Origin of the sequence: Heyndrickxia sp. MSNUG, from assembly GCF_049532715.1 — a bacterium.
Lineage (GTDB): Bacteria > Bacillota > Bacilli > Bacillales > Cytobacillaceae > Mesobacillus.
In genome coordinates, this window is record NZ_CP150978.1 from 242501 (window position 1) to 300171 (window position 57671).

Here is a 57671-nt window from a genome sequence, read left to right on the forward strand (position 1 = left end):
AATAGTCATCCTTAGGAGACATCCTAAGGATTTTTTATTAGAGGATTTTTTATAATGCTTCTATTAGATTTAATGAAAGCATTAATACTTATTTAAATGGAAGGCTCTGTTAAAGCTGAATGTTGATTTTTAAACCCTGTTGATTGTAGTGGAAGGCGCGAAGACTCCTGCGGGCGCAGCTGGTCGGGTGAGACCCCGCAGGAGCAAAGCGACGAGGAGGCTCAGCGCCAGCCCCGCGGAAAGCGAAGCGCCTGGAACGAAAATCAACAGCCGTGTTAACAGAGCCAAATGGAAAAGAAGCAAGGGTGATAATATATGGCGACTTATCAATTTCTATCGAAGCAGCCTGAGCAAACTAAGGATTTTGCCAAAAGGCTTGCAGGTCTGTTAAAAGCCGGAGACGTTATAGCACTTGAAGGGGATTTAGGAGCAGGCAAGACGACTTTTACTAAAGGGCTTGCTGAAGGTTTGGGAATTACTCGGAATGTGAACAGTCCGACTTTCACGATCATTAAAGAGTACCAGGGAAGGCTTCCTCTATACCATATGGATGTGTATAGGGTGGAGGATGCGTTTGAAGATCTTGGTTTTGAAGAATACTTTGAAGGTAATGGTGTGACGGTGGTAGAATGGGCACATTTAATTGAAGCCCAGCTGCCAAAGGATCTCCTGCTGCTCCAGCTCTACTTGGACGATAACGGGGCCAGGAGAATAGTGGCTGAGCCAAAAGGTGAACGGTATGAAGAATTGTGTAAGGAGATTTTTTAAATGAAGGTATTATCGATTGATACTTCCAATTATGTTCTGGGGATTGGCCTTTTGGATGGCGACACCGTGATGGGCGAGTACATTTCAAATATAAAGAAGAATCATTCTGTTCGAGTGATGCCTGCCATTCAGACATTGATGAATGAATGCAGCATTAAGCCAGGAGATTTATCGAAGGTTGTTGTTGCTGCAGGCCCTGGTTCCTATACAGGCGTGCGCATAGGAGTGACGATTGCCAAGACACTTGCATGGACGTTGAATATTCCTATGTCAGGCGTTTCAAGCCTTGAAGTGGCTGCTGCTTCGGCAGGACGATATTTTGATGGATATGTATCACCTTTCTTTGATGCGAGGAGAGGACAAATCTATACAGGGTTATATAACTTTGAAAATCAAGATTTACAAACGGTAAAAGAGGATCAGCTGGTTATGTCAGCAGACTGGGTCCGAACGCTTAATGAAATGGACAGCAGAATTTTATTTACTAGCAACGATTTGCTTTTACATGAAAATGTGATTAAAGAGGAGCTTGGTAACAAGGCAGTTTTTGCAGCAAGCACTGAACTTAATCCGCGGCCAGCCGAACTGGCGTTATTAGGAAGGGATAAAGAGAGTGTCGATCTTCATTCATTTGTCCCTAACTATATTCGCATGGCAGAAGCAGAAGCCAATTGGCTGAAATCACAAGAGAATAATAAATAAGTGGGAAGATGAAATGAATAATACAATAACTTTCCGTAAGATGACTGTTGAGGATCTTGATGATGTAATAGAGGTAGAGATTCATTCTTTTGCTACGCCTTGGAGCAGGGAAGCTTTTTACAATGAATTAACGAAGAACCAGTTTGCTCACTATCTAGTTGCAGAAGTCGATGAGAAGGTAGTTGGCTATTGCGGTGTGTGGATTATCGTAGATGAAGCACATATCACAAACATAGCACTTTTACCGGACTATCGTGGAATGAAGCTTGGAGAGTCGCTTATGGGCAGGATCATAGAGATAGCGCGCGAATCAGGAGCTATAAGGATCACTTTAGAGGTCAGAGTGAGCAATGAAATAGCTCAGAATCTATACCGTAAGTTTGGATTTGAAGAAGGTGCTTTAAGAAAGCAATATTATACGGACAATATGGAAGATGCTTTAGTAATGTGGGTGAATTTATAATGACAAAAGATTTATTAATAATGGGAATTGAAACGAGCTGTGATGAAACAGCTGTTTCAATAGTGAAAAATGGCCGGGAAATCCTGTCGAATGTGGTGGCTTCACAAATAGAGAGCCATAAGAGATTCGGAGGGGTCGTTCCGGAGATTGCATCACGCCATCACGTCGAACAGATAACGATTGTATTGGAAGAAGCCTTAGCTCAGGCAAACATCGAAATAAAGGATTTGGATGCCATTGCGGTGACAGAAGGACCTGGACTCGTGGGTGCTTTATTAATCGGGGTCAATGCTGCAAAAGCTTTGGCGTTCGCAAATGATATCCCGTTGGTAGGTGTGCATCATATTGCCGGTCATATCTATGCGAACCGTCTTGTAACGGAGATGAAGTTTCCGTTGATCTCCCTTGTCGTTTCTGGCGGGCACACCGAGCTGGTGTACATGAAAGAGCATGGCTATTTCGAGGTTATTGGCGAGACTCGTGATGACGCAGCAGGTGAAGCTTATGACAAGGTCGCACGGACATTGAATCTTCCATATCCGGGAGGACCGCATATCGACAGGCTGGCACAGGAAGGACAGGCTACGATTGATCTGCCGCGTGCCTGGCTGGAAGAAGGGTCGTATGATTTCAGCTTCAGCGGCTTGAAATCTGCAGTCATCAATGTTGTGCACAACGCCCAGCAGCGTGGAGTTGAAATTGTCCCTGCTGAGCTAGCAGCAAGCTTCCAGGAAAGTGTCATTGATGTGCTTGTGACTAAAACTCTTAAAGCTGTGAATCAGTATGGAGTTAAGCAAGTACTGCTTGCTGGTGGGGTTGCAGCAAACAAGGGACTTAGAGAGGCTCTGTCCAAGGCATTTGCTGAACTTGATGTGGAAATTGTCATTCCGCCATTGTCATTGTGTACAGACAATGCAGCGATGATTGCCGCTGCTGGAAGTGTATTGTTTGAAAAAGGCGAGCGTGCGGGTTTAACTTTGAACGGAAATCCTGGTTTAGAGATAACTATCCACAACGATAGTCGGAAGTAAAAAATAAATTTTCTGATTTTGTTGTGGATATCTTGCTGGTTTTTGTGTGTTTCTGTGTATAATGTGGATAAATTCCGCTTATTTTGTGGATAATGTGGAAAAGTCTCTGGATAAGCCATAAATCAATCTTTCTTATGTGAATAACTTTGTGAACAAAAAGTCCCGGAATTCATCTGGGACCTTTTTTGTGGATTAATTTAAATTTTTTATTAAATGGCGAGGTTTTTTTAATATGAAATCTAGTAAATCTAGTGCTTCCTTAAAATCTCTAATGCTGATCGTTAATTAAAATAGTTGAGTATCCAATGGATCAATAAAGATTGATTGACTAAGTGGTTTCATTTTTTTGCCATAGTGGTGGGGTTATTGGCGGAAATGACATTTATTTGGAGGAAATCTAATTAATTCGGCGAAAACTAGTAAATTTAGCGATAAACCAATTAATTTGGTTTCAAACTATATTGGCGAACTCAGAAGAATTTTTCCAGCGACACCGAATTTCTCATTTATATGCAAATAAAAACCGGGCGACAACTCGCCGCCCGGCATAGACTCTTTCTATCTGTACTCTCTTAAGCCAACTCTGTCCATTCTTCCATCAATACCTCAAGCTTCTCTTTGGCCGTTTCGATTTTGTTGTTAATATCGGCTGCTTTTTCGTGATCTTGGAAGACATCAGGATCACATAAGAGTTCTTCGTATTCAGCGACCTCCACTTCAAGCTGTTCGATCGCTGCTTCGACTTCCTCCATACGCCGTTTGCGCTGGCGTTCCAGCTTTTTAGATTCTTTATCCTGCTGATAGGAGTTTTTATCTTGTTTAGAAGTGTCGACAGCACTGCTTGAAGCTTTTGAAGACTGTTCTGCGAGTGCTTTCAGTTCTTCCTGTTCGAGCTTTTTCTCGAGGTAATAATCATAATCACCCAGGAACTCGGTTGCGCCATCGCGGTCGAGCTCAATGACCTTTGTGGCGATTCTGTTGATAAAATAACGGTCGTGCGAAACGAACAGGATTGTGCCCGGGTAATCGATCAGTGCATTTTCCAGCACTTCCTTGCTGTCCAAGTCCAAGTGGTTCGTGGGCTCGTCAAGAATCAGGAAGTTGGATTTTTGCATCATCATCTTGGCGAGTGCCAGACGTGCTTTTTCACCGCCGCTGAGCGTTGAAACGATTTTTGATACATCGTCGCCTGAGAAGAGGAAATTGCCGAGAACCGTGCGAATTTCTTTTTCCGGCTTAAGTGGATATTCGTCCCAAAGCTCGTTTAGTACCTTTTTATTTGAGCTTAGCTCAGCTTGTTCCTGATCATAATAACCGATCGATACGTTTGAACCATAGTGGATGCTGCCAGTGATTGAAGGTAGCTTTTCAACGATTGTCTTCAGCAAGGTTGATTTGCCGACACCATTTGGTCCAACTAAGGCAGTGCTATCACCGCGAGATAGATTGAATGAGATATTTTCCGAAACGACGTCATCGCTATATCCTACAGCGAGTGTATCAGCCTTTAGGACATCATTTCCGCTTTGGCGTTCAATCTGAAAACTGAAGGAAGCGGATTTTTCATCGCCAAGCGGCTTGTCCATCCGGTCAATCTTTTCAAGCTGTTTCCTGCGGCTTTGAGCTCTTTTAGTAGTGGAAGCGCGCGCCAGGTTTCGCTGGATGAAGTCCTGGAGCTTTGAAATCTCATCCTGCTGCTTTTCAAAAAGCTTCATATCCCGTTCATAGTTTTCAGCTTTTTGATTTAAGTAAGAGCTGTAGTTCCCCGGGAATTTTGCCAGCTGATGGCGGGAAATTTCATATACCTGATTAACGACTTTATCAAGGAAGTAACGATCATGGGAAACAATAAGGATTGCGCCATCATAACCCTGAAGGTATTTTTCCAGCCAAGAAAGAGTGTCGATATCAAGGTGGTTTGTCGGTTCATCCAGAATTAAAATATCCGGGCGGGTCAAAAGGAGCTTAGCTAGAGCAAGCCTTGTTTTTTGGCCTCCGCTTAATGTGGATATTTTTGTAGAGTAATCAAAGGAATGGAAGTTCAGGCCATGGAGCACGGAGCGGATGTCGGCTTCATATTGATAACCGCCTTGCTCCTTGAACTGGACCTGCAAAAGATCATATTCTTTGAGAACTCTGTCATATTCAGTCTGGTTTGTCAGTATGTCAGGGTCCGACATTTTTTCCTCAAGCCGGCGCAGGTCTTTTTCCATGGAATGCAGATGGTTAAAAACGCCAAGCATTTCTTCCCAGATGCTTTTTTCGGATTCGAGACCGGTATTCTGTGCCAGGTATCCGATCGTCGTCCCTTTAGGGCGGATGATTTCGCCGCTGTCATGCGCCTCGTGCCCGGCGATAATCTTCAGCAGGGTCGATTTCCCTGCTCCGTTGCGGCCAACTAAAGCAACACGGTCATGGGTCTGTATTTCAAACTTTATATTCGATAAAATAAGATCAGCAGCGAAATATTTTGTCAGCTGATTAACTTGTAATAAGATCATTATTATTCACCTCTATTGCCTTAGAGATAGTGTAACCCATTCACATAAGCTCGGCAATATATGAAACCCACCAAAGACAAGGAATGACAAGGAATTTGTGAACTCAGCAACAAAGTTCACACACAACTTTGTGAAAATAGTGTATCATTTGGTTGAAGGGAGCATGAACATGGCAGAATTTACTCATTTTAACGAAGAAGGCAGAGCAAAAATGGTGGACGTCAGCGATAAATCTGAGACGGTCCGCACGGCAATCGCCCATTCAAGTATAATTGTGAATGAAGATATATATATAAGAATCACAGAAAATAAGATGAAAAAAGGGGATGTGCTGGCTGTTGCACAGGTAGCGGGCATCATGGCGGCCAAGAAGACGTCGGAAATCATTCCAATGTGTCATCCACTTCCATTAACAGGCATTGACCTTAGCTTCGAATGGGAGCAAAATGGAAATGACTATATTTTAAATATTACCGCATCTGTAAAAACAAAAGGGAATACAGGGGTGGAAATGGAAGCGTTAACAGCAGCTTCAGCATGTGCGCTGACTGTTTATGATATGTGCAAGGCCGTTGACAAAGGCATGGTGATCGGCAAGACGTATTTAGTCGAAAAAACCGGCGGGAAAAATGGCGATTTTAAGAGAGATGAGAAGCTTAAATAGAAATTTTGATTGGGTGGAGGATGGAGAATGATGAACGAACCTATGAAAATACCGCAGGCAACCGCAAAACGCTTGCCGCTTTATTACCGTTTCTTATTGAACTTACATTCTTCAGGTAAACAAAGAGTTTCATCTGCAGAGTTAAGTGAAGCGGTAAAAGTGGATTCAGCGACAATCAGAAGGGATTTTTCTTATTTTGGAGCCTTAGGTAAAAAGGGGTACGGCTACAATGTGAATTATCTCCTGACATTTTTCCGAAAGACACTTGATCAGGACGAGCTTACAAAAGTGGCACTGATCGGGGTCGGAAATCTTGGAACAGCATTTTTGAATTATAATTTCTCAAAAAATAATAATACGAAAATCGAAATTGCCTTTGATGTAGATGAGGCAAAAGTAGGCACCGTTATGGGTGACGTGCCTGTGTATCACATGGATGAGCTGGACAAAAAAGTTGTCGAGGAAGGGATTCAGGTGGCCATTCTTACCGTGCCGTCTGCGGTAGCCCAGCCTATTACAGACCGATTAGTCCAGGCGAATATCAAGGGAATCCTGAATTTTACGCCTGCACGATTGAATGTACCGGACTCCATCAGGATTCACCATATTGACCTGTCTGTAGAACTGCAATCATTGATTTATTTCCTAAAGCATTATCCGACCAATACAGACACAGAAGAATGATATGAAAAATAGCCTCTTCGGATGAAGAGGCTATTTTTTCTGGATTTGTTTAAGTTTGAGATGGAGCAGGATCATCCGGATGCCGGAACCGAAGTCGAAGGTCGCGAGCATGACGAGGAGATAAGTGAAAAATCCCCATCCGGTTTCGCTGACATTCTGGATGGCGAAGTAGGTGAACAAGCTGCCTAGCAAGATGTAGACAATGCCTGAAAATAAAGGCGATTGCTTCATAACTTAAAGTCCCCCAATAAAGCTTTGGATTTTTTCTGCTTCTCTTATCATTCTCTCGATATCTTCCCTGAATACGGATTGAAGCAGGACAACGAACGTATTCATTGTGACATGGGCGATGATCGGAACGATGATTCGCTTTGTTTTTACATAAAGGAATGCAAAGGTAAAGCCCATGGCCGAATAAAGGATGACATGCTCGGGCTCCATATGAGCAAGCGCGAAAATCACTGAACTGATCAATGCAGCAAAAAAGAAGTTCATTTTCTTATAAAGGCTTCCGAAGATGATTTTACGGAAGACGATTTCTTCCAAAATCGGCCCGATGATCGAGCTGACGAGAATCACAACCGGGAAGTTCTCAATGAGGTTGATGATCTCTTGAGTATTTTCTGAGCCCATTTCGATTCCGAGCAGCCTTTCAATGCTTGCTGCAAAGGATTGAGCCATCAATGCCAGAAATACACCGGCAACGGCCCATGCAGCCGAGCTTGCTGGCGATGCCATTCCGCGCAAATCTGCCTGCATCTTTGATTCTTTCCGTAAAATAAGCAAAACGATGATCAGTGTCAGTGTAAAGCTAATGACTAGCCAGTAAGGAATCGATAGGGTTTCCATTTCCTTAAGACTCTTGCCCATCCCAGCTCCCACAAAGGCAACGAGCGGAATTCCGACCAGGCTTGAAAGCTGCATGACAATATAGGCGATGATAATGTACCAGTATTCTTTTTTCAATATGAAAACTCCTTTTAGGCCGTTTCGTAAACATAATGACTTTATATACGTTTTATTATGATAAAAGTTCCATAATGCTATCTCTCCATTTTACTAGTAAGCAGCTTGAAAGTTCAAATTGTAGGATGCTTGCTAAAAAAATGGTTAGATTTCCGCAGAAGCCGCATACTCTTTAAGGTGGCTTTTTTTTAAACAAGCTTAAATTAAAATTCGGAGAAAATTGTCGTCGAATATTGTGGAACGGGAACGAAAAATAGTCCTTGCTGTCACTGGATTCCTGCCCAGGGACCTAATATAAATTTTATAAAAAAAATTGGACTTCATGCTTGCAAAAAAAATGGAGATTCATTAATATATAAATTGTGTTAGCACTCGAATGAGGAGAGTGCTAATAAATAATAATCTACATATAATTTGAGGAGGTTGATTCACTTGATCAAGCCATTAGGTGATCGCATTATTATTGAGCTTGTTGAGTCTGAAGAAAAAACTGCAAGCGGTATCGTTTTACCCGACACAGCGAAAGAGAAACCTCAAGAAGGTAAAGTCGTAGCTGTTGGTACTGGACGTGTCCTTGAAAACGGAGAGCGCGTGGCACTTGAAGTTGAAGTTGGCAACCGCATTATCTTCTCAAAATACGCAGGTACAGAAGTAAAGTACCAGGGAACTGAGTACCTAATCTTGCGTGAAAACGACATTCTTGCTGTAGTGGAATAATAGCTGCTTAAAGACAGTACGTATATAACACAAATTTGAGGAGGGTTTTATACAATGGCAAAAGACATTTTGTTCAGTGAAGAAGCACGCCGCGCGATGCTTCGCGGGGTTGACGCTCTTGCAAATGCAGTAAAAGTTACTCTTGGACCTAAAGGACGCAATGTGGTTCTTGAGAAGAAATTCGGTTCACCACTTATCACAAATGATGGTGTGACAATCGCGAAAGAAATCGAACTTGAAGATGCTTTCGAAAACATGGGTGCTAAGCTTGTTGCTGAAGTAGCAAGCAAGACTAACGACGTTGCTGGTGACGGAACGACTACTGCAACGGTTCTTGCTCAAGCTATGATCCGTGAAGGTCTTAAGAACGTAACTGCTGGTGCTAACCCAATGGGCATCCGTAAAGGTATGGAAAAAGCTGCAGTAACTGCAGTTGAAGAGTTAAAGGCAATTTCAAAGCCAATCGAAGGCAAAGCTTCAATCGCTCAAGTAGCTTCTATCTCTGCTGCTGACGAAGAAGTTGGCCAATTGATCGCAGAAGCAATGGAGCGCGTTGGCAACGACGGCGTAATCACAATTGAAGAATCTAAAGGCTTCACAACAGAATTAGACGTTGTAGAAGGTATGCAGTTCGACCGCGGATATGCATCTCCTTATATGGTAACTGATTCTGATAAGATGGAAGCAGTTCTTGAAAATCCGTATATCTTGATCACTGACAAGAAAATCGGCAGCATCCAGGAGATCCTTCCTGTTCTTGAGCAAGTTGTACAGCAAGGCAAGCCATTATTAATGATTGCAGAAGATGTTGAAGGTGAAGCACTTGCTACATTAGTAGTTAACAAACTTCGCGGAACATTTAATGCAGTTGCAGTAAAAGCTCCTGGCTTCGGCGACCGTCGCAAAGCTATGCTTGAAGATATCGCTGCATTAACTGGCGGAGAAGTGATCACTGAAGAGCTTGGCCGTGACCTTAAATCTGCTACAATCACATCTTTAGGACGCGCTTCTAAAGTTGTTGTTACAAAAGAAAACACAACAATCGTTGAAGGTGCTGGAGACAGCGCACAAATCGCTAGCCGTGTTAACCAGATCCGCGTTCAAATGGAAGAAACAACTTCTGAATTTGACCGTGAAAAGTTACAAGAGCGCCTTGCTAAATTAGCTGGCGGTGTTGCAGTCATCAAGGTTGGTGCTGCTACTGAAACTGAATTAAAAGAACGCAAGCTTCGCATTGAAGATGCTTTGAACTCAACTCGCGCTGCAGTTGAAGAAGGTATCGTATCAGGTGGCGGCGTTGCGCTTCTAAACGTATATAACAAAGTTGCTGCAATCCAGGCTGAAGGCGACGAAGCTACTGGTGTGAACATCGTACTACGTGCAATGGAAGAGCCAGTTCGTCAAATCGCTCACAACGCAGGCCTTGAAGGCTCTGTCATCGTTGAGCGCCTGAAGCGCGAAGAAGTCGGCACAGGCTTCAACGCTGCTACTGGCGAATGGGTAAACATGATCGAAGCTGGTATCGTTGACCCAACGAAGGTGACACGTTCAGCTCTTCAAAACGCTGCATCCGTAGCGGCTATGTTCTTAACAACTGAAGCAGTTGTTGCTGACAAGCCAGAAGAAAACAAAGGCATGGGTATGCCAGACATGGGCGGCATGGGTGGCATGGGCGGCATGATGTAATAAAAAGAAAAAACCCTTGTTGCGTAAGGGTTTTAGAGTAAGTGAATATTGATTTGTTGACATTTTGTTGACATCGAAACTTATTTTAAAGTTTTGAACTACAAAATAAGTTTCTGAGAGAGGCCTTTCATTCGTTCACTGAACGCTTGAGAGGCCTTTTCTTTCATATTTTTCGTCATGTAAGCATAAATGTTCATGGTTGTATTTATATCGGTTTGTCCAACACGGTGTTGAATTGCTTTTAAATCTACGCCAGCTTCAATTAGAAGTGAAGTATGAGTATGCCTAAAACTATGAAGGGTAATATGTTTAGTAATGTTCGTCTTTTTCAAAGCGTTGTAAACCTTTCATAACGAGTTTAATCGGTAGTGGATCCCCTTCTTCTTCAGTGAAAATAAAATTCTCATCACGATAGAATAACCTATTTTTCATCATAAGCTCTTTTTGATGTCGTTTATGCTCCCTTACATCTTTATAACGGTTTCATCCAAAAGTTCCATTTAACTCATGTTCGATTTCTGTTGACGGTATAATCGTTTTATCCTGGAAAGCGCCCATTTGTGTTGGCTAGATTTCTCTGTTGTATATCTGGGTACGTTTTTCTCAGATTTTATTATTGTTAAAATTTGTTGAAATTCTTCCATCATTTTGCCGTTATCCATCGACGATTGTTCAACCGCATTCATCATCTCGTTGATTTTCTCATTTGCTTTTTCTTTTTTTCTGCGGCTCATTTTTATGCTTCGGACCTGTCTTTTTAGAAACTCCAGATCGGATTTTTCCAATTCAAATCACCTCTTTTTCCAGCCAGGTATCATCTTGTCATTTTACTTGCTTAATGATCATAGGAATCTCAGCAACAGATGCACTCCGTATAGGAGAATTCAACTTCAATATCACATTCACCTGTAGGTCCGCCCGATCCGCATGGACATTCACATGTAGCAGTTACGAGTATGATCCGTCCCGGAATTGAAAATGTCATCTCGTCTCCGGGTTGAACGGTTTTATCAATCGTTCCGCCATTTTGTTGCAGGAAGTGAAGCGTAACAGGGCAATCTCCAAAGTTCTCTATATCTGTTATCAGTTTTTCCAGCGGTCTTATATTGGCTTCCACCAAAGTATGGGTATTTTGGTCACATTCATCTACAAACGCAGCAAATCCAAATCGAACAACAGATTCACATTCACTAGTTTTACATTTTCTTTCTTTGCTCTTTATATATTTATCTTTACTTGACATCGTATTCACCTGCCTTCTATAGAATGTAATATTCGGGTCAAGCCGGGTAGTCATCATGGCCATCAGGGCAGCAGCAAACACACTGTGAAAAAGTCACAAATGCGCCAGCGTCACATTGATTGCCTGTTCCACATGGACAATTGCATGTAACTGAGACCAAGAGGATACGGCCCGGGATTTGTACCACTCGAATTCCTGCGTTAGCCGGGACAGTTTTATTAATCGTTCCGCCCTTTTCTTGCAGGAAGTGAAACGTAACAGAGCAATCTCCAAAGTTTCCTATCTCTGCATCCACGTTTTCCATTGGTGTTGCAGTTGCGTCAATTAAAGTGTACGTGTTTCCGTCACACGGTCTAAATATTTCACCGAAAGCTTCTCGCAGTACAACCATCTTTTCACAGTTGTAATTTTTGCTTTTATCTATGGTTGACATTGTGTTTTTCCTCCCTTCTTGATGTTATCCCTACATCATATTAAAAAGTACTATAATTTGAGATGGCTAATGGCTCAGTAGATTCGTACAATTATGCATAAAAAAGAGTCTGGCTCGTATTTGGTCCGGTTTCTTCCTGGGCCTTTTATTGCGGGCATTTGGGGAACTCTTACGATAATAATAGTCAGTCTTAGGGGAATGAGAGAGGATGCATAAAAAATGGTTTAGCTTTATCACAATGGCTAAACCCTTTAGTATAGGAGGAAAGAGGATTCTATTGTAGGAATTGTAGGTCTTTATGTGCAAGCAGTTGCTGTCGTGAATTTCTTATCAGTAAATTGTTGATTACTTTAAAACAAACAGTGATATTGCTGGTTGGGCTTTAATTTGTTAATGTCTTTATTTTCTTCTTCGTCGTTTGTAACCGCACTGTACAGGCTTTGCACTGAGTGGGACGGCTGCTCCGGGGCTTGATCTTCCGTGTTCTTCCGGGCTTCTGCGTTATTGTTCGGTTGTCATCAGTACACTGATCTGGTAGAAAGTGTTCTTTTTAATATAGTAAACGTGTAAAAGTATAGCAGTGTAAATGGTTATATATCGTTTCATAGATAGGTATTTATAAAGAATATCGGATAAATAAACGCGTGGGGCTTGATACACTCTCAAAGGTAAACAGAGAAAAGGGAGATATGGTACTAGAATAGATATGGGCGATATGACTCTTGCATATACAGTACAAACCCTTCATATTGAAAGACAGGAGGTGCGTACGTTATACAACCGAATGAACAGGCTTACTCTACCAAGGAAGTGGCAGAAGAAGTAGGAATAGCGACTCCCACCGTACGAAAGTATGGACAAATATTAGAGCGCAATGGATACGAGTTTATGAAGGATGGCGACCGCCGTATTTTTGTTCAATCTGACATTAGCGCGCTCATAGCGCTACGCGATACGGACAAGCCACTAGATGATACAGCAAAAGACCTTGTAGAACAGCAAAAAGGTAGATTAAAAGGATCCAGTGAAACAAATATAGCGACAAGCGATACAAGCGATACATAGGAAAATTTTCCACAAGACCCTAATCAATTTAAAGAGGTCTTTATGTTTTTAGTTGAAGAGAGGTATTATTTCTTTTCTTAGTTGGTAAAAATTATTTTTCGGAAAATCCCCCCAAAATGCAAATGATATTATTTGGGTATATTCGTGTTTTCCTTCCTTGAAATTCAATTGTTTGATAAAGAATATGAATTCCCTCACAATAAACTTAATAATGCTTTCTCGACGAAAGAAGATTGAATCGTTTAGTGGAGCATGCTGCATCAAAAAGTGAAAGGGGCTTTGCCATGAAGGAAGTAAAACGCCAAATTGTATTAGCGAACAGACCTAAAGGTATGCCTGGAGCTGAGACATTTCAGTTTGTAGAACATGACATTCGAGAGCTTGCGGAAGGGGAAGTTTTACTGCGTACGCTTTATGTGTCTGTTGATCCTTACATGAGGGGCAGAATGCAAGATGCGGAATCATATATTGAACCTTTTCAACTTGGTAAAGCGATTGAAGGCGGTTCAATTGGAGAAGTAGTGGAATCTAAGTCTGAAAACTTTAAACAGGGTGATATCGTTATTGGGATGTTTGGCTGGCAGACGCATTATGCGGCAAAAGAGAAGGAAATAAGAAAAATCGACCCATCGTTAGCACCGATTTCAACGTATTTAGGCATATTAGGAATGACGGGACTAACCGCTTATTTTGGATTATTGGATATTGGGAAGCCAAAAGAAAGAGAAACGGTCGTTATTTCTGGAGCGGCAGGAGCAGTCGGCTCTGTTGTAGGGCAAATTGCCAAAATAAAAGGCGCGCGAGTAGTTGGAATTGCGGGATCTGAGGACAAGATCTCTTTCTTGAAGGATGAGTTGCAATTTGATGAAGCGGTTAACTACAAAACAGCTGGGGACTTGAAGCAAGAAATATCCGAGGCATGTCCTAATGGAGTGGATATTTATTTTGATAATGTCGGCGGTGAGGTATCGGATGCAGTGCTTGCGAACCTGAACCGATATGCACGCATACCTGTTTGCGGATCGATTTCTTCTTATAACCTGGAAAGTGTAGATGTGGGACCTCGTGTGCAAACAACGTTGATTAAGAAAAGCGTGCTCATGCAAGGTTTTACGGTAGGTGACTTTTCCGATCGGTTCCAGGAGGGTGCAATCCAGCTTGGGAAATGGCTGCAGGAAGGTAAGCTTCAATACCGGGAAACCATTCGAGAAGGGTTTGAAAATATCCCGAATGCATTCCTTGATCTCTTTAATGGCAATAATACAGGTAAGCTGCTTGTAAAAGTGGCTGACCGGCAATATGAACAATGAGCAAATGACCAATAAAAAACAAAGGGCACCTGCTAGCCAGGCGCCCTTTGTTTTTTATAGTTCAGATTCAACAGCTTTTCTGGCTTGTTTGGAAGGCCAGAACACGTATTTCCCGATCCATACCGTTAAGGCAGGGACTAGGAATGGACGGACGATAAAGGTATCGAGAAGTACACCGATGGCTGTGACAATTCCAAATTGGACTAGAACTTGTATTGGCAGGGTAGTGAGCACCGCGAAGGTTCCTGCCAGGATGAGACCTGCGGACGTGATGACCGACCCTGTCTGGGCCACTCCTTCTTTCACTGCTAGTGGCAGAGCGTGCTTCCTGCTTTTTTTCCATATGCTTGAAACCATGAAGATGTTGTAGTCTTCTCCCAAAGCGACAATGAACACGAAGGCATATAATGGGATGAACCCTTGAATCGCATTGAAATCAAGTAAATAGTGTAGAACGAGCCAGCCCAGTCCTAATGCACTGAAGTAGGACAAGAGCACGGTTGCCATTAGGTACACCATTGCAACCAGTGAACGAAGGTAGAAGAACAATAACAAGGCGATCATTACGATAATCACAGGGATGATGATTTTCGCATCTTCATCGGTCACGCTTCGTGTGTCGTATTGGTCAGCTGTTTGGCCGGCGATCCATACTTTGTCAGATGATTTTTCGACTCCCTCAGACTTTAAGGAAGAAGCGACCGTTTTCTGGATGACTGGAATTCGATCCATCGCTTCATTGGAATATGGATTATCCTTCAGTTCGACTGTGTAAGAGAGCAGATTAGGGTCAGATTTTCCTTGCTGAGGTTCGGAAACCTTTGCAACGAAATCAAGGTCCATTAACTTTTCGGCTGCTTTGACATCTTTTCCTTCCGTTTGCACCATTACTTGCAGAGGAGCAAGCTCACCAGGGGTGAAATGGTCAGAAATCAGCTGGAATCCTTCTCTTGAAGGCATATCCTTCGGAAAAGAGGACAGTGTATCAAATGTATAAGTAATATTGGTTGCAGAATAAGCGAGCAGTCCAAGAACCAAAGTGGTAACCACTGTGATGGATTTTGGGAACTTCGTGATGAAGTGGCCGAATGCCCTGCCAACTTTGTGTTTTTCTTTCGGTTCTGGAACAGGTTTTCCTTTTTTTAGAGCGCGTTCCTTGATCATTTCCTCTGTTCTAGGGATGAACGGGAAGAAAGAAACCCTTCCAAGGATGCTTAATAGCGAAGGAACGAGAGTTAAACTAGCAATCATCATGATCAAAATCGATAAACTGAACGGCACGGCAAACCGCTGAATGGAACCGTACTGGGCAAGAAGAAGTGCTAAAAGCGAAAACACAACGGTTAGTCCGCTCATGGCGATCGCTCCTGAAGAGTTGCTTAAAGCTTTTTTCAGGGCAGTCAGTTTGTTGTCTTCTTCTTCAAGCTGACTTCGATATTGAGCAATCAAAAAGAGACAGTAATCCGTTCCTGCTCCAAATAGAAGCACGGTCATAATCGACAATCCCTGGGAATCAAACGTCACCCATTCTTCTTTCCCAGCGATGCCAAGCAGCGGACTGATGACACCATAGGCGAAGCCAACGGCTATTAGAGGCACTAATGCCAGAATTGGTGAACGGTAGATGACAAGAAGGAAGACAAGTACCAGGATGACGGTTGCAAGCAACAGCTTCACATCTCCCTGTGCAAACAGTTCTGTTGCATCAACTTGAATGCCAACAGGGCCGGTTACTCGAACGAGCAAATCGTCTTCTGCTTTCATCGTTGTCTTTAGTGGGTTTTTCACAAAGATACTCGAAACACGCTTATCCAAAGCTTCGATACTGTCATTTAGATCTTCTGTACTGGCATCTTTGTCAAAAAGGACTGGAAAAATAAAGGCCTTTCCATCTTCGGATAATTGTTCCTTAAGAGCAGGCAGCGGTATCTGGTGCAAAGGAATGCTATCGAGCTGGTGCGGCAGTTTTTCTTTCGAAAGGCCTTCGGACAACTTTTGGATGCTTTGTAAATCTCCATCCGTAATACCAGTGCTTCGGTACCAGGTAAGCAGTGCAGGCTGGCCTGAACCTGATGGGAATTCTTTTTCAGCGAGCTTTTGCGCGATTACAGATGGCTGGTCATCGGTAAGGTTGGCAGCAAGGTTATTTTCATAGGAATTCGCCTGCGGGAAAATCATGTTCAATAAGGCTACGACGGCAATCCAGATGAACAAGGTCAGCCATTTTCCGATTTTCCCTCCAACAGCTTTCGTATAGGTATGGATAAATCCTTTCATTTCTAACTCCCCTTCCTTATCACTCGATAAGTTTAGATTATATGGATAGTAAATAAACGTGATAAAAAAAGATTAAACGGAAATGAAAAACTTATCAAGTGATAAGTATGCTGCAAAAAAATATAAATATGTTTATATTTTTTTTCCTCTGAAGCAATGCCATATAATAATACATTAACAAGCATTTGGACATGCTGCTCGTAAATTTTCTTTTGCTCCTGTGGTGAAGCTCCTGCCGCCTGTGCTGGGGAATGGCTCAGCATATTCAACAGTAAAAAGGCGGAACTGACCGGGTCTGCCCCAAATACCTCAGGATTGCGGAGTTCGCCATTCTGGATGCCCTTATCAAAAATCTCTGCCAACGGATGGACGTAGCTGTCAAACCAACTTTTAGAGATCAGCTGACGGGATTCAGGATTTAGTTCTTGTTGAATGTCCCTGAACATTTGATGCATTTCTTCTGGTTTATTCAGCAAGATATAATGGGCGATTCCCATTAGACATTCCTTTAGATCCTTATGGCGTTTTATGATTCTTTCCAAACTGTTTTTCGTTTTCTGAAGCTCGGTCAGTATGACTTCGATATAAAGGGTTTGCTTATTTTTAAAATGGTGATATAGAGCTGGCTGCGTCACTCCGCAGGCTTCGGCGATTTGCCTGGTCGAAACAGCCCGATAGCCTAATTCCATAAACAGCTTATGTGCTGTTTGAATGATCGTCTGTCTTGTTTCACCCAAATCAGCCGTTTCATGGTTTTTCATCATGCAAAATCCTTTCCTCAGATCCTTACTTTCATCTTATCTTCTAAGATAATTCAAGTCAAAGTGTTATTGAATGCTAGAATAATGTGAGAAACATTTCGGATTGCAATTCAGTAATAGATTGTGTACTCCAATTTGATTTGTATCGTATGCCGATACGACTTGCAAATAAAGCTAAAAACATTCATATTAATAGAAAAGGAGGTTCGATATGCGACGCGATATACAACCTAATGAACGAGCTTTCTCCTCGAAGGAAGTAGCGGAAGAAGTGGGTATTGCCACTCCTACTGTTCGTAAGTATGGCCAGATCTTGGAGCGGAATGGCTATGAGTTTTTAAAAGACGGCGATCGACGTATTTTTGTTCAAACGGACATCGGAGCGCTTATAGCGTTACGCGATACAGACAAGCCCCTGGACGATACAGCGAAAGATATTGTATCTCAGCAAAAAGAAAGATTGGAAGAGTCTAGTGGAACCGAGGTTGCGATTTCTGATACATATGAGAATTTACCCCAAGACCCGAATCAATTAAAAGAAGTACTAATGTTTGTCGTCAATGAACTTGCTGCGACACGGGAAATGAATGCCAAGCTGACAAATGATATGGCCCAGCTTAAAACAACGGTTTCAAGACTCCAGCAAGATCATCATGTTATAAGTTCTACTATTGGCAATTCCGCGCAGAAAACGAATGTTAAAATTGAAAAATTAACTGAACAACAAAAAAACTATTACGAAACTATGCTGCAGCAAGAACAACAAAAAAGCGAACTCTTGCAAAAAGAAATCCAAAGCATGCGGGAAGAACAGCAAAAAGAATGGCGTTCACAAAATGATTTTAATAATCGTTTAGAAGAAGCGATCCAAAGACCAAAAGATAAATGGAGTCTGTTTTTTTCCTTATTCCGAAAATAGCAGATTTTGTTCATTCTATCTGGTTATCGAAAAAACAAAGGCATAATTGATATTAATTTCTTAATCAATATGCGGGTAATAGGACTTCGTAAATTGAAAAAGGTGAAAATCATGATCGAGGCAGTTGAAAGTCCATTTCGACTGGACAAGAAGGGTTAATCGGTTCTTTTTCATTTCGTATCGCAGGGCGATATAAGTGACAGTTGAATTCAAAATTGATATAAAATTAACACTAGGGTCAAAGATTTAACACCTATTGAAGACTATAGTGGTGAAACGACATGGAACACTATAGCGTTTCGTGATACGTACAAGACCTATACGATATACTGAAAAATCTTTTGTATCAGCATAAGTTCATTAGAGGATTCATTGACCAAGAGTTATCAAACATAACCCATGTTCTCATTTTTCAAATTTCAACAATTTCCCGAGAAATATCTACAAGTTTCGAGTGAATATCGACAAACTTAAAGTATTAACATAGAGGCCTTCCATTCGTTTTCTGGACTTTTGGGAAGCCTCTTTTTGTGTTGTTTTTATTACTAAATAGTCAGCAACATCCATTTTTAATAACAGAATATTCATTTCAATAAGAGTAACTCTTGTAAAAAATATGTCAAAGCCTATAGGGTTTGTCCAAACCATTAATCTTTGAGAATCATAGAGTATAGTGACCGATTATGAAATTGGTCAAAAAAATAAGAGAGGTGAGTGTAATGACAATTATTTGTGTCCCAAATGATCAGCCGACAATCCAAGCCGGAGTGAATGCCGCGAATCCTGGTGATGTCGTATTGGTCAAATGTGGATTCTACAGAGACTCGGTGGTGGTTGAAAAAAACTCCATACGGATCATTGCTGAGGAGAAACATGGAGTTACCCTTGAAGCCAATAACAGGGGAGAGAACCCGTTCAGTCTATTAGACGTTACGGATGTGGAAATCTTCGGCTTCGTAATCCAAAATTCCTTAAGAGGTGTCTGGGTCTATTTAGGCGGCTTTCATCGCATCATTGGGAATGTCATGCAAAACAGTGGCGAGGGTATCTTACTTGAAAATTCCACTGGTAACTTTATGTATCAAAACACCATTCGGAATAATGACTCCGATGGGGTGATCTTCGGTTGGTTCCCCGGTTCATCTAATAACTGGCTAGTTGAAAATGAAATAATTGAAAATGGAGGGGACGGTGTAGATGGTTGGACAGCCACTGCAACTGGAAATGCCTTTATAAACAATAAGTCTGTCTGCAATGCTCAAGATGGCTTTGTGGTAAGAGGGCAAAACACACTTGTATATGGCAACCATGCGGAAGGCAACACCTTTAACGGTATTTTAATCGCAGATGGCAACAATTCTGTTGCTGTAAACAACAATGTTAAAAACAATAAATACGACGGTATTGAAATTTCAAGCCAAAGCAATATTGCATACGGCAACGAAGTGGAAGGAAACTGCCAATCCGGCATTGAAGTGAACGGAAACCTAAACATCGTTCAAGATAACGATGTAGAAGAAAATCATGACGATGGTATTGAGATTAACGGCAATGACAATTCAATCTTCGGTAATGAACTAGAAGACAACACTCCGCAAAACATCGACAACAACGGAACGAACAATAATATCTTCGATAATGATAATGACTAACAAAGCGAATGCATCAACATGGCATTGGCAAAAAAAGATTGCATGCAAGTGATACAGCTGAAGCCATCGAGCGCATAAAGTAATCAAAAAGAAACGATAAATGATCTGCCACATAAAAGTGAGGCGGATTTTTTATTGAATAAAAAGAGCATTGCTTAGTTCAGAATACAGTACTTCACTTCGAGATGCTGTTCATTATTAAATTGGACTGGAATTTTTTCATGACGACAGGACGATAAAGCGGACAAGACATTTATTTCATAATAGAATCATATAAAGGATGAATGAGACAGTCATGTAAAAAGGTACATAGGTCCCAGGAACTTTTCTGCCAGGAAGCCGTAAATTAATCTGCAAATAGAGGACGATCCGAAGGAGGAAGCTATGAATTCCAAGAATCCTATTTTAACGGTGATGCTGCTGGTAATGAGCGCGATTTTTATTCTTTCGGGCTGCAGCGACTCAAGTCCGAGCGACGCCAAAGCGAAAGCGGAGAAAAAAGAAGAGGATAAATATGAAAAGCTCGTAAAGGAAAAAAACAAGGAAATAGAGCTTCAGCCACTTGAGATCAGTTCTTATAATCAAGAAATTAATTCGACATTTACAAAACCTGAGCACAAGGAATTTGCTGTTAACGGGGAAGTGGTTGTAGAAGGCAAGGTTGAAAAATTTTCTTCGTTAAAATCGGATTATGTCTGGATTAAGGTATCGGCTGAAGAGGAAGGGCCGGCAGGAAATCAGCATGAGTACTATACGAAATTAAAAGAAGGAAAGTTCAAGCAGAAGATTCACTTTTTCAATGGTGAGGGCAAGTACCATGTGAGTGTCCAGATTCCGAGCACTGAAACGGAGAATTATTATTTTGAGGCGACGGCTTTTGATGTCCACAATGTCAATCCTGAAATTGAACGTGATATTACGCTGACTCCCTTTGGTCAGGATGCCGAAGTGACTCTCCTTAACATGGACTCAAGCTATATAAAAGAAAATGAGGTTTTTAGCTTAAAAGGGGAAGCGGGTAAGCTTGCGGATGAGGATACCGTCATGCTCAAGCTTACAAAGGGTTCGGAAAGCTGGAAACATGTCCTTCCAATCAAGAATGGGCAGTTCAGCTATGATGTACCGTTATTTTACGGGAAAGGCGTTCATGAGCTGGAGGTTCTGGTGCCGGATAAAGAACGGGAAAATTACTACCAGACTGCTGCGACTATCTTGATTGATAATGAGTCCGATCGTACGATGCTTCCAATCGAGTATATGGATGTCTACCGTGAAAGAGGAGTTACCCTGGAGGCGCCGGTCTTTGGCGGCGAGGAGACGGATGGCATGTATCATGTGAAAGGTAGAATCGATCCAAATGCTGAATTTGGGCCAGGAACTACGCATATTTATATCACGATTAAAAAGGGTGAGGATGAAGCTTTAGATGTAATTCCTGTTAAGGATTTCAAGTTTGATGACTCTTTTTATCTGCGGTTCGGCCCTGGAAAGTATGAGGTTGTCCTCAGTGTGCCGGAGATAAAAGAAGAGAATAGCGATTACTTCAGGTATTATGGCTTTGCCAGGTTTGAAGTGGAATCCTCAGGAGAAGACCAGCGTGACCTTTTGCCATCGAGAGGTATTCAATCAGATGCGGAACCGATTAAACAGCTGGCAAAGGACATTACAGCCGGAAAGAGCACGGAAAGAGATAAAGCGAAAGCGATATATGAATATGTAGCCAAAACGGTTGCTTATGATGTTGAAAAGCTGGAAACGGATGATTTCAACTGGGATGACAGTGCTTTGAAAACCCTGGATTTGAAAACTGGTGTCTGCCAGGATTATTCGTATCTGACAATTGCCCTGCTGAGAGCGAGCGATATTGAAGCCCGGTTCGTTGAAGGCATGGCCAGAGGCGGCTGGTGGCCATCAAAGCATGCATGGGTGGAAGCGAATCTTGAGGGCGAATGGATTACAATGGATCCGACATGGGGTTCTGGTTATGTGGATGATGACAAGTTTGTAGCCAAGTACGATGAAAAGTATTTTGACCCTGATATGGCAGAGTTTGAAAAGACTCATACTCGGACTGGGGTGTCATATTAAAATCTTGCAACATATAGAAGGACTACTTCCAAGGAGGTAGTCTTTTTTTGTTATTTAGCCCCAATCTATCGATATTGCCACCATTTAATATAAGAATGGTAGCTTATTTTAGTTAATGCTTGATCAGATTTATTCTTGAACGGAGAAAACTAATCAAATTTGAATGGTATTAACTTTTAGTAAGGACATGAGCCGTTTCCCAATCAACGGTGCCAACAGGAACCGGATCGACCGAGCTAACATGACCAACGAGGGGAGGATGGAGAAGATGGCCAGATGCAAGAGGGAATGAGAAAATCCAACCACCATTTCTTCCACGAAAAGATTGAGGTTGCGGTGTAGTTGGCGATTTTGCCCAGTTTTGCATGTTCTGTGAGATAACAATTGTCCAATATAAAGAATTAGATAAAAATTGCCCCTAATTCTTAACCTCCTTCATAGCCTCCACCTCTATTTATATTCTAAGGCAGGTGTGGAATTATCCCTACGCTCGCGGATTTTATATACATAGTCCAATCCCCTGTAGAGAAATCCCCATAAAATAATGTGTTCTCAATAAAAATAAGGGAGTGAGATAATTGAGAGATAAAGAGAATCACAAAAAGGAGATTTCGGCGAATATTAGCAATTGTTCAAACAGAAACGTAGTACCGGAAGTGAATTTTGAGGCAAAAATAAGCAAGGTACCTGTCGTCTTAGCTGAGATTGAAGTTAGTACCCAGGTTAAAGCTAACATTACCTTTCCTGAAGATGTATTGGAAATCAAGGATATAAAAAAACGAGTAGTCCTTGTGCAATGTCGTCTCCTTGTGCCAACCAACCAGTTATTCATAAAAGGATATGTAGAAAAAAATATCAGATACGCTGCTGCACCAGCAGGATGGATGCTGAAGTCAATAGACTCAAATATCCGATCTCTTACCGTGAAAGTTCCTTTTGAGTGTACCACTACAATTAGGGAGTTCATTACTCGTCCAGTAAACGTTAAATTTAACCAGCGCAGTGAATTTGATTTTTTGATTACCGAACCTTTACCGGAGGGCTTTCCTGAAAAAGATGAACTGCTAACGAGCGACCCTTCGCAATTTCATCAAACTAGTACTCAACACTATAATGAAATTCCATACTGTGATTTGATCTCCAGCGATATTATAGAGTGGGATGAAGCAACGGACAGGGTACTGTTACAAGAGGGAGCAATATTTGAAGGAACCTTTAGGAACATCGTGGAAAAGATGATTGTCAATTTTACAATCAAGCTGCTTCAGAAACAACAAGTCCCAATTGGTGGAGGAGCGATAGGGCCGACCGGGCCAGCTGGGCCAACCGGAGCAATCGGAGCCACAGGAGCAACCGGAGCAACTGGAGCCACAGGAGCAACAGGACCAACGGGACCAACAGGACCAACGGGGCCAACGGGACCAACAGGACCAACGGGGCCAACGGGACCAACGGGACCAACCGGACCAACGGGGCCAACAGGGCCAACCGGACCAACGGGGCCAACCGGACCGACGGGGCCAACGGGACCAACAGGACCGACGGGCCCAACCGGACCAACGGGACCAATAGGACCGACCGGACCAACGGGACCAACGGGACCAACAGGGCCAACCGGACCAACGGGACCAACGGGACCAACCGGACCGACGGGACCAACGGGACCAACGGGACCAACAGGGCCAACCGGACCAACGGGACCAACGGGGCCAACAGGGCCAACGGGACCAACCGGACCGACGGGACCAACGGGACCAACGGGACCAACAGGGCCAACCGGACCAACGGGACCAACGGGGCCAACAGGGCCAACGGGACCAACAGGACCGACCGGACCAACGGGACCAACCGGACCAACCGGACCAACAGGGCCAACCGGACCAACGGGACCAACAGGGCCAACCGGACCAACCGGACCAACGGGACCAACAGGGCCAACAGGACCAACGGGACCAACAGGGCCAACGGGACCAACGGGACCAACCGGGCCAACCGGACCAACGGGACCAACGGGACCAACCGGACCAACGGGACCGACGGGGCCAACCGGACCAACGGGACCAACGGGACCAACGGGGCCAACAGGACCAACGGGGCCAACAGGACCAACGGGGCCAACCGGACCAACGGGACCAACAGGACCGACCGGACCAACCGGACCAACGGGACCAACGGGACCAACGGGACCAACCGGGCCAACCGGACCAACGGGACCAACCGGGCCAACCGGACCAACAGGACCGACCGGACCAACCGGACCAACAGGACCAACGGGACCAACGGGACCAACCGGGCCAACAGGACCAACCGGACCAACGGGACCAACAGGGCCAACAGGACCGACGGGGCCAACAGGGCCGACCGGACCAACGGGGCCAACCGGACCACAAGGACCAACAGGTGAATGTGATTGTCCAGATATTGGATGTATTTGTACTGAACAAATAAGAAATCTTTTAGAGCAGATTGTTGAAATAAATAATGATGCTAACCCTAATAATGATATTTCTGTAAATATTAGGACTGAAAATGACGCTGGTACTGGAGCAGGATTCCCAGTTGAAATCATTGGTAATGGTGCAGTAAGACTTGAAGGTTCAGGAGGGCAACTTGTAGCTATAGTAAATATTTGCGAAATTGTTGCCATTACACTTCAACAGGGTACGTTTACAAGTCATGGATTAGAATTCTTAGATTTACCAGATCCGGAGCCTCCATTAAGTTGTGAAGAGGAATGTGAAGCAGCAATTAGAACAGCACTAAGTTCTATCCCAGCGGATGAAGGAATTAATATTAATGCCGGTGGAACTTCATTTACTGGTACGGTTGAGGGAGTATTTGTTGGTGCAGTTAATTTAGGTGATGATATAGCAATAGCAACATGTCATATCGGGTATATTAGTTAAAGTGTTTTATTCTAAATAGTAGCCCGTGAAAAGAAAAGTTTATTAAAAGTTTGCTAGTTAAACCTGCCTGTTGAGTCCGCTCCCGGCGCTTCGCTTTCCATGGGCGGCCGGGGGAGACTCCTCAGCGCTATGCGAGTTTGTGGGGTCTTGCCAGGTTTGTGCATCTGCTGGAGTCTCGCACCTTCGCTCTTTTTAACATAGTTTCAAAACAACAATGAGCTTTAACATAGCCAAAAAGTAAAAGAGGAGAGATTAATCTTTCCTTTTTTATTTTGATCAATGATTGTATTTATTAAATTTGAAAGAAAAAATTAAAAAGGTTATTAGTAGGATAGTATGTCTGGAAATCGGGGCAATTGTCCCTTTTTAATGATTTTGGATCAGCTAATAATTGGAATAATCAGTGCAAAAAAATATGAATCCTAATCCTTAAATAATGAAGGAATAAAAGAAACTTTTTATTAGTTAAACATAAAGTACATTATACTGCTTTCTTTAAATTCAAAATTACTTACCTTAAAAGGAATATTTTATGGTGATTGATTTAGAGGTGTTTGCTATGTTCAAAGAACTCAGAACAAATGAATTCAACAAACGGTTAGCACGTCTTCCTTATGCTGAAAAGCAATGCTTAATTCATTCAACGAAAAACAAGAAAAAACAGCTCCATATTGTCTATGCCATGACCCATGTAGGCATATGTGGGGGTGTAAAGGTGATATTGGAGCATGCAAACAAGTTGCGGGAAGCTGGCTCTAAAGTAACACTTCTTTCACATTTTCAGAAGCCGGACTGGTTCCCGATCGAAGCAGACTATATTCAAGTCCCATTTGATCTAGAACTGGCCAAGGGAATTCCAGACTGCGATATTATTGTCGCTACTTACTGGGATCATATTCAAGCATGTATTGAAACTGGTATTGCACCTGTCGTTTATTTTGAACAGGGTGATTTTCATTTGTTTGACTATGAATCCATGAATAGGAAATTAAAGGATTTTATTCAAAAGCAATATGAAATTCCTCCTTTTATTTTCACCGTATCCCATCAGGCAGCGGAGATGATTACGAAGATATATGGGAGAGAGGCATCAGTTTATCCTAATGCTGTTGATGAACGTGTGTTTTGTGTTAATGGAGAAAAAGAATCCGGGGAAAGGCCATACTTATTAATGGTTGGTGGGGAAAGTGCGTCATTCAAAGGCATCCCTACAATCATTGAAGCGTATGAAAAAGTAAAAGAGGGATTAGATTTTGATTTAGATTTGTATTGGATTACACCTGAACAACCCTCTGAAAAAATGAAGAAGCTTGCGACAAAGGTATTTGTTAACCCGCCTCAGCAAAAGATTGGCAGCTTATATAGGGGAGCGGCATTGTATGTTTGCGGATCTTCATACGAGAATTTTCCTTTGCCGCCACTTGAAGCGATGGCCTGCGGATGCGCGGTTGTGACAACTAATAATCCTGGGTCCTTGGAGTATGCTGTACATGAGCAGAATGCACTCATTTGTAAAATGAAAGATCCTGTTGATATGGCCGGAAAAATTAAAGAAGTATTACTACATCCAAAAACAAAAAAGACATTAATATCGAACGGTTTAGCTACTGCAAATCAATATAACTGGAAAGCAATCATTCAAAATATCCTGGATTATTACAAAGATATTGCTGCTTACCAGGTATCTACTAAGGCAAGATTGGAAGATTGGGATATCGTTATCACTGAAGAAGATTGTGTGAATCAGGCAGATTATCTTAAATTGCGAAAATTCCTCAAGGCGACCGATGCTGATATTGTAAAAGTTCCTGTGCTTTACAAGGTTGAAAAGGTTCCCCAAATAGCAAAGTGGGAAATCATCGCTGTCCGGAAATACGGTGGCGAAGGAAAGAGTGAGAATTGTTATTGTCCTGTTTACCCAAGGAATAAGTTGCAAATTTATAATGAAAAAGGGTATCAGGCATTCTTAAGAAAACAATTCGAGCAGGCACTTGAAGAATTTAACACCTTATACAAGCAAGATCATACTAAGAATAAGGTTGTGTGGGGGAAATGGATTGTGGTAACTCTGATCCGGCTTCAACGGAAGCAGGAAGCGAAGAAGAAGCTGAAGGAGCTTATGAAAGAATTTCCGTATAATGCCGATTTTTATAAGCTGAATATCTTAGCTAGTGATCAAGAAAAACCAGACTCTTATTCGATTGATTTCATTCGATTATTAGGTGATGCGGCATCCTGTCCTGAGTTTTTTTATAATATCCAGCCATAAAAGGAGACCCTCTAAATTATATTTAGAGGGTCATTTATATCGATTTGCCCGAATATCAATCGCATGCAGTCCTTTTATGAGTCCTAAAGCTCTTAAATTGTGAATCGGTTCTTCATAATCCGGCTTGAACGAAAGTGCCTTTTTAAAGTGTAAAAAGGCTTCGTCATATTTTTTTAGATGAAGATAGGCCTCACCTAGGTAGTTTTCCACGTGGTGAGTTCTTTCTGATATTTTACTAAACATATTGACGGCTCGTTGATAGTCTTTTTCCACAATGGCTTTCATTCCTTCAAAGAAGTCCCGGTCACGCTTATTCCTGATCAGAGGGATGGCATCTCTGAATAAAAGAATTGCGTCATCTAACATCCATCTTCTCGACAGGGCAACCCCAGCTACTAGCTTAGCAATGAATAACGCATTTCCGTCAGGTGAATTCCAATCTATAGCTGGGATCCAATTTAAATCCTCATCTTTTAAATGTTTTCTCACATGCCTGGTTAATACTTCGGAGTCCTTATTGTTTGTTACATTTGTCTGATGTCTTCTGTAAAGGTATAAAGGTTCAGCAATATGATAAGATTTGCACTCTCTGGCGATTTGTAGAACTAAATCAGTATCCGACCCAACTTTCACGGTTTCATCATGTAAAAGACCATTTATGGCTTCTTTTTTAAAGATAATCGTTGGGTTATTAAAGGGAGTGCCTATATTCAGGAAGAAGGTATACATAGATTCAGGGAAAATGTTGTTGGATTGCCAGTAGCCAAAGGGTTTGCCCTTCTCAGTCATTAATAGCATGTCGCAGTGAACAAATCCTATATCGTTTGATTCCAGGCCCTTCATCATTCTTTCAAATCTGTTAGGAAGGGATACATCATCAGAATCATGAATGGTGATATAATCTCCTTTTGCAAGCCTCATTCCTGCATTTTTGGCGGCGGCAACTCCTTTGTTTTCTTGTTTATAATAACGAATCCGTTTATCGTCAAAGGATTGAATGACCTCATCGGTACTGTCAGTTGAACCATCGTTAATGATGATCAGTTCAAAATCGGCAAACGTCTGATTTAGGATGCTTTCAATGGCTTCACCTACAAAACTTTCATTATTGTAAACGGCAAGAACTACACTAATCATGTCATTACCTACTTTTTTAATTTTGTCTGATTCTTTTCGATCCATTTATATACCAATCAAGTAAATGGCCGAAATCAATCGCTACTTTTCCTTGTTTCGCAAGAGCAACGCAGATGAGGTTTGCAGGGATCCCAGCGGACACGAAGGCAGCATCGAAGTCAAATTGATTTACTTCCTCAAGTACCCTTGGCACTTCATAGATGTTAGGTACCGGAACAGAGCCTACGATTGATTTGTAGCCAAGCTTTTTAAGGTATTCCATGCCATTCTTAGCACGATTTCCAATCAACAAAATCCGATATTTCGACAACAAGTCGTGATAAATGGTGGATTCCTCATTCATGAGATAGTTTATGCGCGAATCTGTAATGTTCATTTTGTGTAATGGCAGCTGAAGGGTTTTGGCGAGAGAATTGAATAGACGCTGATAGGTAGGATATCTGGCCTTAGGAATTCCGACGAAGTCTGCTTCTAATAAATTTTGGGTTAATTCAGTTCTTTTTACATGATCCGGTACTATAAAGCCTCCGAGAGCATATTTCAATTTTACGCTTTTGTTGATTGCGTCTGCAGGAACGAGCAGATCATGTGATAAAGCCAATATTTCTCCGTCTCCTAAACGAATAACACTTAATCCTCTTTTGGCTTTCATCGCTTGCCAAATTTCCTGCTTCACCTCATGAGGCGTTTTTAGTTGAATGATGCTGTCTGAATATCTTTTCATGCCTTCTTCAATAATGTCTTCAATATTAAACGGGAGAAATTGATTGGCCTTTAGTTTTTCCTGTATAAGACCTTCTCCACCTTTATAAATAGATTCCGATACTAATGATGCTGTATCCCATTGCCCAGGGTACCCAAGTTTATATATATTTTCCCATTGCTCCTTTGAAATCGAGTAACTCAAGAAAGGGTCTCCTCTCCTATGAACTTTTTCCATTCTCAATCATTATATTTATGTGCCAAATAAATGGTTCACCGATTTGCCCAAACAAGGGAAGGTCAGGAAACATAAGGTAAAAGGAAAACACTAAATTAACGAAACAAAGGGAGAAATAGAATGAAGGTATTAGTGACAGGGGGAGCTGGATTTATTGGTTCAAATATCGTGGATGGGCTGATTCAAAACGGATACAAAACGTATGTCGTTGATAATTTATCATCAGGCAAACGTGATTTTTTGCATCCAGAGGCAGAATTTCACAACATTAATATTTTGGAAGACGACTTCATCTCATTTTTTGAAAAAATTAGACCGGATGCAGTCATTCATCTCGCAGCCCAAATAAACGTTCAAAAGTCTATTGAGAAGTCTGCCCATGACGCAGAGATTAATATATTAGGCACCCTGAAGGTATTGGAACTATGTAAAGTATATAATTCGAAGCTGATTTATTCCTCGTCTGCGGCAGTCTATGGGAATCCTGTGTTTTTGCCTGTGAACGAACGTCATCCTATTAAACCGCTATCAAACTATGGTATTTCTAAATATACTCCTGAAATGTACATCTCACTATATTCCCAGCAATACGATTTAGACTACACCATTCTTCGGTATGCCAATGTCTTTGGAATCAGGCAGGAAGCTGAAGGAGAAGGAGGTGTAGTTTCTGTTTTTATAAAAAAAATGCTTAAAAACGAACCGCCTGTTATATATGGAAATGGGGAACAAACAAGGGATTTTATTTACGTGGAAGACATCGTTTCCGCAAACCTGGCTGCATTGAGAAAGGAGTACCGAGGAGTATTGAACATTAGCTGTAATGAAGAAATCACCATAAATACTCTAGTTGATGAAATCAACAATCTATTAAATAAAAAGTTATCACCTATTCACAAAAAATACAGGCCGGGTGACATCCTTAATAGCTGCCTCGATAATGAGTTAGCACTTAAACAGTTACATTGGAAACCTGTATTTACACTTAGAGAGGGCTTAAGGAAGACGATAGAATACTATAAGAGTCAACCGTAAGAATAAAAAAGGAAAGAAGTAAAGGTGGAGTGCCCTTACTTCTTTCCTTTTTTAGTTTCCATGTAGTCATTAAAAAACTTCTCATTAAACAAAACCTGCTTGTCATTTGGCCGGTATTTCTTGGCCAAATTATTGTGCTCAATTGATTTTTCGATATTGCCTAATTCCCAATGGCATACGCATAGCTGCAGCTGGGGATACCAGGTGGAATAGGCTTCGTTCTGGAATCCGGCTGTATCTTTTTTCATGTTTGAGGCCGTCATATACCAGAATACGGCTGTCTGATAGTCTTTTTTAGCTTTGAAGCGATCTCCCAGGCGGCAGCATGGTTCTGGCCTTGGTGCATCATAAGTCAGGCTTTTAAAAAGTGCTTCCATTTCCTCGTCCTTTTCACCGAGCTTTGCATGGCAATCAGCCAAATAAAGGCAAGCCCTTATGTTGTCCTCCACCCATCCTTTTTTGCCTCCAAGAAATTCATGATAGTAAATGATCGCTTTTTCATACTGCTTGTGGTCACGAAGTTCATTGGCATAATAGTATAAGTCTCTCGGGGAAAAATCCTCGCCTTTTTTGATACGGTTCTCGTAAATTCGTAAATTCCTGTCAGATGAAGTGTCGGTAGAGTTTTTTTCATCCTTCTTATGTTCCACAGAAATATCTGAGGAGACGATCTTGCCGCTGACATCGAGATACTCGTGAACAGGACCGACCCATTTAAAATTCCGGCTCCGTTTCACAAGGCGATTCCTTCTGTAATGGAAGGAAGGATTTCCGTATTCATCTCTGGCAATCACATAAACCATTGAGACACCATCCACATTTTCATCCAGGGATGCTTTAAGCTTTTTGAACTTATGCTGGTCCTCTGGCAGGAAAACATCATCTGCATCGAGCCAAAGAATATAATCCATGGTGGCATTGCTGAAGGCAAAATTGCGGGCGGCGGAAAAATCATCAATCCACTTAAAGTCCAGGACTTTATCTGTGAACTGTTTGGCGATTTCTTTTGTTCTGTCCGTTGAGCCTGTATCTACAATTACGATTTCATCGCAGATGTTCTGTACACTTTGAAGACAGTTGGCCAGAACTTCCTCTTCGTTTTTCACAATCATGCAAAGACTGATGGTAGGCACTGAGATACCTCCTATAAAAGATTTCTCACCATCTTATGTAACAGGACAAAAATGTGAAACTTCCAAATGAAAGGCAGTTGTTTGTTCTTCATTGCTGTATGGTTGTTTGACTTTATTTGCTATACCCAGTCCCATCTTTTTGTCATATGGATAGAATAGTAAGGATAATAGACTATTTTGACAGGAAGGGCTATTGAGGTCAGTGGGTACTTTGAAGATGAATTTGTTTCTTCATTTTTGCAGGGGTGCAGCAAAGAGGGGAAACATATTTGTTGAGTGAGATTTCTTCAAAAAGAATTTAGTACCTGATGCTAATTATTTTGTTGCTCATTCTTATACAGCGTGTTATTATCAGAATATTATAAAAAGTAAAATAAAAATATCGGACAGGCTTAGGGGGATGAAGGATGAAAAAGAGTTTGGCTGTTTTAATGAGTGGGGCTATGCTGCTGCTTGCTGCATGCGGAGGCGGTGGAAGCGATCAAGCAAGCGGGGAGAACAAGGAGAAAACGGTTAAGATCGGAATCACGCAGATTGTCGAGCATCCGTCCCTTGATGCTGCAAGAGAGGGGTTCATTGAAGCACTTAAGGACGCGGGCTATGAAGAAGGCAAGAACCTGAAGCTTGATTACCAGAATGCGCAGGGTGACATGAACAACAATATGTCTATTGCACAGAAGCTTGTTTCGGACAAGAATGACCTTATTTTAGCGATCGCGACGCCAAGTGCGCAGGCGGCTGTCCAGGCGACGAAGGATATTCCGATTTTGTTCACGGCGATTACGGATCCTGTCGGAGCTGAGCTTGTCCAAAGTCTTGATAAGCCGGGCGGCAATGCGACAGGAACATCCGATACGCATCCGGATGCGATCAAGAATACAATTGAAGCGATTAAAAAGTTTATTCCTGATGCCAAAAAGGTGGGCATTATTTATAACAATGGTGAACCAAACTCTGTTGTGAATGTTAAACATGCGAAGGAAGCATTGGAAGCAGCAGGGCTCGAAGCGGTGGAAACGACGATTTCAACCAGCTCTGAAGTGAAGCAGGCTGCTGAGTCGATGGTTGGCCGTGTGGATGTATTGTACATTCCAAAAGACAACACAGTTGTTGCCGCGCTTGAGTCCGTCATTGCCGTAGCGAATGACAAAGATATCCCAACATTTGTTGGAGAGGGCGATTCGGTGAAACGCGGAACGTTTGCATCGTACGGCTTCGATTATCATGATCTTGGCTACACAACCGGAAAAATGGCCGTGGAAATCCTGAAAGGCAAAAAGCCTAGCGATATGCCTGTCGGCTTCCCAGAAAATCTTGAGCTGATTGTCAACAAGAAAGCGGCTGAGGAGGAAGGCATCACCTTAACGGACGACATGCTGAAGGACGCTAAGGTTGTTGGGGAGTAAGGCTGTTCTATTGAGGAAGGGATTCTATTCATAAAAATATGGGCCATTCATCAAGAATGGCCCATTTTAAGTAAGCGTTATTTATATGTTCCGCTGTTATCAGGACTATATTTATAGCTATTGAAATGAAAGATTTGCACGTTAACCTTTACGTCTTTTAAAGAGCTCTCATCTAAGTAAAAGTCGGAATGGGTTACTAATTCCTGATATTTTTGGGGATGTTCCCGGAACCAGCGTTTACCGGCATTGAGGACATCCGCCTTGTTCTCGATACCAGTCGCATAAATAGCTTTCATTTTAGTTTTTATATCTTCTTCAATTAATTTGGTTAATCGCTCTAAAGGGAGATCCTTTAATTTTTCAAGTAAATCAGCGCGTACAGAAAGCTCAATCGTCACCTTTGGAGTATCGGTGCCATCTGCATATTTTATCTTCATTTTCGGAGCGGCGAATTTCACAACTGCTGCCAGTTCTCCTTCATCATCTACTTTTTGGATTAACGAGACATTCTTTCCTGACAGCCAGTTAATATAAAGAGAGTCTTTGAATGAAAAGGATTTTTTATATTTTTGATGCTGAAAGATGGCAAATCCGTCAAAGTACAAAACGGGATAATTCTTATCCGCCTGCCAGGTATCAGTGTCGATTTTTACAGTAGGCAGTTTGGCGGTTCCCATTGGCTCATTATACTCCCTTAAGAAGTTCATTAAATTGATGGGCTTCAGTTCATCCTGAAACAACTCGGAATCACTTCTCTTAAAAATAACGGTGTACACGGCAGGGTAGTTAAACAGTCCCTTAATATTAAAAACTTCCTCTATGTTTTCATCTGTTGTCAACACCCTGAGAGTAGTGCGGAGTGAACGATTTCTTCCAACTTCCTTTATGACATCATTGAAGCGGTGAGTCACGATGCTTTTGCTTAGTACCAGTGTGATGACATGACCAAAGAACAAGGGAGGCTCCGATTTACTATAAAGCTTGCTGACAGCCAAATTCAACGTTTCCCCAGTCGCCGAAGCAATGAAAATTGGGATAGCCTCAGCTGGTCTTCCACCTTCTTGTTTTGCTACATTTGCGAAATTTAAGCCTTGAATGTAGGCGGTATATTGTTTGGTTTCCTGGTCATAATCCATCCCAATTGCCACGATATAGGTAAGGTCTTGGATATTCTTGATATTGGAACAGCCTGTAAGGAACAGGCAGCCAGCAAGTACAGAAGTGAAAATCTTTACTTTCATGAAGAATTCCCACCCCTTGTTGGATCATCTGGACTCGTTGTCGCTGACCGTGTCTTGTAATGTTGTATGGGTGCCTTCAGGAAGGACTTGATGAAGGCACTAAGACTGATAGGGGCAAGCGACCCCAGGTAAGGAGACCCGAAGGATGATAAAGTTGAAAAGTAAAACACAGCTAAAATAAAGCCGATAATGACGCCAAAGAGCCCTAAAAAGGTACTTAAAACAATAATTGCGAATCTTAATATGGTAATAGCTGTGCTTAACGACTGATTCACCAAGGTAAAAGACGATATATACGTAATCGCAGCAACGACTAACATGGTTGGAGAAGTCAAACCAGCGCGTATGGCAGCGTCCCCAACGATCAGGCCACCCAGCACTGCTACGGTCTGTCCGATGGCCCTGGGCAGACGAACGCCAGCTTCATTGAATAACTCAAACAAAAACAAGATAATGAACATTTCGATAGGGGCAGATAAGGGCAGCCCAAAGCGTGAAACAGAAATGGTCGCTACAAGCATATAAGGAATCTGTTCAATGTTAAAAGCGGAAAAAGCAATCCACATCCCTGGCAAAAAGGTAGAGATGAGCAGCCCCATCATCCTGATCATTCTTTCCAGTGATACATAAGAATAGCTGATGTGGCTGTCCTCGGGTGATTTGGTCTGCAATAACAAATTAATTGGGGCAAAAGAGACAGTCGGATTGCCATCGACAATCAGGGCGAACCGTCCCTGGTTAATGGCCTCGGCAATAAAGTCAGGTCTTCCTGTATAATCCATCGTCGGGAAAAAAGAGTATGGCCTATCCCGAACAGAGGATTCAAGCTGGTAAATACTCGTTAAGATATCCAGCTTCACATTCTTCAATCTTCTTCGGATTTCCTCAAGAACTCTCTGGTCAATGACATCATCCATGTACATCATGGCGACTTTTGTCCTGCTTCTTTCACCAATTGTATATTTCTCTAAACATAAGGAAGGGGTGTTGAGTCTTCTCCTGATTAAAGAAATATTGGTCTTGATGTCCTCAACAAATCCGTCCTTAGGACCTCTAATCGAAGTTTCAAGTGCTGATTCTTCAGGCTGTCTTTTCGGAAATTCAGCTGCATTAATACTCAAAACTAATCGATCGAACAGAAAAAAGATATTCCCTTCAAAAAGTAAAGCAGCTAGACCATCTAAATCCATACTGGTTACATCTTTGGCCTGGAAGTAGCACTTCAGCTTGTCCTTCACCGATAAAATATCATCACGGATGCCTAGTTTAGGCAGGATAAATTGATCCAGGTAATGGATATTGATCAAGCTTTCAAAATACACCATTTCAAACCTTTCCTGATCTGTGTTGTGCTCTTTTGATAAAAAGTCATGGCTGTTTTTAAAGTAGTCTTTCAGCTTCTCAGCTTTCTCTTTTAAAGTCTCATTATGAAGTGGATTCAATTTTGTTGTTCTTGCCATGTTGTTCATCCCTTTTCTTTAATACGAATAGAAATAAGGCTGATAGCAGGATTTGAATAAGGAAAAATACCATGCTCGCCGGTAAAAAGTAAAGGAAAAGATATTTATAGAAAAAATAAGTTTCTATTTTTATTGTCATAACACTAAAGAAAATGATAAAGAGGATCGCGACAAGCTTTGGCTTCAACCGGTAATGCTGTAATTTATGAGTAAGCAAGGTGCCAATCAGGTACATGAACAGACCAATCCTGATTAATCCCCCGCTTAGCCATTGATACAATGCGAAAAAATCCAAATGGGAGATATATTCTCCAATGCTTAAAACACGCCATTGCTCATAGGCAGGATATTGGAATTTAACGGATTCTACTGGACCGAATTCCATGATGGCTGCAGTGAGTGGACCTAATATCAATCCTGTAAGGATCGACTGTAAAATAAACAATTGTTTAAATGTTATTCGTTCCTGTGAGAATGGCTGCAGCAGGATTACAACATAAATCTCAAGAAGACCTGATAGAGTGTAAATGATTCCTTTAACGATTGGTGCATACCCTTGAGACAGCACCGGAAGCAATAAACTGGGATCTTTCATATCTATGTTGGTAATCGAAATGAAGATTCCTAACAGCATCACAATCGGCAGTAAGAAGCCGCTTGCTATGGCCATATGTTTGACCCCGGCAAGCGTGATGATAAAACAGGCAATAGTTAAAATGCAATTGATCACCAACACAGAAGTATCAGCAAGAAAATAAGCTTCCAGCCAAAGCATTAAATCCCTGAATGTTATGTAGGTGCTGCCAAATAAAAAAAAGATGACCGGGATAGACATGATCACAGAAAGAGCCTTGCCGAAGCGCTGTTTAATCATGATGAAAAAACCCTCGTCAGGGCAATTTTTCACAATGTAAAAAATCAGCCAGAGAAAGAAGAGAGATACGGGATAAGCAAGAATAACACTTACCCAGCTGTCCCTGCCTGCTGCTGTAAGAAGATTGGGAATCAGGATGACATGATTCAACAGACCGGTCGAAAGCAGCAGCAGCAAAAATAACTGTCTGGGAACTAAGATTTTTGTGAGATTTCTCATTCAATCACCAAATTTTCTAGAGATAAAAGGTATTATATCCAGAAAATGAAAAACTATTTTTGCCGGATGAGGCTTGGACGATACCTATGCATGAAACTATAAAAATCTGCAGCAGCGGGGAAAGTTAGCATCTTGAGAATCAAGGATATTTCCCAATCTAAATCAGCCTATTTTCCCTTCTTATTTTTTCAAGAGTTAAATATCTTGAAATGATGGCTGTTTCTAGAAGAGACAGGCGGGTGAAAAAGGAGGGGACTGGGATTGCGAAGGAGTAGGAGGATCATGTCTTTCATTCTAGTTTTATTGTTGATGGTGCCGGCTGCTGCCAGGGCTGGTGATTTGGGCGGGGGTTCCTCGGGTGTGCCGGGCACGTGGTATGTTGGGGCTGATCCGAGTTGGATTGATCCGGCAAAGTCACCAATTGTCTTTGTTCACGGTTATAATAACTCGGCGTCTGTATGGTGGGAAGGTAATGATATGTATGAAACAGCGCTTGCCAATGGATATCAGACCGCATTCATCGATCTTTATTCTGATCGGGATATGTGGGAAAATGGCGCGCTGCTCGCCCAAAAGTTAAAGGTGATCTATGATTATTTTGGCCAGAAGAAGCTTGTTGTCGTTGGCTACAGCAAGGGCGGCGTTGATGCACAGACAGCACTTGTCCATTACGGTGCTTATCCTTATGTTTCGAATGTCATTACACTTTCTTCGCCGCATCATGGGACACAGCTATCCGACCTCGCCCACAGCAGTACGGCATGGTGGCTCGCGGCTTTACTCGGAAACAATAATGACGCAACCCGTTCCCTTCAGACTGGGAACATGAAATATTTCCGCAGCATTACGGACCCGCATGCCAATGCCAATATGAACCGGTACTACACATTGGGCGGGACGAAATGGGGCTCGTTTGGCAGTGCAACGTATTGGGGCGGACTGTATTTAAGCAGCTATGGCTCCAATGATGGAGTTGTCACAGTCACCAGTTCCCGTGTACCAGGCGGCATGATTGTCCGTGAAGGTGCCTGGAACCATACGATGATCCGTGAAGGTTCTTATACTTTTTCAGTATTCAAACCTTATACAATGGCAACCCAACCGGCCGTTACTGCCGCTATTACAAGTACGGAAAGCGTTTCGAGCGTACCTGATATAAACCAGATTGTCAGGGGCGGTAAGGGAGATAAAGGTATCAAGGACAGCTTCGTTATTGAAGACGGAGCGGAAGGATTCAAGCTTGCTTTCCTTAGCGATCAGCGTTTGCCTTCACTCAAACTGAAAGGGCCGGACGGAAGAGAGTATAACGTATCCGGAATTGAAAAGGACACTAGTGACTTTTTTAAAGGTGCCTGGGTTCACCAGTTTGAAATCAATCAGCCAGATGCAGGGAAATGGACTGTGTCAGGGCCAGCCGCAGCCTATTTGTATACTGTCGGCATTGAAAGCCCATTAGGAGCAGAAATATTGAAGGGCCCGAAAAATAAAAGCGTAATAGCGAACTATAAAACAAACTGGATTCAATACCATATAGACGGCAAGAAAAAGCTGAAGGAAGCAGGGAAAGGATCCAAAGCTGGACTCGTTGCGGATGGAGATTTTACCGAAGCAGGAGTTTACAACCTGACGACGGAAGTGACCGGCATGAATGCAAAAGGAAAACCATTTGAGAGGACGATCATTGAATCTGTTTATGTAGATGAATCTGGAAAGATCCATCGTTAGTGAGGAAGGCGGCTGCATGTTTGGGTGCAGCAGCCTTTTTTATATTTTAATTGCAGGTTATGAGAACTATGGTGTTCGGAAAACACTTGATGAGTGGTTGTCGAGAGGGTTACGAGAACAACACAGCTCGAAAAAATCTCGATGAGTTGTCATCGTGAAGGTTACGAGAACAACTCAAATGGAAAAAAGGCTGGCGAGTTGTTATGAGTGGAGCCCCGAGAACAACTCAGCCCGTAAAAACTTCGACTAGTTGTTATCGGAGGACCATACAACCAATAAAATTGCTCAAAGCGGTGTCTTTTGGAGTAGCCTGCTAATAGCAACCCGCATAGAGCATAAGTCTTATTTACTAATTTTTACAAACTGAGTTGATAGGACGTAATCCTGACCGATATAAAAGCAAAGCAGAGTATATACATCAGGAGGAGAAGCAATGCATGTTTTGGATCTGATTGCGAAAATCAACACCAGTGTCGAAGAGCTCGACTTTGCTGCTGCTAGGTTGTATATGGAAGAAAATATTGAAATCCTGACTGAGAATAGAAATTATTTAAAGACGAATGCCAGGGATTTGCTTGAGTTTTTAACGAAAAGAATGGAAGCAGGCCATAAGCCGCTGACGAGACAGGACATATCGGTCATCAATGCGGTGAATAGCTATGCGTCAAAATTTGATCTGAGGGGCCTGAAGGTAATCATCCGTGATCATTCTCTGTTGTTTTTACGTAATGATATCGCAGCCTATTTGAATATGGATGCGAGAATTATTCTGGAAGGAATGGGCGCAATTCCTAAAGCAGGGTAAGCCGAGGGACTCTTTTTACAGGGACAGATGATTTAACTATAAGATTGCATTTTTCGGATTGCGGTTTCCATATTGGAAATCGTTTTTTTTATTTTCCGGAACCGTCCTCTAAACTTTGTGAGAGGGGGAAATACCCTTACCTGTCTTCCTCACGCAAAATAAATATTCATACAGAATATTACAGGATTTTTACAGAAAATAGCGAATATAAACATATTAGCGTAAGAATTCCTATGTAGATAAAGAGAAGCTTGATAGATGGGGGAGGAAAATCCAGTGAGGGATCAAATGAATCCGACTGTTGAGAGAATTTTAGAAAACATCGACAAGGTCATGACCGGTAAAAGAAATGTCGCTGAATTAAGCTTGATCGCATTGCTTGCCGGCGGACATGTGCTGCTTGAGGATGTGCCAGGTGTAGGGAAAACGATGATGGTGCGTGCACTTGCTAAATCTGTAAGTGCCCAGTTCCGAAGGATTCAGTTTACTCCGGACTTGCTGCCATCAGATGTTACGGGTGTATCGATTTACAATCCGAAAGAGATGGAATTTCAATTCAGGCCGGGGCCAATCATGGGCAATATTATTCTGGCGGATGAAATTAATAGAACATCACCTAAGACACAGTCGGCTCTTTTGGAAGGAATGGAAGAGCAGAGTGTAACGGTCGATGGTGTGACACATAAGCTTGAAAAGCCGTTTTTCGTTATGGCGACGCAGAACCCGATTGATTATGAAGGAACCTATCCGCTGCCTGAAGCGCAGCTTGACCGTTTCTTATTGAAAATGAAGATGGGCTACCCTGCATTGGATGAAGAGATGGAGGTCCTGAACCGGGCACAAAGGAATCTTCCAATTGAAGACCTCCAGCCTGTTGTGACACTTGAGGATCTTCGTGATCTTCAGAACGAGATTAAGGAAGTATATGTTGAAGACTCGATTAAACGTTATATCGTTGAACTTGCGAGCCGTACCCGCGGCCATGCGAGTGTCTATCTTGGAGCCAGCCCTCGTGGATCGATCGCGCTTATGAAGGCAGCCCAGGCGTATGCGTTTATTTATGGCAGGGACTATGTCATTCCAGATGATGTCCAGTACTTAGCTCCGTATGTTTTTTCACACAGGATCATCCTGAAGTCTGAAGCCAGATTCGAGGGGATTACGGCTGAGGATGTCGTGAACAGAGTGTTAGCGAGAGTGCCGGTGCCGGTGCAAAGGCTTGTGAAGTAATATGAAGAATTTTTTCCAAAAGTTCAAAGAAATTTGGAAGCTCATCGTTTTACTGTTTTTGATCGTCATTACGTTCTCTTATGCGATGTTCCAGGGCGGCTTTGTCAGCTGGTTCCTTTTCTACAGCTTTTTGCCGTTCGGTCTGTATGCTCTTGGACTTGCTCTATACTCATTGAAAGAAATCAGGGCAGAAAGAGTCTATACAAAACATGAATACAACGCTGGCGAAAAGTTTAAGGCAAGCGTTGTCCTTGAAAGGAATTTTCCTTTCCCGTTGTTTTATGCGATCGCAGAAGAACAGGCAGGGGAGTCGCTTGCCGGCAACCAAGATTTGCGAAAAGCGAAAACGATGCTCTTTCCGGGATTCAACCGTGTTTTTAGTTTTGATTATTCAATTGAAAACCTGCCGCGCGGGGAGCATATTTTAACAGGCATCAAGCTGAAAACAGGCGATCCGCTTGGATTGATTGAAAAAGAAAAGACCCTTCCATACGAAAGTAGGATTCTTGTATATCCGGCCTATCAGGAGATGGTCTACCGTCCGATTGCCCATCATTTCGACCAGGGAATGACGGCCTCCAAGGAACGTGTGCAGCGTGATACATCGATGGCAATCGGGGTCCGGGAATATCAGCCTGGAGACCGCTTCTCCTGGATCAACTGGAAGGCTACCGCTAGAAGGAACGATATTATGACAAAGGAATTCGAACAGAGGCAGTCTCATGATGTATCGATCCTGATGGATTGTGCTCCTGAGCAGCGCTTTGAAGTCGTGGTTTCCTTTACAGCATCTGTAATCAGGGCGATTTTACGAAAAGGTGCACAGGTCGGCCTGCTGACTTCAAGTGCGGAACGGACCGCGTTTCCAATCCGCGGTGGGGAAATCCAGCAGCAGCAGCTTCTGTACCATCTGGCGAAAATCACGGATGACGGTCCGGTTCCATTTGACCGGGTGCTGGAGGCGGAGACCTTCCTGGCGCAGCAAAATAATTCAATCATGCTGATCACTGCCCAGCTGACAAAGGAACTGATTGAAAAAGCAGCTTTCTATAATCAAAGAAATGGCTCGGTCAGCATTTTCCTGATAAAGAACGCCCAGGAATCCCCAACTAAAGCAGAAATCAATCTAAGGTCATCTGCATATGCGCGAGGAATCAGGCTGGTCATGGTCCATGATGGTCAATTTTCAGAAGCCTTCTCGGAGGTGAACAGAGGATGACGATGGATAAACCAAAAAAAGATATTACCGTCTTTTTATTGTACCTTTTCAGCTTCCTGCTGCTGTGGGAGTGGCTGCGTCCATTGAAAGAACTGACAGACACCGGCCATTTAAGTGTCTTTCTCGCATTTATCTTTATCTCATTGATGATGTCCTATTTCGGGATGCCGGTTATTCCGTCTGCTTTAATAAAAATGATTTTTATCCTGTACTCCGTCCATTTCATGTATTACGAAGGAACGTTTTTCAGTACAGGCTGGTTCGGCGAGCTGATTAAGGAAGTCCAGGCGAATGCAGGGTTCGTGTTGGGTACAGAGTGGGATGCGTTAACAAATGTTTTTCGGACGCTCCTGTTCTTTATCCTGCTTTGGCTGATGTCCTATTTAATTCAATACTGGCTGATTAACCGGAAGCAAATCTTTGTCTTCTTTTTCATGACAATGATCTATATTACGGTACTTGATACGTTCACACCTTATGAGGCAGATGCGGCAATTGTCAGGACAGTCATCTCAGGTTTTGCCGTGATGGGAATGCTGGCCTGTTACCGTATCGTGGACAAGGAACTGGTAAAGAAAAATCTCGACAGTGTGAAAAAATGGATGGTGCCGCTCGTCGTCATGATTGCTTTGAGTGTCGGTATAGGCTTTACAGCTCCAAAGGCAGATCCAATCTGGCCCGACCCGGTTCCGTTCATCACTTCTTATAACGAAGACAGTGGCAGCAGCACCGTAAAGAAAGTGGGCTATGGAACGGATGATTCCGCCCTCGGGGGACCATTTATCGGTGACGACCGGGTTGTTTTTGAAGCGGAAGCGGATGGCCGGCATTACTGGAGAATCGAGACAAAGGATATCTATACGGGGAAAGGCTGGGTAGTGGAGCCAGGGACAGAAATGCCAATCAGTTTCTATCCGCAGCAGGACATACCACTGCAGCCGTTCGAAGCTGGGGTAAAAACAGAGCAGCGAACAAGCAAGGTCATTCCTAAGATAGGCTACCCGCATATTGTATATCCGCTTGGGGCTAAACAAGTGGATGCTCCAGTTGGGAATAGGGTAATTGAGTTCAGCCTTGACCCTGTAACGGAAAAAATCCTTTCCGTCACCGATGGTACAGCAGGTTCAATTGGGCCATATTCCGTCACGTTCGACAACCCCATTTATATGATGGAAAAACTTAAAGCTGCAGGTTCTAACGGATTTCCTCCTGCTGACTATGCGAGCTCGGCATTCATGTCAAAGTATACTCAGGTCCCGGATGAATTGCCTGCCCGTGTGAAAGAACTTGCGATAGATATTACAAAGAACCAAGAATCGTGGCTTGATAAAGCGAAAGCAGTTGAAAAATACTTCCGATCCAATGAATTCGTCTACGACCAGAGCAGAGTGGCGGTCCCTGAAGAGAATCAGGATTATGTTGACCAGTTCCTGTTTGAAACGCAGCGTGGTTATTGCGATAATTTTTCCACATCGATGGTTGTCATGATGCGTACACTTGGAATCCCTTCGCGTTGGATAAAAGGTTATACAGAAGGGGAATACAAAGATACGCTGGAGGATGGGCGCAGGGTTTATGAGGTAACAAATAACAATGCCCACTCCTGGGTAGAAGTCTATTTCCCTGGTGTTGGATGGCTTCCATTTGAACCGACACAAGGTTTTTCAAATAGTGTCCAGTTTGAATATGAAAAGAAAGACTCACAAACTCAAACGGATCAAGATACTGAAGAAAATAAGACACCTGAGGCTCCCAAGAAGCCTGAAACTCCGGAAGAGCAGGCAAAGTCCAACCAGCCAAATAACTCTTTTTCAGATGGATTGAAAAAAGCGGGAACCATCCTGAAGACAAACATGAAAAAAATCATGTTAACTCTGCTGGTGTTTGCATTCCTTGCAGCTATTCTTTATAAGCTTCGCGGAAAATGGATGCCAAGTTTTTACATCCTTCTCTATAAGTACAAAAAGGATGATAAATACTTGGAAAAGGCTTATATGGCTTTGTTGAAGCAGCTCGAGCGCTATGGATTGAAAAGGGAGAAGGGCGAGACGTTGAGAGAGTATGCGATTTATGTGGATCAATTTTTCTCATCGAAAGAGATGAGAAGGCTGACAACCATATATGAAGAATATCTCTATAGAGGCAGCGCGAATGAAGGCGTGTGGGAGGAAGCGAAAAAACACTGGGAATTTTTGATAAAAAAAGCTAGTGCTTGACCGTTAAATTATTATACTGGTACAATGTTTGAAAATATATAGAATAATCCTTCATATATCCTCGATAATAAGGTTCGAAAGTATCTACCAAATCACCGTAAATGATTTGACTATGAAGGCAGATTCTTTTCGTTCGTCCAGGGCTGGAATTCTGCTTTCATTTTTTGAAAGGGAGAATTCTGGCTTTTTTAATGCGGCGGAAATTGGATAGGCTAAGATTAATACATAACACCAGTATTATGACGCTGCAGTATGAACAAGGAGCGACGGATTAAAAGCACAAACAAGTTGGGTGCCGTTGCTTGAGAATACTGACAGGAAGACTAAAGTCAGGCGAATGCTGCATGCATGGCATCAACGAGTGGCTTTTTAAATTTAAATGAGGTGACTTTGTTATGAAAAACGAACTTCAAGACCAGGAAATGATTGTTGTATTAGATTTTGGCAGCCAGTATAACCAATTGATCACAAGAAGGATCAGGGAATTTGGCGTTTACAGTGAACTTCACCCACACACGATCACTGCAGAAGAGATCAAGAAAATGAATCCGAAGGGAATTATTTTCTCAGGCGGCCCGAACAGTGTTTATGACGAAGGGGCATTCCGCTGCGATGAGGAAATTTTCGAATTAGGGTTGCCAATCCTTGGTATTTGCTACGGAATGCAGCTGATGACAATGCATTTCGGCGGAAAAGTTGAAAAGGCGAAGAACAGGGAGTACGGTAAAGCGCTGCTGACTTTGCATAACCAGAATGTTTTATTCGAAGGCACACCTGAAGAGCAAATTGTCTGGATGAGCCATGGTGACCTTGTTACGATGTCACCGCCAGGTTTCAGTGTGGACGGAATTAATCCATCTTGCCCGATTGCGGCAATGAGCGATGAAAGCCGCAAGCTTTATGCGGTGCAATTCCATCCTGAGGTGCGCCATTCTGTGTATGGTAATGACCTTTTGAAAAACTTTGTTTTCAAAGTATGTGAATGCACGGGAGACTGGTCAATGGAAAACTTCATCGAAATTGAGATGGAGAAAATCCGCCAGCTGGTTGGCGACAAGAAAGTTCTTTGCGCATTGAGTGGCGGAGTGGATTCTTCAGTTGTAGCAGTCCTGATCCATAAAGCGATAGGCGATCAGCTGACATGTATCTTCGTTGACCACGGCTTATTGCGAAAAGGCGAAGCGGAAGGCGTCATGCAAACTTTTGCTGAAGGCTTCAATATGAATGTTATTAAAGTCGATGCGAAAGAACGCTTCTTAAGCAAGCTTGAGGGAGTTTCTGATCCTGAGCAAAAGCGAAAAATCATCGGCAATGAGTTCATTTATGTATTTGACGATGAGGCTACAAAACTTAAGGGAATCGAGTTTTTGGCACAAGGAACGTTATATACCGATATTATCGAAAGCGGGACTGCGACTGCACAGACAATCAAGTCTCACCACAATGTCGGCGGGCTTCCTGAAGATATGCAATTCAAATTAATTGAGCCATTGAATACATTATTCAAGGATGAGGTAAGAGCGTTAGGCACTGAGCTTGGCATCCCTGATGAAGTGGTCTGGCGCCAGCCATTCCCTGGTCCGGGACTTGGAATCCGTGTCCTTGGTGCGATTTCTGAAGAAAAGCTTGAGATTGTTCGGGAATCGGATCAGATTCTCCGTGATGAAATCAAGAAAGCTGGCCTTGACCGTGACATCTGGCAATACTTCACTGTGCTGCCAGACATCCGCAGTGTCGGCGTGATGGGCGACGCCAGGACGTACGATTATACGATCGGCATCCGTGCGGTAACTTCAATTGATGGCATGACATCCGACTGGGCAAGAATCCCTTGGGATGTTCTTGAAATCATTTCGACGAGACTTGTCAATGAAGTAAACCATGTGAACCGAGTCGTTTATGATATTACAAGCAAGCCGCCAGCAACCATTGAATGGGAATAAAATACGAACGATTTTAAAAACGGACATGAAAATGTTCGTTTTTTTATTGACTCAGGAAGAAAGTCCTGATAGAATAAAGCAGAACTTAATAATTTGTCAAAATTCGTCGTATAATATTGGGGATATGGCCCAAAAGTTTCTACCGAGCTACCGTAAATGGCTTGACTACGAGGTGAATTAAAACAGGTGTGCAATAGCTCTCTTCTTTTTCCGGCCCTGTTTTTATTCAATTGCCTACAGTCAACGCCTCGGTATCCGTGGCGTTTTATTTTTGGCTATATTTCCCGAATACATTGTTCAGGGGGAAAAGAGATGAAGAAGTATTTCGAATTTGAGAAGCTAGGCACGAATTATCGCCGTGAGTTCATGGGCGGTATGACAACATTCCTTGCAATGGCCTACATTTTGATTGTCAATCCAATCACGCTGACACTGGCGGATGTTAAAGACCTTCCGGATGCATTGAGAATGGATTACGGTGCAGTATTCGTAGCCACCGCGCTTGCTGCTGCGCTTGGATCGATTATAATGGGCTTGATCGGTAAATACCCGATCGCGCTTGCCCCTGGTATGGGCTTGAATGCATTCTTTGCTTACACAGTTGTTTTAGGAAGCGGAGCTCCATGGCAGCATGCACTAGCAGCTGTGTTCATTTCCGGAGTATTCTTCCTGCTTCTGACGATTTCAGGTCTTCGAGAAAAGATCATCAACGCTATCCCGGTTGAACTGAAACACGCGGTTGGAGCTGGTATTGGATTATTCATTACTTTTATCGGATTGAAAAATGCTGGAATCATCGTCGACAACCCAGCAACTTTGGTTGGTTTAGGAGATTTAACAAACGGAAATACATTGCTTGCAATCTTCGGCTTGCTGATTACAGTCATTATGATGACTAGAGGAATTAATGGAGCGGTATTTTTCGGAATGATCGTAACGGTCATTGTTGGTATGATTTTCAACCTGATCGATAAGCCGGAACAAGTGGTTGGTGCTGTACCGAGCATAGAACCTACATTTGGAGCGGTATTTACAGCCTTTGGTGATCCGTCATTCTATACAGCGACAATGGTCGGCATTATTTTGACCTTCCTGTTTGTAGACTTCTTTGACAACGCAGGTACCCTGGTTGCTGTAGCGAACCAGGCAGGATTGATGAAAGACAACAAACTGCCGCGCGCTGGCCGTGCACTTTTCGCAGATTCTATCGCATCGATTGTCGGATCTATTCTTGGAACATCAACAACGACTTCCTATATTGAATCATCAGCAGGGGTTGCTTCTGGAGCTCGAAGCGGTTTTGCTTCCCTTGTAACTGCAGGATTCTTCCTGTTGGCACTGTTCTTCTTCCCAGTTTTATCAGTTGTGACAGCACCAGTAACTGCACCTGCATTAATCATTGTCGGTGTTCTCATGGTCTCATCTCTTGGTAAAATCGAATGGTCCCGCTTTGAAATTGCGGTTCCTTCATTCCTGACAATGATCACTATGCCGCTTTCATACAGTATTGCGACTGGTATCGCAGCAGGATTCATCTTTTATCCAATCACGATGATGGTAAAAGGCCGCAGAAAAGACATTCACCCAATTATGTACATCTTCTTCATCATCTTTGTTCTTTACTTTGTGTTTTTAACTGAATAACATTGTGGGTTCAGCAGATTACTGCTGGACTCTTTTTTTTGGACAATTACCATTAATTAAATTTCGAATTCAAAGCTCTGTAGATTGACTTCTATTTTTACCTTTTATACGATATTCGGTAAGACAAGCTGAAACGGGGATGCAACATGGATAAAATTGAAGTGAAAAAAGGGTTAAACAATAATGTCATGATTGCTGACCACCCAACATTCGGCGAAGTTATCCTGATTGGGAAAGGAATCGGCTTCAACCGGAAAAAGGGAGATCTCATTGAAGAGGGTCAAGCGGAAAAGATGTTTGTCCTGAAGGATGAAAAAGAACAGGCCAATTACATTAAGCTCCTGCCATTTGTGGAAAATGACCTTCATGAAGCTATCATCGCTTCTATTGAACTGATCAAAAAGAGGACCGCCAGTACCCTGAACGAGCATATCCACGTAGCGCTGACAGACCATCTGATGTTTGCAGCAAGCCGTATGGCGACAGGTCTTGAATTCAAGAATCCATTCTTAGTGGAAACAAAGACTCTGTATCCGACCGAATTCGAAATAGCCAAAGAAGTGGTGCGGCTGCTCAAAGATAAATCGGGTATTGAACTACCGGTGGGCGAAACAGGTTTTATTGCCTTGCATATCCATAGTGCTGTCATGAATCGGAATCTTTCTGATGTAAACATACACTCACAGCTTGTGACAAAATTGGTACAAATGATTGAAGAAAATTTAGATATAGAGATCGATAAAGAAGGAATCGATTACACTAGGCTCGTGCGTCATCTGCGATTTGCCATTGAAAGGGTCAATAGTGGCGAAAAGGTCGATGAACCGGAAAAATTTGCTGCCCTCTTGAAAGAAGAATACCCGGTGTGCTACAATCTTTCATGGAAACTCATTAAAGTGATGCAACAGACCTTAAAAAAACAAGTATACGATGCTGAAGCCGTGTATCTGACAATGCATTTGCAAAGGCTTCAGAAAAAAGTTAAATAAATAGGTTTTTATTTTTTACGTGTTACTGATTCGATCAGGCATGAGTAAAGAATGTAATTGAAAGCGAGTTTTATGGGTAATATATCCGTATGCTCTTTTCAGGTTACGTCTTTCTCATGCCTTTTTTATTTGTTTTTTTAATGTTTGTAACCGCTTTAGGAGTAAAAAATTACAGGAGGTATTCCTATGTTTAAGAAAGCTTTTGGTGTTCTGCAAAAAGTAGGGAAAGCGCTTATGCTTCCAGTTGCACTATTGCCAGCTGCAGGTATCCTGCTTGCTCTTGGTGCTGCACTAAGAAACCCTGCATTGCTGGAGCTTGCTCCTTTTTTAGATAACAGCGGCGTCGATATGGTTGCGGCTGTCATGCAAAAAGCCGGAGATATCGTCTTCGGAAACTTGCCGCTCTTGTTTGCGGTTGGTGTAGCTGTTGGTTTGGCAGGCGGTGAGGGAGTTGCCGGCCTGGCAGCGATTATCGGTTACCTGATCATGAACGTAACAATGGGTACAGTTTTAGGTATTACCCCAGAAAAAGTTAACGGATTAAACTACGCAAGTATTCTTGGTGTCCCGACACTTCAGACAGGAGTGTTCGGCGGTATCATCGTGGGTATCATTGCTGCAGGACTTTACAATAAGTTCTATGAAATCGAATTGCCATCTTATCTTGGTTTCTTTGCTGGTAAGCGATTTGTTCCAATTATCACTGCAGGAACAGCAATCTTGCTTGGGTTGGTGATGATGGTTATCTGGCCTCCAATACAAAATGGCCTTAACGCATTCTCGCAAAACATGGTTCACGCAAACCTGACTTTATCAGCATTCATTTTCGGTGTTGTAGAGCGTTCATTGATTCCATTCGGATTGCACCATATTTTCTATTCACCATTCTGGTATGAGTTTGGTCAGTATACGACTCAGGCTGGAGAAGTTGTACGCGGGGACCAGCGTATATTCATGGCTGAAATTGCAGATAACGTGCAAAACCTTTCTGCTGGTACATTCATGACTGGTAAATTCCCGTTCATGATGTTTGGTCTTCCAGCTGCAGCATTGGCTATTTATCACGAAGCACGTCCTGAAAGAAAAGTTGTTGTCGGCGGTTTGATGGTATCTGCTGCTTTGACTTCTTTCCTAACAGGTATTACGGAACCACTAGAATTCTCATTCTTATTCGTTGCGCCAGTACTATTTGGTGTACATGCTATTTTTGCAGGTCTATCTTTCATGGTGATGCATCTATTAGATGTAAAAATCGGTATGACATTCTCAGGTGGTCTGATTGACTACATTCTGTTTGGTTTGATCAACCCGCAGACTCATGCTTGGTTAGTCATTCCGGTTGGTTTAGTATTTGCAGTGATTTACTATTTCGGATTCCGTTTTGCGATCCGCAAGTTCAACCTGATGACACCTGGCCGTGAAGCGGTTGAAGAGGAAGAGGAAGAAGGCGGAGCAAAGGGTAACGCCGGAGATCTTCCATACGAAGTACTAAAAGCAATGGGCGGACAGGAAAATATCGCTCACCTTGATGCTTGTATCACTCGCCTTCGTGTATCTGTAAATGACATCAAGGATGTAGACAAAGACCGTTTGAAAAAGCTTGGAGCTGCTGGTGTTCTTGAAGTGGGCAACAATATCCAGGCAATCTTTGGACCTCGTTCTGAAACAATCAAGGGTCAAATGAAAGATATCATGAGCGGCAAGAAGCCTCGTCCAGTTGAAACGGTTCAAGCTAAAGAGGTTGAACAGCAAATTGAAGAGGTAAATCCAGAAGCATTGCAAACGCATCGTGATGGAGATGCAGAAGTAATCGTTTCTCCTATTAAAGGTGAAATCAAGCCAATCACTGAAGTGCCGGATGCTGTATTCTCAGGAAAAATGATGGGTGACGGTTTTGCGATCGTTCCATCTGAAGGCACAATCGTTTCACCGGTTGACGGTAAAATCGTTAACCTATTCCCTACAAAGCATGCGATCGGAATTCTTTCTGATGCAGGACGAGAAATCCTTATCCACGTAGGTATTGATACAGTAAATTTGAAGGGGCAAGGCTTCGAAACGCTTGTTTCTGAAAATGATACAGTGAAAAAAGGACAGCCGTTATTGAAGGTCGATCTTGATTACATCAAGGAACACGCGACTTCAATCATGACTCCGATTGTCTTCACGAACCTCGCTGCAGGTGAAAGCATCGTTATTAACAAGCAAGGCGATGTAGACGTGAAGGAAGAAAACATCATCACGATCTCTAAATAAGAAGCAGTCCTGACAGCCTCCCAGTATTGGGAGGCTGTTTTTATATGTAGAGATTTGTTGTAGGGTATTAAGTAATTAAGTGTGTGTTTAAAAAAACATTAAATTTACCATTTTTTACAATGTTTAAACATGTTGACTCTGGGGATTTGCGGTGATAGTATATAGAAACAGTCGCGAACAGGTTAACAACATTTTAAATCTTGTAAAAAGAAATTAAAAAAGCTGTTGACATTCGATGCTGTAACGTGGTAAATTATTAAAGTCGCTTCTGAGCGGCGCGAACAAATTGTTCTTTGAAAACTAAACAAACAAGCGTCAACAAACAATATTATAGTGACTTCTATTATATAGATGATCACTAGCCAACGTTTTAAATTATGAGCTTAACTCATACTCTTTTTTGGAGAGTTTGATCCTGGCTCAGGACGAACGCTGGCGGCGTGCCTAATACATGCAAGTCGAGCGGATCTTCATTAGCTTGCTTTTGAAGATCAGCGGCGGACGGGTGAGTAACACGTGGGCAACCTGCCTGTAAGACTGGGATAACTTCGGGAAACCGGAGCTAATACCGGATAATCCTTTTCCTCTCATGAGGAAAAGCTGAAAGACGGTTTCGGCTGTCACTTACAGATGGGCCCGCGGCGCATTAGTTAGTTGGTGAGGTAACGGCTCACCAAGGCGACGATGCGTAGCCGACCTGAGAGGGTGATCGGCCACACTGGGACTGAGACACGGCCCAGACTCCTACGGGAGGCAGCAGTAGGGAATCTTCCGCAATGGACGAAAGTCTGACGGAGCAACGCCGCGTGAGCGATGAAGGCCTTCGGGTCGTAAAGCTCTGTTGTCAGGGAAGAACAAGTATCGGAGTAACTGCCGGTACCTTGACGGTACCTGACCAGAAAGCCACGGCTAACTACGTGCCAGCAGCCGCGGTAATACGTAGGTGGCAAGCGTTGTCCGGAATTATTGGGCGTAAAGCGCGCGCAGGCGGTTCCTTAAGTCTGATGTGAAAGCCCCCGGCTCAACCGGGGAGGGTCATTGGAAACTGGGGAACTTGAGTGCAGAAGAGGAGAGCGGAATTCCACGTGTAGCGGTGAAATGCGTAGAGATGTGGAGGAACACCAGTGGCGAAGGCGGCTCTCTGGTCTGTAACTGACGCTGAGGCGCGAAAGCGTGGGGAGCGAACAGGATTAGATACCCTGGTAGTCCACGCCGTAAACGATGAGTGCTAAGTGTTAGAGGGTTTCCGCCCTTTAGTGCTGCAGCAAACGCATTAAGCACTCCGCCTGGGGAGTACGGCCGCAAGGCTGAAACTCAAAGGAATTGACGGGGGCCCGCACAAGCGGTGGAGCATGTGGTTTAATTCGAAGCAACGCGAAGAACCTTACCAGGTCTTGACATCCTCTGACAACCCTAGAGATAGGGCGTTCCCCTTCGGGGGACAGAGTGACAGGTGGTGCATGGTTGTCGTCAGCTCGTGTCGTGAGATGTTGGGTTAAGTCCCGCAACGAGCGCAACCCTTGATCTTAGTTGCCAGCATTCAGTTGGGCACTCTAAGGTGACTGCCGGTGACAAACCGGAGGAAGGTGGGGATGACGTCAAATCATCATGCCCCTTATGACCTGGGCTACACACGTGCTACAATGGATGGAACAAAGGGCAGCGAAGCCGCGAGGTGAAGCCAATCCCATAAAACCATTCTCAGTTCGGATTGCAGGCTGCAACTCGCCTGCATGAAGCCGGAATCGCTAGTAATCGCGGATCAGCATGCCGCGGTGAATACGTTCCCGGGCCTTGTACACACCGCCCGTCACACCACGAGAGTTTGTAACACCCGAAGTCGGTGGGGTAACCTTTATGGAGCCAGCCGCCTAAGGTGGGACAGATGATTGGGGTGAAGTCGTAACAAGGTAGCCGTATCGGAAGGTGCGGCTGGATCACCTCCTTTCTAAGGATATTGCCTATTGGCAATCGGAACTCAGATCTTCGGATCTGATGAATACGAATCTTAGGATTCGTACAGTTGACCGCTTGTTTGTTTAGTTTTGAGGGAGCAATTCTCTCAAAACTTTTTTGTTCCTTGAAAACTAGATAATCGTAAGTAAGAAGAACCAAGAAAAACCGAGTGATCGCCATTTTAGTTTTTCTCTCTATTTAATAGAGAATCAACCACGACAATTTATTGTCAAACGGTTAAGTTAGAAAGGGCGCACGGTGGATGCCTTGGCACTAGGAGCCGATGAAGGACGGGACTAACACCGATATGCTTCGGGGAGCTGTAAGTAAGCTTTGATCCGGAGATTTCCGAATGGGGAAACCCACTGTTCGTAATGGAACAGTATCTTTACCTGAATACATAGGGTATTGAAGGCAGACCCGGGGAACTGAAACATCTAAGTACCCGGAGGAAGAGAAAGCAAACGCGATTCCCTGAGTAGCGGCGAGCGAAACGGGACATAGCCCAAACCAAGAGGCTTGCCTCTTGGGGTTGTAGGACACTCTACATGGAGTTACAAAGGAACGGGGTAGATGAAGTGGTCTGGAAAGGCCCGTCAGAGAAGGTAAAAACCCTGTAGTTGAAACTTCGTTCCCTCCTGAGTGGATCCTGAGTACGGCGGGACACGAGAAATCCCGTCGGAAGCTGGGAGGACCATCTCCCAAGGCTAAATACTCCCTAGTGACCGATAGTGAACCAGTACCGTGAGGGAAAGGTGAAAAGCACCCCGGAAGGGGAGTGAAATAGATCCTGAAACCGTGTGCCTACAAGTAGTCAGAGCCCGTTAATGGGTGATGGCGTGCCTTTTGTAGAATGAACCGGCGAGTTACGATCCCATGCAAGGTTAAGTTGAGAAGACGGAGCCGCAGCGAAAGCGAGTCTGAATAGGGCGAATGAGTATGTGGTCGTAGACCCGAAACCAGGTGATCTACCCATGTCCAGGGTGAAGGTTGGGTAACACCAACTGGAGGCCCGAACCCACGCACGTTGAAAAGTGCGGGGATGAGGTGTGGGTAGCGGAGAAATTCCAATCGAACTTGGAGATAGCTGGTTCTCTCCGAAATAGCTTTAGGGCTAGCCTCACGTTGTAAGAGTCTTGGAGGTAGAGCACTGTTTGGACTAGGGGCCCTCATCGGGTTACCGAATTCAGACAAACTCCGAATGCCAAAGACTTATCCGTGGGAGTCAGACTGCGAGTGATAAGATCCGTAGTCAAAAGGGAAACAGCCCAGACCACCAGCTAAGGTCCCAAAGTATACGTTAAGTGGAAAAGGATGTGGAGTTGCTTAGACAACCAGGATGTTGGCTTAGAAGCAGCCACCATTTAAAGAGTGCGTAATAGCTCACTGGTCGAGTGACTCTGCGCCGAAAATGTACCGGGGCTAAACGTATCACCGAAGCTGTGGATTGACATCTTTGATGTCAGTGGTAGGAGAGCGTTCTAAGGGCGTTGAAGCTAGACCGTAAGGACTGGTGGAGCGCTTAGAAGTGAGAATGCCGGTATGAGTAGCGAAAGATGGGTGAGAATCCCATCCACCGAATGCCTAAGGTTTCCTGAGGAAGGCTCGTCCTCTCAGGGTTAGTCGGGACCTAAGCCGAGGCCGAAAGGCGTAGGCGATGGACAACAGGTTGATATTCCTGTACCACCTCTTTATCGTTTGAGCAATGGGGGGACGCAGTAGGATAGGGTAAGCGCGCTGTTGGATATGCGCGTCTAAGCAGTAAGGCTGCAAGTGAGGCAAATCCCGCTTGCGTGAAGGCTGAGCTGTGACAGCGAGGGAAATATAGTACCGAAGTTCCTGATTTCACACTGCCAAGAAAAGCCTCTAGCGAGATAAAAGGTGCCCGTACCGCAAACCGACACAGGTAGGCGAGGAGAGAATCCTAAGGTGAGCGAGAGAACTCTCGTTAAGGAACTCGGCAAAATGACCCCGTAACTTCGGGAGAAGGGGTGCTCATTTGGGTGAATAGCCTAGATGAGCCGCAGTGAATAGGCCCAGGCGACTGTTTAGCAAAAACACAGGTCTCTGCGAAGCCGCAAGGCGAAGTATAGGGGCTGACGCCTGCCCGGTGCTGGAAGGTTAAGAGGAGGGGTTAGCGCAAGCGAAGCTCTGAATCGAAGCCCCAGTAAACGGCGGCCGTAACTATAACGGTCCTAAGGTAGCGAAATTCCTTGTCGGGTAAGTTCCGACCCGCACGAAAGGCGTAACGATCTGGGCACTGTCTCAACGAGAGACTCGGTGAAATTATAGTACCTGTGAAGATGCAGGTTACCCGCGACAGGACGGAAAGACCCCGTGGAGCTTTACTGTAGCCTGATATTGAATTTTGGTACAGCTTGTACAGGATAGGTAGGAGCCTGAGAAACCGGAGCGCCAGCTTCGGTGGAGGCGTCGGTGGGATACTACCCTGGCTGTATTGAAATTCTAACCCACGCCCCTGATCGGGGCGGGAGACAGTGTCAGGTGGGCAGTTTGACTGGGGCGGTCGCCTCCTAAAGAGTAACGGAGGCGCCCAAAGGTTCCCTCAGAATGGTTGGAAATCATTCGCAGAGTGTAAAGGCACAAGGGAGCTTGACTGCGAGACCTACAAGTCGAGCAGGGACGAAAGTCGGGCTTAGTGATCCGGTGGTTCCGCATGGAAGGGCCATCGCTCAACGGATAAAAGCTACCCCGGGGATAACAGGCTTATCTCCCCCAAGAGTCCACATCGACGGGGAGGTTTGGCACCTCGATGTCGGCTCATCGCATCCTGGGGCTGTAGTCGGTCCCAAGGGTTGGGCTGTTCGCCCATTAAAGCGGTACGCGAGCTGGGTTCAGAACGTCGTGAGACAGTTCGGTCCCTATCCGTCGTGGGCGCAGGAAATTTGAGAGGAGCTGTCCTTAGTACGAGAGGACCGGGATGGACGCACCGCTGGTGTACCAGTTGTCTTGCCAAAGGCATCGCTGGGTAGCTATGTGCGGACGGGATAAGTGCTGAAAGCATCTAAGCATGAAGCCCCCCTCAAGATGAGATTTCCCATAGCGCAAGCTAGTAAGAACCCTGAAAGATGATCAGGTTGATAGGTCAGAGGTGGAAGCGCGGTGACGTGTGGAGCTGACTGATACTAATCGTTCGAGGACTTAACCAAAATAGATTACTCGTTCTTCTTTTTTCTTCTTACACATTATCTAGTTTTGAGGGAACAAACCTCAAACCAAATAGTCTGGTGGCGATAGCGAGAAGGTCACACCCGTTCCCATACCGAACACGGAAGTTAAGCTTCTCAGCGCCGATGGTAGTTGGGGGTTTCCCCCTGTGAGAGTAGGACGCCGCCGGGCGAAAAGACAGAGATTCAAATCCCTGTCTTTTTTAATCCCTATAATAGAAAGAATCGATTATAAGGACCTGTTGTTTTTATAACGAAGTTATCTTGTTCTACACAGTGCATGAAACAGCATTAAATGTTTTGAAAAAAACTTAAAAAAACTGTTGACTTGCCGGCTTGGTAGATGATAAGATATAAAAGTTGTCACTGAAACAACAACACAAATTGTTCTTTGAAAACTAAACAAACAAGCGTCAACAAACAATATTATAGTGACTTCTATTATATAGATGATCACTAGCCAACGTTTTAAATTATGAGCTTAACTCATACTCTTTTTTGGAGAGTTTGATCCTGGCTCAGGACGAACGCTGGCGGCGTGCCTAATACATGCAAGTCGAGCGGATCTTCATTAGCTTGCTTTTGAAGATCAGCGGCGGACGGGTGAGTAACACGTGGGCAACCTGCCTGTAAGACTGGGATAACTTCGGGAAACCGGAGCTAATACCGGATAATCCTTTTCCTCTCATGAGGAAAAGCTGAAAGACGGTTTCGGCTGTCACTTACAGATGGGCCCGCGGCGCATTAGCTAGTTGGTGAGGTAACGGCTCACCAAGGCGACGATGCGTAGCCGACCTGAGAGGGTGATCGGCCACACTGGGACTGAGACACGGCCCAGACTCCTACGGGAGGCAGCAGTAGGGAATCTTCCGCAATGGACGAAAGTCTGACGGAGCAACGCCGCGTGAGCGATGAAGGCCTTCGGGTCGTAAAGCTCTGTTGTCAGGGAAGAACAAGTATCGGAGTAACTGCCGGTACCTTGACGGTACCTGACCAGAAAGCCACGGCTAACTACGTGCCAGCAGCCGCGGTAATACGTAGGTGGCAAGCGTTGTCCGGAATTATTGGGCGTAAAGCGCGCGCAGGCGGTTCCTTAAGTCTGATGTGAAAGCCCCCGGCTCAACCGGGGAGGGTCATTGGAAACTGGGGAACTTGAGTGCAGAAGAGGAGAGCGGAATTCCACGTGTAGCGGTGAAATGCGTAGAGATGTGGAGGAACACCAGTGGCGAAGGCGGCTCTCTGGTCTGTAACTGACGCTGAGGCGCGAAAGCGTGGGGAGCGAACAGGATTAGATACCCTGGTAGTCCACGCCGTAAACGATGAGTGCTAAGTGTTAGAGGGTTTCCGCCCTTTAGTGCTGCAGCAAACGCATTAAGCACTCCGCCTGGGGAGTACGGCCGCAAGGCTGAAACTCAAAGGAATTGACGGGGGCCCGCACAAGCGGTGGAGCATGTGGTTTAATTCGAAGCAACGCGAAGAACCTTACCAGGTCTTGACATCCTCTGACAACCCTAGAGATAGGGCGTTCCCCTTCGGGGGACAGAGTGACAGGTGGTGCATGGTTGTCGTCAGCTCGTGTCGTGAGATGTTGGGTTAAGTCCCGCAACGAGCGCAACCCTTGATCTTAGTTGCCAGCATTTAGTTGGGCACTCTAAGGTGACTGCCGGTGACAAACCGGAGGAAGGTGGGGATGACGTCAAATCATCATGCCCCTTATGACCTGGGCTACACACGTGCTACAATGGATGGAACAAAGGGCAGCGAAGCCGCGAGGTGAAGCCAATCCCATAAAACCATTCTCAGTTCGGATTGCAGGCTGCAACTCGCCTGCATGAAGCCGGAATCGCTAGTAATCGCGGATCAGCATGCCGCGGTGAATACGTTCCCGGGCCTTGTACACACCGCCCGTCACACCACGAGAGTTTGTAACACCCGAAGTCGGTGGGGTAA

At 43.6% G+C, this 57671-nt stretch carries 41 protein-coding genes, 4 rRNA genes and 2 riboswitches (1 of these 47 cut by a window edge); of the genes, 30 read left to right on the forward strand and 15 right to left on the reverse strand.

From position 1 onward, the window contains the following. The first annotated feature begins 315 nt into the window (after positions 1-315). Genes tsaE through tsaD form a run of 4 tightly spaced genes read left to right on the forward strand, consistent with a single transcriptional unit; the run spans position 316 to position 2964 of the window. Entirely contained in the window at positions 316-768 is a 453-nt protein-coding gene (tsaE, locus tag AABM38_RS01375) for a tRNA (adenosine(37)-N6)-threonylcarbamoyltransferase complex ATPase subunit type 1 TsaE (RefSeq protein WP_423408782.1), read from the forward strand. Continuing rightward, on the forward strand, positions 769-1470 hold the full coding sequence (gene tsaB / locus AABM38_RS01380; RefSeq protein ID WP_423408783.1) for a tRNA (adenosine(37)-N6)-threonylcarbamoyltransferase complex dimerization subunit type 1 TsaB: 702 nt from the start codon (positions 769-771) through the stop codon (positions 1468-1470). A 13-nt stretch (positions 1471-1483) separates the two neighbouring features. Next, a complete protein-coding gene (gene rimI / locus AABM38_RS01385) occupies positions 1484-1933 on the forward strand; it encodes a ribosomal protein S18-alanine N-acetyltransferase (protein WP_423408784.1) in 450 nt (149 codons plus the stop codon). Further along, the gene (gene tsaD, locus AABM38_RS01390) at positions 1933-2964 is read left to right on the forward strand and encodes a tRNA (adenosine(37)-N6)-threonylcarbamoyltransferase complex transferase subunit TsaD (RefSeq protein WP_423408785.1); all 1032 of its coding nucleotides are present in this window, start codon (positions 1933-1935) and stop codon (positions 2962-2964) included. Before rimI ends, tsaD begins: the two co-directional genes overlap by 1 nt. 572 nt (positions 2965-3536) lie before the next feature. Here the strand turns inward: tsaD and AABM38_RS01395 are convergent. Then, the gene (locus tag AABM38_RS01395; RefSeq protein ID WP_423408786.1) at positions 3537-5465 is read right to left on the reverse strand and encodes an ABC-F family ATP-binding cassette domain-containing protein; all 1929 of its coding nucleotides are present in this window, start codon (positions 5463-5465) and stop codon (positions 3537-3539) included. 169 nt (positions 5466-5634) lie between these two features. Here AABM38_RS01395 and moaC point away from each other — a divergent pair, with 169 nt between their 5' ends. After that, positions 5635-6129: a cyclic pyranopterin monophosphate synthase MoaC gene (gene moaC / locus AABM38_RS01400; RefSeq protein ID WP_423408787.1), complete on the forward strand. Its 495-nt coding sequence runs from the start codon at positions 5635-5637 to the stop codon at positions 6127-6129. A gap of 27 nt (positions 6130-6156) precedes the next feature. Next, positions 6157-6813: a redox-sensing transcriptional repressor Rex gene (locus AABM38_RS01405; protein WP_335377939.1), complete on the forward strand. Its 657-nt coding sequence runs from the start codon at positions 6157-6159 to the stop codon at positions 6811-6813. 30 nt (positions 6814-6843) lie between these two features. Here the strand turns inward: AABM38_RS01405 and AABM38_RS01410 are convergent, their stop codons facing one another. Beyond that, complete coding sequence (locus AABM38_RS01410) at positions 6844-7044, reverse strand: YdiK family protein (protein ID WP_335377938.1); 201 nt, start codon at positions 7042-7044, stop codon at positions 6844-6846. A gap of 3 nt (positions 7045-7047) precedes the next feature. After that, positions 7048-7779 (reverse strand): lysostaphin resistance A-like protein, encoded by a 732-nt coding sequence (locus AABM38_RS01415; RefSeq protein ID WP_423408788.1) that lies wholly within the window; start codon positions 7777-7779, stop codon positions 7048-7050. 432 nt (positions 7780-8211) lie between these two features. Between AABM38_RS01415 and groES the strand changes: the two genes are divergently transcribed. Together groES and groL are read left to right on the forward strand one after the other, a co-directional pair. After that, positions 8212-8496 carry a co-chaperone GroES gene (gene groES / locus AABM38_RS01420; protein ID WP_041967795.1) on the forward strand — a complete coding sequence of 95 codons (285 nt, stop codon included), beginning with the start codon at positions 8212-8214 and terminating at the stop codon, positions 8494-8496. 54 nt (positions 8497-8550) lie between these two features. Beyond that, positions 8551-10182: a chaperonin GroEL gene (groL, locus tag AABM38_RS01425; protein ID WP_423408789.1), complete on the forward strand. Its 1632-nt coding sequence runs from the start codon at positions 8551-8553 to the stop codon at positions 10180-10182. Positions 10183-10280: 98 nt separating this feature from the next. Here the strand turns inward: groL and AABM38_RS01430 are convergent, their stop codons facing one another. From AABM38_RS01430 to AABM38_RS01445, 4 genes are all read right to left on the reverse strand, one after another. Next, positions 10281-10514 (reverse strand): tyrosine-type recombinase/integrase, encoded by a 234-nt coding sequence (locus AABM38_RS01430; protein WP_423408790.1) that lies wholly within the window; start codon positions 10512-10514, stop codon positions 10281-10283. Between the two features lie 168 nt (positions 10515-10682). Further along, complete coding sequence (locus AABM38_RS01435) at positions 10683-10967, reverse strand: hypothetical protein (protein ID WP_335377934.1); 285 nt, start codon at positions 10965-10967, stop codon at positions 10683-10685. A 68-nt stretch (positions 10968-11035) separates the two neighbouring features. After that, positions 11036-11425 (reverse strand): hypothetical protein, encoded by a 390-nt coding sequence (locus AABM38_RS01440; RefSeq protein WP_423408791.1) that lies wholly within the window; start codon positions 11423-11425, stop codon positions 11036-11038. A gap of 37 nt (positions 11426-11462) precedes the next feature. Next, positions 11463-11858, reverse strand: coding sequence for a hypothetical protein (locus AABM38_RS01445; protein ID WP_335377932.1), 396 nt, complete (start codon positions 11856-11858; stop codon positions 11463-11465). Between the two features lie 888 nt (positions 11859-12746). Here AABM38_RS01445 and AABM38_RS01450 point away from each other — a divergent pair. Both AABM38_RS01450 and AABM38_RS01455 read left to right on the forward strand, forming a co-directional pair. Then, positions 12747-12923, forward strand: coding sequence for a hypothetical protein (locus AABM38_RS01450; protein WP_423408792.1), 177 nt, complete (start codon positions 12747-12749; stop codon positions 12921-12923). Between the two features lie 284 nt (positions 12924-13207). Then, a complete protein-coding gene (locus AABM38_RS01455) occupies positions 13208-14233 on the forward strand; it encodes an NADP-dependent oxidoreductase (protein ID WP_423408793.1) in 1026 nt (341 codons plus the stop codon). Between the two features lie 54 nt (positions 14234-14287). Here AABM38_RS01455 and AABM38_RS01460 read toward each other — a convergent pair whose 3' ends face one another. Together AABM38_RS01460 and AABM38_RS01465 are read right to left on the reverse strand one after the other, a co-directional pair. Next, a complete protein-coding gene (locus AABM38_RS01460; RefSeq protein ID WP_423408794.1) occupies positions 14288-16510 on the reverse strand; it encodes an MMPL family transporter in 2223 nt (740 codons plus the stop codon). A gap of 32 nt (positions 16511-16542) precedes the next feature. Next, a complete protein-coding gene (locus AABM38_RS01465; RefSeq protein ID WP_423408795.1) occupies positions 16543-17274 on the reverse strand; it encodes a TetR/AcrR family transcriptional regulator in 732 nt (243 codons plus the stop codon). 208 nt (positions 17275-17482) lie between these two features. Here AABM38_RS01465 and AABM38_RS01470 point away from each other — a divergent pair, with 208 nt between their 5' ends. From AABM38_RS01470 to AABM38_RS01490, 5 genes are all read left to right on the forward strand, one after another. Then, a complete protein-coding gene (locus AABM38_RS01470) occupies positions 17483-18190 on the forward strand; it encodes a hypothetical protein (RefSeq protein WP_423408796.1) in 708 nt (235 codons plus the stop codon). A gap of 719 nt (positions 18191-18909) precedes the next feature. Beyond that, positions 18910-19842, forward strand: a complete 933-nt coding sequence (locus AABM38_RS01475; protein ID WP_423408797.1) for a right-handed parallel beta-helix repeat-containing protein — start codon at positions 18910-18912, stop codon at positions 19840-19842. 384 nt (positions 19843-20226) lie between these two features. Then, on the forward strand, positions 20227-21930 hold the full coding sequence (locus tag AABM38_RS01480; protein ID WP_423408798.1) for a transglutaminase-like domain-containing protein: 1704 nt from the start codon (positions 20227-20229) through the stop codon (positions 21928-21930). Positions 21931-22508: 578 nt separating this feature from the next. Then, a complete protein-coding gene (locus AABM38_RS01485; RefSeq protein WP_423408799.1) occupies positions 22509-24836 on the forward strand; it encodes a CsxC family protein in 2328 nt (775 codons plus the stop codon). Between the two features lie 532 nt (positions 24837-25368). Then, entirely contained in the window at positions 25369-27105 is a 1737-nt protein-coding gene (locus AABM38_RS01490) for a glycosyltransferase family 4 protein (protein WP_423408800.1), read from the forward strand. A 30-nt stretch (positions 27106-27135) separates the two neighbouring features. On the opposite strand, the gene AABM38_RS01495 is transcribed toward AABM38_RS01490, so the two are convergent. After that, positions 27136-28242: a glycosyltransferase gene (locus AABM38_RS01495; protein ID WP_423408801.1), complete on the reverse strand. Its 1107-nt coding sequence runs from the start codon at positions 28240-28242 to the stop codon at positions 27136-27138. 16 nt (positions 28243-28258) lie between these two features. Next, positions 28259-29149 (reverse strand): GT-D fold domain-containing glycosyltransferase, encoded by an 891-nt coding sequence (locus tag AABM38_RS01500; protein ID WP_423408802.1) that lies wholly within the window; start codon positions 29147-29149, stop codon positions 28259-28261. A 153-nt stretch (positions 29150-29302) separates the two neighbouring features. On the opposite strand from AABM38_RS01500, the gene AABM38_RS01505 reads away from it, so the two are divergent. After that, on the forward strand, positions 29303-30217 hold the full coding sequence (locus AABM38_RS01505; RefSeq protein ID WP_423408803.1) for an NAD-dependent epimerase/dehydratase family protein: 915 nt from the start codon (positions 29303-29305) through the stop codon (positions 30215-30217). 35 nt (positions 30218-30252) lie between these two features. Here AABM38_RS01505 and AABM38_RS01510 read toward each other — a convergent pair whose 3' ends face one another. Further along, positions 30253-31329, reverse strand: a complete 1077-nt coding sequence (locus AABM38_RS01510) for a glycosyltransferase (protein ID WP_423410623.1) — start codon at positions 31327-31329, stop codon at positions 30253-30255. Positions 31330-31757: 428 nt separating this feature from the next. Here AABM38_RS01510 and AABM38_RS01515 point away from each other — a divergent pair, with 428 nt between their 5' ends. Continuing rightward, on the forward strand, positions 31758-32756 hold the full coding sequence (locus tag AABM38_RS01515; RefSeq protein WP_423408804.1) for an ABC transporter substrate binding protein: 999 nt from the start codon (positions 31758-31760) through the stop codon (positions 32754-32756). Positions 32757-32833: 77 nt separating this feature from the next. Here the strand turns inward: AABM38_RS01515 and AABM38_RS01520 are convergent, their stop codons facing one another. Genes AABM38_RS01520 through AABM38_RS01530 form a run of 3 tightly spaced genes read right to left on the reverse strand, consistent with a single transcriptional unit; the run spans position 32834 to position 36550 of the window. Next, positions 32834-33997 (reverse strand): Ger(x)C family spore germination protein, encoded by a 1164-nt coding sequence (locus tag AABM38_RS01520; RefSeq protein WP_423408805.1) that lies wholly within the window; start codon positions 33995-33997, stop codon positions 32834-32836. Then, positions 33994-35457 (reverse strand): spore germination protein, encoded by a 1464-nt coding sequence (locus AABM38_RS01525; RefSeq protein WP_423408806.1) that lies wholly within the window; start codon positions 35455-35457, stop codon positions 33994-33996. Before AABM38_RS01525 ends, AABM38_RS01520 begins: the two co-directional genes overlap by 4 nt. Continuing rightward, the gene (locus tag AABM38_RS01530) at positions 35423-36550 is read right to left on the reverse strand and encodes a GerAB/ArcD/ProY family transporter (protein WP_423408807.1); all 1128 of its coding nucleotides are present in this window, start codon (positions 36548-36550) and stop codon (positions 35423-35425) included. The genes AABM38_RS01525 and AABM38_RS01530 overlap by 35 nt, the downstream gene beginning before the upstream one ends. A 282-nt stretch (positions 36551-36832) precedes the next feature. Here AABM38_RS01530 and AABM38_RS01535 point away from each other — a divergent pair, with 282 nt between their 5' ends. The 13 genes from AABM38_RS01535 to AABM38_RS01595 form a co-directional block, all read left to right on the forward strand. Continuing rightward, complete coding sequence (locus tag AABM38_RS01535) at positions 36833-38275, forward strand: esterase/lipase family protein (protein WP_423408808.1); 1443 nt, start codon at positions 36833-36835, stop codon at positions 38273-38275. A 433-nt stretch (positions 38276-38708) separates the two neighbouring features. After that, entirely contained in the window at positions 38709-39080 is a 372-nt protein-coding gene (locus AABM38_RS01540; protein WP_423408809.1) for a hypothetical protein, read from the forward strand. 288 nt (positions 39081-39368) lie between these two features. Further along, entirely contained in the window at positions 39369-40310 is a 942-nt protein-coding gene (locus AABM38_RS01545) for an AAA family ATPase (protein ID WP_423410624.1), read from the forward strand. A 1-nt stretch (position 40311) separates the two neighbouring features. Then, entirely contained in the window at positions 40312-41529 is a 1218-nt protein-coding gene (locus AABM38_RS01550; protein WP_423408810.1) for a DUF58 domain-containing protein, read from the forward strand. Next, entirely contained in the window at positions 41526-43745 is a 2220-nt protein-coding gene (locus AABM38_RS01555) for a transglutaminase TgpA family protein (protein WP_423408811.1), read from the forward strand. The genes AABM38_RS01550 and AABM38_RS01555 overlap by 4 nt, the downstream gene beginning before the upstream one ends. 31 nt (positions 43746-43776) lie before the next feature. Beyond that, positions 43777-43878: riboswitch (purine riboswitch) on the forward strand. 262 nt (positions 43879-44140) lie between these two features. Next, positions 44141-45688 carry a glutamine-hydrolyzing GMP synthase gene (gene guaA / locus AABM38_RS01560; RefSeq protein ID WP_423408812.1) on the forward strand — a complete coding sequence of 516 codons (1548 nt, stop codon included), beginning with the start codon at positions 44141-44143 and terminating at the stop codon, positions 45686-45688. An 86-nt stretch (positions 45689-45774) separates the two neighbouring features. Then, positions 45775-45876: riboswitch (purine riboswitch) on the forward strand. A 124-nt stretch (positions 45877-46000) separates the two neighbouring features. Next, positions 46001-47332: an NCS2 family permease gene (locus tag AABM38_RS01565; RefSeq protein WP_423408813.1), complete on the forward strand. Its 1332-nt coding sequence runs from the start codon at positions 46001-46003 to the stop codon at positions 47330-47332. 146 nt (positions 47333-47478) lie between these two features. Beyond that, a complete protein-coding gene (gene glcT / locus AABM38_RS01570) occupies positions 47479-48321 on the forward strand; it encodes a glucose PTS transporter transcription antiterminator GlcT (RefSeq protein WP_423408814.1) in 843 nt (280 codons plus the stop codon). Positions 48322-48507: 186 nt separating this feature from the next. Continuing rightward, positions 48508-50577, forward strand: coding sequence for a glucose-specific PTS transporter subunit IIBC (gene ptsG / locus AABM38_RS01575; RefSeq protein WP_423408815.1), 2070 nt, complete (start codon positions 48508-48510; stop codon positions 50575-50577). A gap of 397 nt (positions 50578-50974) precedes the next feature. Then, positions 50975-52525 (forward strand): 16S ribosomal RNA (locus tag AABM38_RS01580). A 243-nt stretch (positions 52526-52768) separates the two neighbouring features. Beyond that, positions 52769-55703 (forward strand): 23S ribosomal RNA (locus AABM38_RS01585). A gap of 74 nt (positions 55704-55777) precedes the next feature. After that, a 5S ribosomal RNA gene (gene rrf / locus AABM38_RS01590) occupies positions 55778-55893 on the forward strand. A gap of 323 nt (positions 55894-56216) precedes the next feature. Continuing rightward, positions 56217-57671 (forward strand): 16S ribosomal RNA (locus AABM38_RS01595) (it continues 96 nt past the right edge of the window). The 16S, 23S and 5S rRNA genes sit together here, the layout of an rRNA operon.

Coding starts and splice junctions, on each gene's coding strand:
- tsaE (WP_423408782.1), top strand. CDS start 316: ATGGCGACTTATCAATTTCTATCGAAGCAGCCTGAGCAAACTAAGGAT.
- tsaB (WP_423408783.1), top strand. CDS start 769: ATGAAGGTATTATCGATTGATACTTCCAATTATGTTCTGGGGATTGGC.
- rimI (WP_423408784.1), top strand. CDS start 1,484: ATGAATAATACAATAACTTTCCGTAAGATGACTGTTGAGGATCTTGAT.
- tsaD (WP_423408785.1), top strand. CDS start 1,933: ATGACAAAAGATTTATTAATAATGGGAATTGAAACGAGCTGTGATGAA.
- AABM38_RS01395 (WP_423408786.1), bottom strand. CDS start 5,465: ATGATCTTATTACAAGTTAATCAGCTGACAAAATATTTCGCTGCTGAT.
- moaC (WP_423408787.1), top strand. CDS start 5,635: ATGGCAGAATTTACTCATTTTAACGAAGAAGGCAGAGCAAAAATGGTG.
- AABM38_RS01405 (WP_335377939.1), top strand. CDS start 6,157: ATGATGAACGAACCTATGAAAATACCGCAGGCAACCGCAAAACGCTTG.
- AABM38_RS01410 (WP_335377938.1), bottom strand. CDS start 7,044: ATGAAGCAATCGCCTTTATTTTCAGGCATTGTCTACATCTTGCTAGGC.
- groL (WP_423408789.1), top strand. CDS start 8,551: ATGGCAAAAGACATTTTGTTCAGTGAAGAAGCACGCCGCGCGATGCTT.
- AABM38_RS01440 (WP_423408791.1), bottom strand. CDS start 11,425: ATGTCAAGTAAAGATAAATATATAAAGAGCAAAGAAAGAAAATGTAAA.
- AABM38_RS01445 (WP_335377932.1), bottom strand. CDS start 11,858: ATGTCAACCATAGATAAAAGCAAAAATTACAACTGTGAAAAGATGGTT.
- AABM38_RS01450 (WP_423408792.1), top strand. CDS start 12,747: ATGAAGGATGGCGACCGCCGTATTTTTGTTCAATCTGACATTAGCGCG.
- AABM38_RS01455 (WP_423408793.1), top strand. CDS start 13,208: ATGAAGGAAGTAAAACGCCAAATTGTATTAGCGAACAGACCTAAAGGT.
- AABM38_RS01460 (WP_423408794.1), bottom strand. CDS start 16,510: ATGAAAGGATTTATCCATACCTATACGAAAGCTGTTGGAGGGAAAATC.
- AABM38_RS01465 (WP_423408795.1), bottom strand. CDS start 17,274: ATGATGAAAAACCATGAAACGGCTGATTTGGGTGAAACAAGACAGACG.
- AABM38_RS01470 (WP_423408796.1), top strand. CDS start 17,483: ATGCGACGCGATATACAACCTAATGAACGAGCTTTCTCCTCGAAGGAA.
- AABM38_RS01475 (WP_423408797.1), top strand. CDS start 18,910: ATGACAATTATTTGTGTCCCAAATGATCAGCCGACAATCCAAGCCGGA.
- AABM38_RS01480 (WP_423408798.1), top strand. CDS start 20,227: ATGAATTCCAAGAATCCTATTTTAACGGTGATGCTGCTGGTAATGAGC.
- AABM38_RS01490 (WP_423408800.1), top strand. CDS start 25,369: ATGGTGATTGATTTAGAGGTGTTTGCTATGTTCAAAGAACTCAGAACA.
- AABM38_RS01495 (WP_423408801.1), bottom strand. CDS start 28,242: ATGATTAGTGTAGTTCTTGCCGTTTACAATAATGAAAGTTTTGTAGGT.
- AABM38_RS01505 (WP_423408803.1), top strand. CDS start 29,303: ATGAAGGTATTAGTGACAGGGGGAGCTGGATTTATTGGTTCAAATATC.
- AABM38_RS01510 (WP_423410623.1), bottom strand. CDS start 31,329: ATGATTGTGAAAAACGAAGAGGAAGTTCTGGCCAACTGTCTTCAAAGT.
- AABM38_RS01515 (WP_423408804.1), top strand. CDS start 31,758: ATGAAAAAGAGTTTGGCTGTTTTAATGAGTGGGGCTATGCTGCTGCTT.
- AABM38_RS01520 (WP_423408805.1), bottom strand. CDS start 33,997: ATGAAAGTAAAGATTTTCACTTCTGTACTTGCTGGCTGCCTGTTCCTT.
- AABM38_RS01525 (WP_423408806.1), bottom strand. CDS start 35,457: ATGGCAAGAACAACAAAATTGAATCCACTTCATAATGAGACTTTAAAA.
- AABM38_RS01530 (WP_423408807.1), bottom strand. CDS start 36,550: ATGAGAAATCTCACAAAAATCTTAGTTCCCAGACAGTTATTTTTGCTG.
- AABM38_RS01535 (WP_423408808.1), top strand. CDS start 36,833: ATGTCTTTCATTCTAGTTTTATTGTTGATGGTGCCGGCTGCTGCCAGG.
- AABM38_RS01540 (WP_423408809.1), top strand. CDS start 38,709: ATGCATGTTTTGGATCTGATTGCGAAAATCAACACCAGTGTCGAAGAG.
- AABM38_RS01545 (WP_423410624.1), top strand. CDS start 39,369: ATGAATCCGACTGTTGAGAGAATTTTAGAAAACATCGACAAGGTCATG.
- AABM38_RS01550 (WP_423408810.1), top strand. CDS start 40,312: ATGAAGAATTTTTTCCAAAAGTTCAAAGAAATTTGGAAGCTCATCGTT.
- AABM38_RS01555 (WP_423408811.1), top strand. CDS start 41,526: ATGACGATGGATAAACCAAAAAAAGATATTACCGTCTTTTTATTGTAC.
- guaA (WP_423408812.1), top strand. CDS start 44,141: ATGAAAAACGAACTTCAAGACCAGGAAATGATTGTTGTATTAGATTTT.
- AABM38_RS01565 (WP_423408813.1), top strand. CDS start 46,001: ATGAAGAAGTATTTCGAATTTGAGAAGCTAGGCACGAATTATCGCCGT.
- glcT (WP_423408814.1), top strand. CDS start 47,479: ATGGATAAAATTGAAGTGAAAAAAGGGTTAAACAATAATGTCATGATT.
- ptsG (WP_423408815.1), top strand. CDS start 48,508: ATGTTTAAGAAAGCTTTTGGTGTTCTGCAAAAAGTAGGGAAAGCGCTT.